The sequence below is a fragment of the Phormidium sp. FACHB-592 genome, assembly GCF_014695795.1.
In the GTDB taxonomy this organism is placed as follows: Bacteria; Cyanobacteriota; Cyanobacteriia; order Leptolyngbyales; family Leptolyngbyaceae; genus Stenomitos.
Genome location: NZ_JACJOZ010000043.1, coordinates 57,672 through 113,940, shown reverse-complemented (window position 1 = coordinate 113,940; position 56,269 = coordinate 57,672). Strand labels below are relative to the sequence as shown.

Sequence of the window (56,269 nt, the reverse complement as noted above, 5' to 3'; positions counted from 1 at the left end):
CTCATCGGTCAGGTCACTGTCGTAGTAAGGCTGACTCATATCCTCAAGCCATGTAGATGTCACTCTTCTGGTATCGCGCCTTTGTGACCGTAGTTGTCTTCTACTTCACATACATTTACAAACAGTTTCTCAGGCAATGGCATGAAGGTAAAGCTAATTCAAGCTCTACCTTCATGCCATTGCTAAGTTAACCTATAGCTGCCATTTGGTAGGGATGTGTTTATATAGAGTGCTATTGAAAGGAAGGGTGAAAGAGTGTAAATACATGAGCTTAGATCACTGCAATGCACTCAATTTCAACTAGAACATTTTTGGGTAGGCGAGATACTTCAACACAGGCACGGGCAGGCGCGATCGCGGCTTCAAAGTGTTGGGCATAAACTGCATTCATTGCTGCAAAATCATCCATTGCTTGTAAAAAAACGGTGGTTTTCACTACATCAGCAAACGTCGCTCCAGCCGCTTCTAGAATGGCTTGAAGGTTTGCAATGACCTGTTCTGTTTGCGCTGTAATGTCGTCTACTCCAACAATGTCACCTGTAGTCGGGCTAAGTGGAATTTGACCAGCGACAAAAACAAGCTGACCACTGGCAGCGATCGCTTGATTGTAGGGACCTACAGGTGCAGGCGCGTGCTCGGTACGAATAATTTTGTGAGACATAGTTAGGAGAAGGCTAAAGGATAAAAAGTGGCAAAAGGCAAAAATAGCAAAAGAGAAAAACCAATGATAAGGAAAAGATAGAGAGAAAATTGAAGTTTTTAGGCTTCTTTAACGCCTTTAGACTTTATCCTTTAGACTTTCTTAGATCACTCCAGGTCGAATGCCATAATGCCGATAGCGCCAGTAATCTCGCAGGATACGATCGTGATCAAAGCATAGGTTTGTCGGCACTCGCCACGGCTCAAACACCTCCAAATGCTTGGCATCATCACCTGCTGTTGGTTCGCCTTGCGCGATCGCTAGAAACACAATACTCAGGGTATGCTGACGTGGGTCTCGGGCTGGATCGGAGTAGACGTGGAATTGCTCAATCAACTCAACCTGCAAGCCAACTTCTTCCTCAGCTTCTCGTTTAGCCGCTGTTTCCACTGCTTCGCCATAATCTACGAAACCGCCCGGAAGCGCCCAACCGTGTGGCTCGTTGAGGCGTTCAATAAGCACGATCGGTCGGTGAGCGCGATCAGTTAGCTCAATAATGATATCTACTGTTGGAGTTGGGTTGCGATAAGCCACGTTCAGGTCTTTCATCTGGTAGGTTTTAACCCTGGAACACCATGATAGAGTCAAACCAACGCCGATTGTACGTCAACCTTCTCTTCCCAATCTCATGACTCGTTCCGACTCGCACCCAGCTTCGCCAGCCCGAATGAGCGGTATTTTACTGCATCCAACGTCTTTTCCCAGCCGGTTTGGCATTGGCGATTTAGGACCACAAGCCCGTGACTTTGTTGATTTTCTAGCTGAAACAGGGCAACGGCTCTGGCAAGTGCTGCCCTTGGGCCCGACAGGCTTTGGCAATTCGCCCTACATGTGCTATTCGGCGTTGGCAGGCAATCCCTTACTCATTAGCCCAGAGCGACTGCGCGATCGTGGCTTACTGAATGAAGCAGATTTCGATGGAATACCAGCTTTTGCAAGCGATCGTGTTCACTTTGATCAGGTAGCACCCTACAAAATGGGGTTGTTGGAGAAAGCGTGCGAAAACTTTAAAAACTACGCTAACGATGAACAAAAGCAGCAGTTCACCGCCTTTTGTGAGAGCAAAGCTTACTGGCTGGAAGACTATGCGCTGTTCATGGCATTAAAGCAAACCTCAGGTGGTGCAAGTTGGCATACGTGGGAAGTGGCGATCGCATGGCGTAAACCTGATGCTCTTGAAGACTGTCGCCAGCGTCTTACGGCTGAAATTTTTCATCAGAAATACTTGCAATACGAGTTTTTCCATCAGTGGTCTGATCTCAAGCAGTATGCCAACGCTAAAGGGATTGAAATTATTGGCGATATCCCCATCTACGTTGCTCATGACAGTGCTGACGTGTGGGCAAACCCCGAAAACTTTTGTTTAGATACTGAAACAGGTGAGCCTGCACTCATGGCGGGTGTACCGCCCGACTACTTCAGTGCGACCGGCCAGTTGTGGGGCAACCCCGTTTATAACTGGGATCATTTGCAACAATCAAACTTTCACTGGTGGGTCGGACGGTTCCGCGCCATGCTGGACTATGTAGACTTGATTCGCATTGACCACTTTAGGGGCTTTGAAGCCTACTGGGCAGTCAAACAAGGCGAAGAAACTGCCCTGGATGGAGAATGGGTGCAGGCTCCTGGCAAAGAGTTTTTTGAGGTCTTGCGCGAACAACTAGGCAGACTACCAATTCTGGCTGAAGATCTAGGTGTCATTACGCCTGAAGTAGAAGCACTGCGCGACCAGTTTGAGTTTCCGGGTATGAAGGTGCTGCAATTTGCCTTCGGTTCTGATCCTGAGAACCCATTCTTACCGTTTAACTATCCCCACCGTTGCGTTGTGTATACAGGTACTCACGATAACGACACGACGGTTGGCTGGTTTAACCAACTGTCTGATTACGAGAAAGGCAATCTTTGGCACTATCTCGGCAGTTTCAGTCCAGATGGCATCCAGTGGGACCTTATTCGGTTAGCGCTCAGTTCGGTCGCTAGTCTTGCCATTATTCCATTGCAAGATATTCTCGGTCTCGGTACAGAAGCTCGAATGAATTTTCCGAGCACTGCTGAAGGTAACTGGCAGTGGCGCTATCATGACGATGCGCTGCATGGCGAGTTGCACGATCGCCTCAAAAATCTTACCAGGCTCTTTGGTCGCGCTCCGGGGCAATAGTTTAGTTGTGTCTTGCAAATTCTCATAAAGCAACCGTTTTGCGCTTTGATTGTTAAAAGCCAACGGTCAGAAACTTCGATCGCTAAATCCGGTGCCGAATGTAATTGAGATCAATTACTGATATATCACGTTGAATTAGGCGTACGCGATCGCCCCCACTAAGACGAAATATCAGGCTGGCATTCTCAACTGCCAATTTTGCGCTATGGGCAGTTGTCTCTTGCTGTCAGCGGTAGATTTCTTAGCGCTGCCTTTTCGACCAACTAACTTATTCAACTAACGCCCAGCCCAGCCGCGTTGGCTGCTCGTATACCCGCTTAAGCGTGTTCAAATCTCTGGGCGAAAGGGGCGGCGGCTCACGAACCTGAGAGAAGTACATCACATCGGTTTGGGCTTGGCTATGCCCCCAAAGACCTAGCGCGTGACCCAACTCATGCCGTGCAGCAGCTCGAAGGTACAATGATGCCTGATCAGGACGAAGTTGAATGGTGCAACGGTGAGCAAGCATAGGCTTCGATGCTGCGTCTTCAAGTGAGCCTTTGACATACACCTTGTAGCTTGTTACCGCCGATCGCACGCGACCCAGTTGCAGCGTTGGGCGTGGTTCTCGTTGGGATTGACCGGATGCACTCTCTTGCTTAGGGTCTGGAGACACTTCAAACGTTAGCGGTGGCGGTGATCGCAGTACAACAATGTCTGCTTTATCAGCCTGGGTGACAAGCGTTAACGGTAAGTAACGATGCCACTCCTGCACGGCTTGGTTCACCGCTTTGATCCAGGTTTGCGACCGCTGGGCAGTAAAGGGACTCGCAAGCTCTGTAGGAGTTGGCGGCTGCACATAGACCCTTACCGGAAACTGTGACCACACTAGATAACCCACAGGCACCGTTTCAATCTGGTCAAAATAGTCGCCTGCTTGAGAGGCAGTCCAGGCTGCTAGTGCTGGTGGCAATGGGTGCACTTTGAGCGGGAAATCTGGATCGGCATCTGGCTTAGACAGTTGAGCGATCGCCGCCCTATTCAATGAGGTGCCCAGCACTGCGGGTGAGATGTTGGTTGGGCGGGCGACAACAGCAATGGCTACACTCATGACGATAGAGATCGCCATTAAGAACACGAGCCATACAGATTTTTGACGTGATCGCAGGCGATAGATCAGCTTCAAGCGACGAAGTTCACTCCATCGGTCTTTCCAACGCGTAACGACGATCGCGAGATGACTCACCACAGGCACACGCTCTTTTTGAGAAAATCTTGAGTTTCTCAGCGGTTATTTCGACAACAGGCTACTTCGGCAACCAATTGGCGCTTAAAACAACCGTGAGTCCCATAAAGATAACGGTGAGCGCCCAAGTAACGCGGTTCAGCGTTGTTTCAGCGCTTTTGGTGCTGGTAAAAAGTTGTGCCTGCCCACCCAAACCGCCTAAACCATCACCCTTGGGACTGTGTAGTAGCACAAGAATAATCAAACCCAGCGCAGCAAACGCCCAAACTGCTTCCAGGACATAGTTAAGCGTCATTGTAAAACCCTTCGCATGACAGAATGAAAAGACACTGGACAACAGACTGCCAGCCTAATCTCCAGTTTACAGTCCGAAGCCTGGTAGCGCGAATGGAAATTGCAATGTCCTTGCTTCAGCGCTTCCTCGTAAACCAGCAGTGCCTAACGCGACACTTGTACAGGAGTACGGTTGGGCTTGACCTCAAACTCAGCAGATTGGATCATCGATCGCCCAGTCATCTCAGGTGGTTGGGGCAGCTTTAAGATCTCCAGGATGGTGGGAGCAATATCAGCAAGACGACCATCCTCTCGCAGGGGCACATCAGTGCCGTGCACTGGGATCTTTCGCCCTTCGCCTTCAACCAGAATGAATGGTACTGGATTAGTCGTGTGTGCCGTCCAGGGATTACCCTGCCCGTCGCACAGTTCTTCAGCGTTGCCGTGGTCAGCAATGATGATCGTAGTGCCGCCTGCTTGAATAACACTCTCTAGCAAGCGACCCAGGCAGCGATCAACGGTCTCCAGAGCGCTTATAGTCGGCTCCATTTTACCCGTATGCCCCACCATATCCGGGTTAGCATAGTTGATCACAATAAGCGAATACACACGTTTGGCAACGGCAGCGACCGCCACATCCGTTACCTTGTCGGCAGACATTGCTGGCGCTGTATCGTAGGTTGCTACCATTGGGCTGGGCACCAACTCCCGATCTTCGCCCTCAAATGGCTCCTCAATACCACCGTTGAAAAAATAGGTGACATGAGCATACTTTTCGGTTTCGGAAGTACGTAACTGGCGCAACCCATGACGGGCAATCACTTCACCCAAAATGTTGGTCAAATCCTGTGGCTCAAAGGCTACAGCGACGGGCAAGTGCGAGTCGTATTGAGTAAAAGTAACAAAAGACAGCGGCTGGATTTGTTCGCGCTCAAAGCCATTAAAGGCAGGATCAACAAACGCTTGCGTTAACTGCCTCGCGCGATCGGGTCGGAAGTTGAAGAAAATCACGCCATCGCCAGGCTCTACGGCACCAGGTGCAATCCGCGTAGGCAGCACAAATTCGTCAGTCTTGCCTGCTTCGTAGGCTGCTTGCAATACGGTCAGCGCCGATCGCTCATCGCCAGCACCATCCTGCGTCATCACATCGTAGGCAAGCTGCACCCGATCCCAGCGATGATCGCGATCCATGCTGTAGTAGCGTCCACTCAGCGTGACGATGCGTCCAACACCATGGGCAGCGATGTAGTTCTGAATCTTCTCGACAGAAACCTTCCCTGCTGTTGGTGCAGTATCGCGCCCATCCGTCGTGACATGAATGCAGACATCGCTTATCTGCTGCTCTTGTGCCAGATCAAGCAAGCCGAAGAGGTGCGTCAAGTGTGAATGAACGCCACCCTCTGAACAAAGACCGACTAGATGCAGCTTCGTGCCGTTGCGCTTCACGTCTTGACAGACTTTTACCAGCGCTGGATTGCTTAGTAACGTGCGATCGTCTACCGCGTCTGAAATTCTTACCAATTCTTGAGGCACCACGCGCCCAGCACCAATGTTAAGGTGCCCAACTTCAGAGTTGCCCATTTGTCCGTCTGGTAGCCCTACATCCTTACCTGAGGTACGAATCAGCGTGTGTGGATAGGCAGCCCAAAGGCTATCAATGACAGGGGTTTTTGCCGCTTGCACAGCATTGCAATCCGTCTCTTCGCGGTATCCCCAACCATCCAAAATCACCAGCACCACTGGAGAGACAGGCGTCTGCGCCATAGAAACTCGTCCTTCCTGAATGAGGTCTCCGAAATGATAGCATTGTCGCTTGTATCCTTAAAGCTGGAATGAACCTGAAGGCACAATCTTTTTGCAAGCTTGACGGATTGATGAAGCACTTGATGCCTCATTTGGGGAGAGGGAATAGGTCGTGAGAGAAGCAAGGGAAGTGAGAGAAGCAAAACTCAACATTCAGTTAGAAGCTAGATAGGCAAGAAGAACCTGATTTATCCTTCAGCCCTCACCGCTCCTTTTGGTTGAGCCACTCATTCAACCCCTCGCCTAGCAGCGACAAACCAACGACCATTAGCGTCATCGCTAGACCAGGAAACAGCGTTGTCCACCAAATGCCGCCTGTAGACAGCCCATCTAGCGCCTGCCGTAGGTCGTAGCCCCATTCAGCTGTTTCTTCTGGCAAACCTAGCCCCAGAAAACCCAAGCTGCCCAGCGTTAGAATGGCATCGGCAGCATTGAGCGTAAACAGCACTGGCACACTCTGCACCACATTCAGAAACAGGTAGCGGCTGAGGATTGCCCATGTAGACGCGCCCATTGCCTGCGCTGCTTCAATAAAAAGCTCAGTCTTAACGCTTACCGTATGGTTGCGTACTACCCGGTAATACTGAGGGACGTAGGCAATGCTGAGGGCGATCGCCGCATTCACTACACCACGACCGACCACAAACGCCAGCGTTACTGATAACAACAGCCCTGGTAGCGTGTAGATCGTATCCATCAGAAACAGCAGCAGGCGATCCAATCGACCGCCCAGATAGCCACTGACCATACCTAACGGTACGCCAATTACCAAACTTAAAACCGTTGCTAAAACCACTACCTGAAGCGCTGCCTGGCTACCAAAGATTGTGCGAGAAAGCACGTCATAGCCCAAACGAGTAGTGCCAAACCAATGGCTTAAGGATGGTGGCTCTTGAGGGGGATTTTCCAGAAACTCAGTAGGGTCTTGGAGCCAGCCAATGCCTTGTAGCACTGGAGCCAGTACGACTAAACCAATAAAAAACACTGTGATTATCAACCCTACCTGTGTCAGTCGCGCTGAGAGGGTGCGATCGGTAAAGCGGAAAAGTTGGGGTAAGGAGAGAGCCATTAGTTGTAGCAGTCCTGGGAGACAGGCAAACGGTAAAACAAGCGGTAAAAGGCGAGTGGCAATCCTAACACCTCTTACTTACCTCGACTTTTATCTTCACTCAGGGCGATCGCTTGCTCATGCTGACCCTGTTAGTTCTTGACAATCACCTTACACTTTTACGGGTACTTCCACAGCGATCGCCTGAGGGTCTGCCTGAAAGCTTTCTCCGTTGGGGAAGACGGTGCGCGATCGCTGTGTACCAATCAACGACACCTGAGTCGTTAGCAGAAAGCTCGTAAAGCTTGCAATTAGCACGACTGGCACCATTGCCGTATCTGACAGTACGCTCAAGATGACAGTTGTGCTGATGGGCGTTTTGGTGATTGCCACATTCACGGCTGCCATCATGCACACCATTGCAATGGTTGGATGAATGTCAGGCACGATCAGCGCGATCGCGTAGCCAAACGTTGCGCCGAGGTAAAACAGTGGAAAGATAAAGCCGCCCCGAAATCCAGAGTGTAGCGTGAAGCTAATTGCCAGCATTTTAGTGAAACCGACGATGAGCAGCATCGTTAATCCCAACGTTGCACCTGTTTCAACGACCGTTTGAATTTCTTTCTCACCGAAAAAGAGGGTTTGAGGCACTGCCAGAGCTAGTAAGCCGATCGCCAACCCACCTAAGGTTGCCAGCAGAATAGTGTGGTGTTCCAGGCGCTTCAGCAGCAACCCAATGAGCCGAAATAACCCTACAAAGACCACTGCAATCAGCGCCCCCATTGCACCAAGCAGCAACCCGTGCCCCAGACTCATCAGCGTCAATTGTGGAATGATGGCAAACTGGTACATCCCGCCGATCGTTAGCCCTGTGTTGAAGCGAAACACAAAAAAGCTAAGGATTGCCGATAGCACGGCTGGAATCAACGCCTCGTAGTATTCCAATCCGCGTCGGTGGGGTATCTCTAGCGCAAACAGTGCTCCACCCAACGGTGCACCAAAAAAGGCACCCAAGGCTGCGCTCATGCCGCAGAACGTTAGAACACGAGTATTGAGTAATGTTAGTCCTAGCTTGCCGCCTAACCAACCCCCAAAGCTACCAAGAATCTGCACCAGGGGCGCTTCGGGTCCTGCACTACCGCCAGCCGTAATGGAAAACAGAGACGCAACAATCATGGCTGGCGTTTGTTTGATATCAATGCGACCCGGATCATGCACTTTATCGACTACCATTGCCACTTCACCCGGTAGCCCCATGTAATGCAAGGTCAAACCGACGCAGAAGCCACCGATCGTCGTTGCTATCCACACATAGTTCCAAGCAGGAATATTAGCTGGAAAGTACGGAGTAATCAACTCAGGCAAGGTATGCCAGGTCATATGAAGACAGGCTTCTAAAACATCGTAATAGACAGTTGCTACTAACCCTCCGGCAATACCAATCAGCGCCGCACAGAGAATCAATTGTTGATAACCCAGCTCATTTGCACCATAACTGCGCTGCGCTTCGTCGGTTTCAGTAGCTGTATCTTGACTGGAACGATCGTTACTTGGTGAAGACGTAGATACCATAGGGCTTCTCAATAGGTGGTGAAGAAAAGACAGCCAGTGCCAGTACAACTGATGCCAAAAATATCCTTTAAGCAAATAAGAAAAAGCTTTATTCTGTGCACTTTCCTTAATTAAAAAACTTGCTGAATGTGCAAAAGCGTACTCTTCAATAAGGTGTGAAAATGTTTGATTTGAGCAATTGAAATGATTGCTTTTAGCTCATGTAATCAAGTTAGATTTTGTCAGCTTTGATAAATGTATTGCCCGTAACGTTTAGAACTAAAGCGTGCGCGATCAACAGACAAAAAATGTCGATCGCGCATGGATTGCTTCAAACAGGCATAGCAAGCAATTGCCAAGAAGCAGATCCCTTAACGTTTGAAAAATTGGGCTTTTGATGCTTTATTGGTTAACCAAAACAGAATCATGCTGTGTACACTGTTTTGGTCGCCTTTGTCAGAATTTCAAGACATAACGTTTACACGATCGCACCTACGTTGAATTGACCATTGCTAGATCAAATCAGTGTTAGTTGGACGCTATAGCGATCGACTCTAGCGCTTTGTAGCAGGCACTTTATACCAACGCCTTTTCTACACGCTACAAAGCAAAATCCCTCTGCCTGCGGCTTTCTCCTTCATAAGGGTACTGAGAGATTAAGCAGGGAAAGCTATAGTCAGCACTTTTTGATGGGTACGATGCCAGTAGTTTTTGATACATCACGTGCTGACCATCTGCTTATGTATGCCTCTACGTTCTAATCGAGCGCTGCTTCCCGTCACTCTGCCTGCGCGACAGACTAGAGTACAGCTTGATCAGAAAAAGTAGAGAGAGTATTATTAGATACAGAAAGTTGACTTTAAATTCATCTTAAAACAATGATTTCAGATGTAGTGCAAGAGCGTTTTAATGTTGCTCCTGCTCAGGTAAGCGGCAGTTGGCATAAGGGGCAACGCACGATCGGACGTAAACTCGTTCCTCTAGCGATCGGTTGTCTTACTACTGCAAGCATAATGACGATCGCGGCTCCTTCTGTTGCCCAGATGGTGCCAGTCCAAGCAGGTCATGCCACTCTGGCAACCTCACCGCTTAGTCTAAGCCGGACGCAGATGGAGCAAATGGCAAATATTCTCTTAGCGTTAATTTATCTGGTGCTGCCCCTTGGGTTTAGCGTTGGGCTAGTGCTGCACGATCGCCATCAAGCGCAGCGCACCGCCACACTAGAAGCCCAAATTAAACTGCTAGAAAAACTTTGGCACCAATCACCACAGGCTTAAATGCTTCGTAAGCTTAAACAAAAAGCGGTGGCAACAATGTGCCTAATGCCATAGCAGGGTCTGATGTAGCACCATCAGCTTCAGGCGCGACTGGCACAAGCTGAACTGCACAGGCTTTTAGCTCTGGCTGCAATGAGTCTGGGCAAGCTGTGGCATGGGTAAGGGCATTGGCTTCGGCTTGCTTCGCCCATAAGGCACCCCAATGCATGGGCACAAAGACGGTTTTGCGTGTGATAGCGGTGGTTATTTTAGCCGGGAAACGCGCAATGCCACGTTGCGATCGCACTTCTAGCCATCCACCATCCTCAATACCCAGTGCAGACGCATCGCGGGGATGAATCTCGATGAACGGACCATCATACATTTGGCTAATTTTATCGACTCGTCCAGTACGGGTTTGAGTATGCCAGTGCCCATACAATCTGCCAGTCGTCAGCACGTAGGGATAGTTGTCGTCGGGTGGCTCTGCCAAGCCGCGCGAGTGGTAGGCTGCAAAGTGGGCACGGCCATCCGGCGTGTAAAACCGGCGATTGGCGTAGAGGCGCTTTGCTGCTAACCGAGAGGCTGAAAGCTTTTGTGGATTGCGAATAAAGGAGGGAAAGCGAAATCTGCCTTTCTCAGTTTGGATAATGTTGCCCTCATCTTCACCTTTAGTGCAAGGCCATTGTAGGGGACCTTCGTGGCGGAGACGATCGTGGCTGATACCAGTCATATCGCAGGGTCGATCGCGGGTTAGCTGCACAAATTCGGCATGAACATCAGCGGCACCGTTGAAGGTAAACGGCTTGCCAAAGCCCAACCGCCGTGCGACTTCTGCAAAAATCACCCAATCGGCACGGGCTTCACCAGGAGGCGTGCGGAACTGAGGGCAAAGGGTGACGCGCCGTTCGGAGTTGGTCATTGTGCCAGGGGCTTCGCTCCATTGGGCAGCAGGCAGCAGCACGTGAGCGTAAGGGGTCGTTTCAGTCGGGTAATAGGCTTCTTGATAGACCGTGAAAGGCGATCGCAGCAGGGCACGTTTCGTTCGCTCTAGATCCGGCATACTGACGACCGGATTCGTTGCAGCAATCCACAAAAACTCGACGGCTCCCTCTTCTAAGCCTGTAATCATGTCCCAGGCAGTACGTCCCGGTTGAGCAGCAATCTGTCCTGGTTCCAAGCCCCAAAACTGCTCGACCTCGGCACGGTGCTGCGGATTCTTGACCGAGCGATACCCTGGCAGCAGATGAGACAGACCACCAGCTTCACGTCCACCCATCGCATTCGGTTGCCCTGTAAGCGAAAACGGTCCTGCGCCCGGTTTGCCGATTTGTCCTGTCATGAGGTGCAGGTTGATGATCGATCTCACCTTTGCCGTGCCTTCGCTCGACTGGTTCACACCCATCGACCACATGGACAGCACTCGTTGCGATTCACCCCAATACCGGGCAGCTGTTTCTAGATCCTCTTTAGAAATGCCACATCGTTTTGCAACGACATCCGGGGTATAGTCCTCAATAACTTCTGCAAAAGCAGTAAAGTGGCTCGTGTGCTTAGTGACAAAAACCGAATCTAGGTAGCCCCGATAAAGCAGCAGGTAGGCAAGACCATTGAGCAAATCAATATCAGTACCCGGCTGAATCGCCAGATGCAAATCAGCAACCTCTGCGGTTTGGGTTTTGCGTGGATCAACCACAATTAGCTTGACGTGCTTGTTCTGCTTGTGGTGCTTTCGCAGTCGATTAAAAAGAATGGGGTGACATTCGGCAGCGTTCGTACCAATCAAAAAAGCGCAGTCGGTCACATCCAAATCGTCATAGCAACAAGGTGGACCGTCCGCGCCAAAACTTTGAACATAGCCAGCAACAGCAGACGACATACACAGCCGCGAGTTGGCATCAAAATTATTGGTGCCAAGAAAGCCTTTCATTAGCTTTTGGGCAACGTAATAATCTTCGGTGTTGAACTGCCCAGAACCGTACATGCAGAGCGCATCAGCTCCCTTAGTAGCGCGGACGGTTTGGATGCGATCGACCACTCGCCCCAATGCTTCATCCCAGGTAGCACGGCGAAAGGGTTCATCCAGCGAATCGCGTACCATTGGATGCAGCAAGCGATCTTTGTGCAGCGACTCGGCGATCGTGGCACCCTTGACGCAAACCATTCCCTGACTGGACGGATGCGTACGATCGCCCCGTGCCTGCCAAATCGGTGTGCCTTGTTTATCACGATTGACAGTTTTACCGGGTATGGCTGGCGGCGATACTTCAAGACCGCAACCAACACCACAGTAGGGGCAGAGGGTTTTAATAGGGTCAGTCATAGGCGCTATCCATCGTGGCATCGGCAAAATTTAGCCCAGTGCGAAGTCCCTCTCTTACCTGCAAGCTCAGACACGGAATCTGGTCTAGCAGTAAAGCGCTGGTGCTAGTACGAACTTCGAGCAATGCCTCCGGCAACGTCTCAAACAATAGGCGCTCTCGGGGAAAAATCACACGCTCAAACACTCCATTGGGGATGTTTGCAATGCGGGCAATTTGCATCTGGCTACTGACATTCTCGTAATAGCAAAGAATACGCTGAGACCAACGATCAGGAAGTGACGTAGAGGTTTGAGCCATAGCTAGGATTCGTTGCAACAAGGGGGGCATGAACTGCAATTACCCAACATCATCATGAGCAAAACGGTGGTACAGGAAGTCCAGCGCATAGTTACGCAGTTCGTAATACTTGGGGTCTTCCATCACAAGGGTGCGATCGCGCGGGCGCGGGAACGGAATGGTCAACACCTCGCCGATCTTTGCTGCTGGTCCGTTGGTCATCATTACCAGGCGATCGCTCAATAACAGTGCTTCATCAATGTCGTGGGTAATCATCAAAACTGTGACGCGATGCTCCGTCCAGATTTTTAGCAGTTCTTCCTGCAATTCTTCTCGCGTGATGGGATCAAGCGCACCAAACGGTTCATCTAAAACCAACACTTGCGGACGTAACGCCAGCGCTCTAGCAATGCAAACCCGCTGCTTCATCCCACCAGATAACTGCCCTGGTTTTTTGTTAGCGGCTTCGGTCAGACCTACTAGCGCCAAGTGATCGTGAACAATCTGGTCTTTCTCGGCTTTCGGCTTGTCGGGCCAAACGGAGTGAATGCCCAAATAAATGTTCTCAAACGCTGTCATCCAGGGCAAGAGGGAGTAGTTTTGGAACACCACCATGCGATCGGGTCCTGGTTGAGTGATGCGCTTGTTTTGCAGCCGCACTTCGCCAATAGTAGGCGTACGAAAGCCCGACACCATATCCAGTAGCGTTGATTTGCCACAGCCAGAGTGACCAATAACGCAAACAAACTCACCTTCATTGACCGTGAGATCAATGCCATCCAGAACGACGTAGTCTTCACCACCTGCAACGGGATACGACTTGGTGAGCTGCTCAATTACCAGAAATGGCTCTGACGGTGGCGACAGTTTGGGTTCAACAGTTGTGCTGTTAACAGTTTGCATAGGGGAAAGAAGTGAGGTGGAGGAGTGAGGTGGGCAGGAGGCTGAGGAGTCGGGGAACGCTTTGGGTTGCGTTAGCCTTTAAGCCTTCAGCCTTCTTTTCTGCTTAAGAACTTAAACAGTAGCGGCGACAAGGGCGTCGATCGCCACTTCTTCAATCCGAAGCTCGCGTTTGATTGCCAAACCATTGAGATAGCCAACGGGATCGTCAGGGTTAAACACACTGCCATCAGCAAAGTGAACAAGACCACGATTGGGTTCAATATCTAGCAAACCGAGCTCGCGTGCTGCTTCACCAAATACGTCTACTCGACGCACGCGATCGAGCACGTCCACCCAGTTTTTGGGAAAGGGTGTGAGACCCCAACGAGCAAACTGGGTCATAATCCATAGCCCTTCGGTGCGATAGGGGCAATTCGTCTGATCCACGTAAAACTGATTGAAGCGTGGTAGGTTTTCTGGTTCAGAGTCGAGGCTACGACGGTAGGGATCAACTAAACCAGGGCGAAGGTATTCAAGTTTTGCACCGACATATTCGGGGCGACTCAGCAAGGTGGCGAGTTCTTCGCGGTTGCGGCGATCGTCGCAGTATTCGCAGGCTTCTAGCAGCGCTTTGACCAGTGCCAGATGGGTGTTGGGGTACTGGTTCGCCCAATCTTCGCGCACGCCCAGCACCTTTTCTAGATGCCCTGGCCAGATGTTGAAATCGGTCGCGACAACAAAGCCCAGCCCTTCCTGTACAGCATGGGAGTTCCAGGGTTCGCCAGCGCAGAAACCATCAATGCTGCCTGCTTTCAACGTTGCCACCATTTGCGCGGGTGGAATCACCGTTAGACTCACATCCGTATCGGGGTCGATACCGCCTGATGCCAGCCAGTGACGCAGCAGCAGGTTGTGCATAGAGGAGGGATGTACAACTGCCAGCGTATGGATTTTGTCTGGAGTTTGGGCGATCGCGTGCTTGAAATCTGCCAATGTCCGCACGCCAGCATCGTACAGTTGCTTGCTAAAGGTAATGGCATTGCCGTTGCGACTGAGTACCAGTCCTGTTACGGTCGGCAAGGGCGCTTTACCACCCATCCCTAGCGTCATTGCTAGCGGCATTCCAGCCGTCATCTGAGCCGCATCTAAACGCTTCGATGCTACGCCTTCAGAAATCGCTTTCCAGCTTGGTTCCCGCGACAGCGTTACGTCCTCCAAACCATGTTTTTGAAAGAAGCCTTTTTCTTTAGCAATAATCAGCGGCGCACAGTCGGTTAGTGGTACAAAGCCAAGCTCCAGGTTGACTTTTTCTAAGCCGTTGCGGGCGATTACGGCAGTTTGCCCCACCTTACGCTGCTTTGCTTTCTTCTGCTGATTGAGGAAGTAGACAATCTCTGACCGCAGCGCGTAGTAGTTCGAGTGGTTGACCACCTTGAGACGATCGCGCGGACGCACAAACGGCACCTCTAGAATTTGCCCTACGTAGGATTCTGGTCCATTGGTCAGCATGACGATGCGATCGGACAACAGCAACGCTTCATCCACATCATGCGTCACCATAATGCAGGTCAACTGGTATTCGTCCGCAATCTGCATCAACTGATCCTGCAAACTGCTGCGCGTGAGAGCATCCAACGCACCAAAGGGTTCATCCAACAGCAGCAACTTCGGACGAATAGACAGCGCACGAGCGATCGCGACCCGTTGTTTCATACCACCCGACAACTGCCCTGGCTTTTTATTTGCAGCTGGACGCAGTTTTACCAGATCAATGTGACGTTCGATGATGTCCTTGCGTTCTTCGGCTGGCAAGTCTTTCATCACCCGATTGACTGCTAACGCAATGTTTTCCCGCACAGTGAGCCAGGGCAAAAGCGAATAGTTTTGAAATACGACCATGCGATCGGGACCCGGTTTTGTCACCTGCCGTCCCTCCAGCACTACGCCGCCCTGCGTTGGAGTATTCAGCCCCGCAATAATATTTAGCAGGGTTGATTTGCCGCAGCCAGAGTGACCCAGCAGAGTGATGAACTCTCCTTTTGTAATATCGAGGGTGATATTCTTGAGCGCGATGTATTTAAGACCGTTGGGTAATGGAAAGACCTGATCAACGTGATCAACTTCGACGAAGGAAGACATGGCAACTAAGAGTGAGGGGTAAGGAAGCCAACGCAAGAACGATCAGAGGGAGAACAGAAGCAATCCATTGACTTCTATTCTTGAGCATTAACCGCTCTATTTCTGCTCTTGGGAAACAACCAACGAGGAGATAAACGTGATCAATTTATCCAGCAACAAGCCCACAACGCCAACATAGATAACGGCTAAAATTACTTCGCTCAGGTTGCCGCTGTTGTAGGAATCCCAGATAAAGAAGCCAATACCAACGCCGCCTGTGAGCATTTCAGCCGCAACGATCGCCAGCCACGATAGCCCGACTGAAATCTTCAACCCTGTGAAAATATACGGTACAGTCGCAGGCAACAAAATCTTGGTGAAATATTCCGTCTTTGAAAGTTGCAGCACCTTAGCTACGTTCGTGTAGTCCTGCGGAATCTGCTGAACCCCAACGGCAGTATTGATGATGATGGGCCAGATTGCCGTAATAAAGATTACGAAAATTGCTGATGGATTCGCCTGCTGGAAAGCCGCTAGCGAGATGGGTAGCCAGGCTAGGGGCGGAATCGTTCGCAAAACCTGAAAGATGGGATCAACCGCCTGGTACAGCAGCGCGATCGACCCGATCAAAATGCCAACGCTAATACCAACGGCTGCCGCCAACGTATAGCCGATCGCCACACGATTCAAACTAGCAAGAAGCTGCCAGAACAGCCCCACATCCGAGCCACCGCTGTCAAAAAACGGATCAATAATCAGCGGGTCCCAAGTTTCTTCCAGTACTTTGAGCGGGCTAGGCAGACTGGCACCCTCACCAGAGGTCAAGAGTTGCCACACAGCCAGAAACGCGATCAGCGCCACAAGAGACGGCACTAAACTCTTGGCTCGCTTGCCAAGAAGAGTGGCAAAGCGCTGCGGATAGCCACTTCTAACGCTACCAATGTCTAATCTTGTTGCCATGTTCCGGGTCTACTCCAGATGATGTTGCAAGTTGTGCAATACAGAACAGTGCGAGGTTTGCAGAACAAGCACTATGGATTTGAAAGGTGGAAAGTTTGAAAGATGGAAGGTTCAATTGATGAAATTTCCCAACTGCAAAAGTTGGCGGTGCTTTTGGTTCTTGATCTGCCCATAAGCAACCGCATTAAACTTCTAACGCCTATACCTTCTTGATTTTGAGACCCTTTAGATAAGCACTGGGGTCTGCCGGATCGAACTTAACGCCATCAAAGAACGTTTCCACACCACGCGATGTGCTCTTAGGGATAGCAGCTTCTTGCCCGATCGCCTTCGCCGCTTCTTTCCACAAATCTTCGCGGTTAACGGCATCAACCAGCTTTTTCGTGTCGGTATCTGCGGGTATGTAGCCCCAGCGAATATCTTCAGTAAGGAACCAGAGATCGTGGCTCTTGAAGGGATAGGAGGCATTCTCAGCCCAGAATTTCATTAAGTGGGGGCTATTTTCAACGACCTTGCCGTTGCCGTAATCAAACTTACCTTGTGCCCGTTCCACAATGTCTTTTGCGGGCACCTTAAACCACTCTCGCTTGGAGATGATTTTGCACATCTCCTCTTTGTTTTCAGGCTTGTCGCACCAGATTTGCGCTTCTTGCACTGCCATCAAGAGTGCTTTGGCTGCCTTAGGGTTTTTGTCTACCCAATCTGCCCGCATACTAAACGCCTTTTCGGGGTGATTCTTCCAAAATTCTCCCGTGGTGAACGCTGTAAAGCCCAACCCCTGGTTAACCAGTTGAGCATTCCAGGGTTCACCCACGCAAAACGCTTCCATATTGCCAACCTTCATGTTGGCAACCATTTGCGGTGGCGGCACTGGAATAGTTGAAATATCTTTATCAGGGTTGATGCCACCAGCCGCCAGCCAGTAGCGCATCCAGAGGTCATGGTTGCCACCTGGAAAGGTAACGGCTGCCTTGATTTCCTTACCCGTTGACTTCGCTTTTGAGAAAGCGTCTTTGAGGGGAGCGCTGTCTAACCCTAGTTTGATGTCCTTATAGTCGTTGGAAACCGAGATACACTGACCATCCAGATTAAGGCGAGCCAGGATGTACATTGGCACTTTATTGCCCTTAGTGATGGTGCCTGCGGAAATCAGGTAAGGCATGGGGGACAAAATATGGGCACCATCAATGCCACCGCCACCGGAGCCCAGCACCAAATTGTCGCGGGTGACAGGCCAGGAGGCTTGCTTGACCACCTCAACATCTTTCATGCCGTACCGTTCAAAGTAGCCCTTTTCCTTGGCAATGATGAGCGGTGCAGAGTCAGTCAGTGCAATAAAGCCAAGCTTCGCGGTTGTTACTTCTGGTGCATCGGCGGGGTTGACGTTTACGGCTGGTAACGCGCTGGGCGAGCCTTCGCTTTTAGCGGATTTAGACGATCGACAACCGTTGATCAACAAGGCGCTTGCAGCCGTTGCACCAGTGGTAAAAATAAACTTCCGTCTTGAGAACTGACTCATGAACTGTGCTCCTAATCTTTCCTAAATAAATGCAGGGCTATATCTAAGCCCAGGTATTGCCAAAAGGCATTCTTGTTAGCTTGAGGCGCGATCGTCTTCAAGCTGTCACTGCGTTGATCGATCAACGAGCGGCACTAAAAACTTAGCTACCAGCAGCCACCGGCTGACGTAATGTTGAGCCAAAGTGCTGCATCAATAAATCCCGCAGGACGGGCTTGAGATCGCTACAGGGGATACCTTTAGTGACACAGGTGCCTAGTGCGGCATCTTTGCCGACTTTGCCACCCATATAGATATCCACACCTTCAACCGTTTTGCCATCCTTGCGAACTTTGGTGCCCATTAAGCCAATGTCAGCAACCTGAGGCTGCCCACAAGAGTTGGGACAACCCGTCCAGTGAATTCGCACTGGGTTGGGCGAATCCAGTTCGGCTTCCAGTTCGTCGATCAATGCCTGGGCACGATTTTTAGTCTCGATCAGCGCGAAGTTGCAGAACTGGCTACCGGTGCATGAGACGAGCGATCGCGACAGCGGGGCAGGCGCGACCGAGAACTTCTTCAACAGCGGTTCCTGAAGCAGTGGCTCTAGTCGAGAGTCCGGCACATTGGGGAGAATAACATTCTGCTCCACCGTTAGCCGGATCTCGCCGCTACCGTACACATCTGCCAGTCGCGCCAAGTCAAACATATCGGCAGCAAACAGGCGACCAACTGGAATATGTAGCCCCAGGTAGTTCAGTCCAGGCTGCTTCTGGGCATACACGCCAATGTGATCGCGTTTGTCCCAGAGGATTTCGTCTTTGAGGGCAGCGGGTTCCAGCGATCGACCCATTTGGGTTTCCACTTCAGAGCGGAGCTTTGCCACGCCCCATTCGTCGATCAACCACATGAGCCGTGCTTTTTGCCGATTAGCTCGCAAGCCGTGCTCGCGATAAACAATCAAGAGCGCTTCGCACAATGCCACTACATCGTCAGGCGCAACCCACACATCAAAGGGAACGGCAGCTTCACAACGTTTGCCTGAGAAGAAACCACCGACTAGAACGTTGAAGCCAAAACGCTCATCTTTGTAAGCAGGAATAAACGCAATATCGTTGATTTCGGCATGAACCGAGTTATCGCGGCAACCGGCGATCGCAATATTGAACTTACGCGGCAAGTTTGTAAACGCTGGATTGCCTTCGCCCTTATTGGTAATCAGATCTTGAACCTGTTGAATCAGCTCGCGGGTGTCAAATAATTCATCAGCATCAATGCCTGCAACGGGCGAACCTGTAATATTCCGCACGTTGTCCATGCCTGACTGGATGCTGGTCAGCCCAACCGCTTCAAAGCGACGGAAAATATCTGGTACATCCTCAATCCGAATGCCGCGTAGCTGAAGATTTTGGCGTGTGGTGATATCAGCGTTGCCATCATCACCATAGCGTTGCACGACTTCTGCCAAGACGCGCATCTGACTGCTCGTCATAATGCCGTTGGGCAAGCGCATCCGCATCATGAATTTGCCAGGGGTGACGGGTCGAAAGAAAACACCCATCCATTTCAAGCGGTGGTCGCGATCGGCTTCATCCATTGCCTCCCAACCAATTTGAGCAAAATGCTCTAGTTCAGCTTTAACTGCCAAACCGTCCTTTTCAGCTTTGAGTTTTTCAAATTTATTCAGATTTGCTACTGCTGGAACCGTGCTGGTCATATTGCCCTCGTTTCGGACTGCACTTCAAGCTATGTTCTGATATAGAATCAGTTAATGCGGCTGAAGACTGTTCAACAACAACAAAGTGTGTGCAAGACGTTGCTGAAGTTAAGTTAAGCGGGCTGTTCATAGAAATTAGTATCTTTGCTTACAAATCATTTCGATTTATGACGTTTTTGCATTATTTCGATGCGAATTAAGCATCTAGAGCAATTAGGTTTAGCTCAAAGCACTGACAACACGCTTGCAAATCCTTTGCAGTAGCGCGATCGCCCTAAGGCTTCCAAGGCAACGGCTTCAAGTAAACAAAATTTAAAAAATACTGACTGCAACTGAAGCCAATGGCTACTTGCGATCGCCTTCAGCAGATTTTGATAGATTCTCCAGTCGGCGCAGTGCTACCTGTAATCGCTCAACAGCCCCTTGCTAATTGGTGGTTAGCAGGTGGAGCTATTCGCAATACAATCTGGCAATCGTTGTTTGATGACTGTGCCTTGACCATCAAAGATTTTGACCTTGCGTTCTTTGATGATCAGGGCGATCGTGATCAAGAGCTGTCCGCCAAAGCTATCCTCGCTGCTCAGTTTCCCGATTACGTCTTTGATGTGAAAAACCAAGCCAGCTTTGCACGGTGGCGCGCAGGTCGTAGACCTTACAGCAGTACAGAAGATGGCATTGCCGACTGGCTTCATACCGCTACCGCAGTCGGTGTTCGCTGCGATCGTCGTGCCCAGTGGGAGTTTTTCACGCCCTATGAGTTAGATGACCTGTTCAACGGCATTATTCGTCCCACCCCAGCTCATATGCAGAATCCCGATGCAGAACAGAAAGCAGCATCATTTTTACAGCGCTGTGCATCTCTCCGAGCAGCATCGTGATGAGGTAAGCCAGCAGAGCGAGTGGTTCTCTTTTGGATCATGCCCACCTTAAAGCCTGCGTTAAGACACTAGACGCATTCGGCTGAGAACGGCTCTACTAGATAGCTTTGACCTGTTTGATCCTGCTGGAGGCGATTGTTACCGATCGTGCTTTGTATCACTATGAAACAAAATTGGGCAGTCTAGAAGCGTCAATAGTGGCTCTCCTGAAATCAAGCGTTATGATGGGGGCTGTAATTGATAAACGTTTGTAACAAATTATCAATGATTGTTTCCACTCCTGGTTTAGCCAGAATCAAAGCATCGTTAACCGAGAAAGTTTTTTTCGGAAACGAACCAAGCGCCGAACTAATCGCAATCTTGCTGGTTTATTTCGTGCAAGGAATTCTGGGGTTAGCACGGCTGGCAGTAAGCTTTTTTCTGAAAGACGAGTTGGGTCTGAGTCCGGCTCAGGTGTCTGCCCTGATTGGAGTAGCAGCACTGCCCTGGATGATCAAGCCGTTATTTGGCTTTATCTCAGACGGCTTGCCAATTTTGGGCTATCGACGGCGACCATATTTGATTCTGTCTGGGTTGCTAGGCGTACTGTCCTGGGTCTCTTTAGCCACGATTGTGCACTCTGCATGGGCAGCAACACTGGCGATCGCTCTTGGTTCTCTTTCCGTTGCGTTTAGCGATGTCATTGTCGATTCTTTAGTCGTTGAGCGGGCACGAGGCGAATCCTTAAGTACAGCAGGGTCGCTCCAATCGCTCTGCTGGGGAGCATCGGCACTGGGCGGCATTTTAACTGCTTATTTCAGTGGGTCGCTGCTGGAAAGCTTCAGCACTCGCACGGTTTTTGCGATCACGGCAACCTTTCCGCTTATTGTGTCTCTTGTTGCCTGGATGATCACTGAGTCTCGCGTCACTGAACGCATGAATTGGGCGATCGTCTCAGATCAACTTGGACAGTTGCGCCAAGCTATGAGCCAGAAGTCGATTTGGCTACCGACGGCTTTTGTCTTTCTCTGGCACGCAATGCCGACAACGGAATCCGCCTTTTTCTTCTTTGCTACGAATGAGCTAGGGTTTGAAGCGGAATTTTTGGGTCGTATTAGCTTTGTCACCAGTCTGGCATCCCTGGCTGGCATCTGGCTCTTTCAGCGCTTCCTCAAAACAGTACCCTTTCGGGTCATTTTCGGCTGGTCGATCGTAATTTCTGCGCTCTTGGGTATGACAACGTTGCTGCTGGTAACGCATACCAACCGTGCGCTGGGCATTGACGATCGCTGGTTTAGCATGGGCGATAGCCTTGTTCTAACTGTAATGGGGCGGATTGCCTATATGCCCATCCTCGTGCTGGCAGCACGGCTCTGTCCTCCTGGTATTGAGGCGACCTTGTTTGCCTTGTTGATGTCAATAGTGAACTTAGCGGGGCTGCTATCTCAGGAATCAGGCGCAGTGCTCATGCATTGGCTGGGCGTAAGTGAAAACAACTTCAGCAACCTGGCGCTTCTGATCGTCATCACCAATCTCTCAGCACTCCTGCCGCTACCATTTCTTGGCTGGCTTCCCAGTGCGGATGAGTCGTCTAAGCCTGCTGCGAAAAGCTCACACGCGCGCACACCAGAAGCCAACGTTACCTCTAGACATTTAGGGCAACCGTTTCTACCTGATTTGATGACTGAGTTCATTCCCCAACCACGACAGGTCGAACCTGCGGTAGAAGAGTGAAGGCGGTTTGCTTGGCAAATCTCTATACAGTCCATCTCCATTCAGCTTCATGTCGGAGTGGAGATGGGAACACCAACGCAATTTAGAGCGCACACTTCCACTTAAAGCAAGACCACTGCTAGAGTTCCTGCGAGTTGTGCAAGCGTTATTAGCACAGCTACCACGATTGTCTAATACCAATTCCCTTATTACACGCTGTAAGGTAAGTTACCCCTTGTCTACAGCGTAATTCTTTATAAGGGGGACTAAGGAGGAGCAGTCGGGGAAAGCTGTGGCTAGAATTTTTGAATTGGTATAGGGTGCTTTCAGGAGTGTGAATTAAATTAATCCTGAACCCTCACATCCTGCAAGGGCATAGTCTCAGCATGGTGCTGAGGCTATGCTGTGCCTCTACACAAAAAAGCTGGTTTTAATTTAATACATATCCATTAGTAAGTTAATGCGTATCCGTTAATAAGCCTGATCGCCAATCATGCTAGAGCCACTTACAAGCCTGTGAGAACCAGATATTTCTGGCTAACAGTCACAGTGACGGCATATAGCAACACGGAACGGCTTAGGAAGGCACAGTAAGGTTAGTCTCTGTTGGGGGAAGCACTAGCCTGCCAGCAAGCATTTAGCCGCTGCACCAATGCTTGTCTTGGTAACGTTACCTGCTGAACAACACTCCATACTTGAAGAGCTGTTGCCACACTGCTAACCTGCACCTTCAAAGGCTGGTAATAGCTACAGCAGCAAGGAATTTCTAACGCTTGTAACCGATAGTAAACTTGCCAATGATCAGTACATTGAATCTCAATCATCTCATTAGTTTGGGGATTGAGGTCGTTTAGCATCACAGTTGCACTCCTATGCAAAAAAACTTGGAATCGCTTGTTGAAATTTATTGCTAACTAGCCCTTACTCACACAAAATTCTCTTGCAAAAGCTGCATAACAACATCATGATTTGAGCTGCTAGCGAAGTAGTTTAGTCATGAAGCAAAGGCAGCTAGAAGCAGATGGTTACTGCTGGTATAAAACTTCTGCTTTTTCTTAAATTTAAAGAACTTTTTTAGCGTTTTTAATACGGTTTCTTCTGAATCATTTTCTGGACTTTCTTCAGATTCAGAGGCTTCGGACAAAGCTAGGTTTGCTTGCTTAAACCAGTTAATGACGGCATTGTGGCTAATACCAGTGGCTTGTTCAACAGCACGAAAGCTCATACCACTAGCGTGCATTTTCAAACAAAGCTTTCTGATATCTTCTGAGTAGCCTCTTGTATTATATGACTCCAAGAATTGGCGACCGCACTGCTTACAACTATAGTTTTGCTTACCGTGATGATGACCATTTTTACGAGTTTGATTTGAATTACATCTAGGACATTTCATACTTTGATTGTGCAGGGAGGCTTAAATGTAAAAGGGATCTAAGAATGCTTCAAGCTACATAAATGCTAAAAAATGTCAGTGTTAATAAAAAACCGTAAAAAACCAGACAGACTAATTCTGAAAATTGATATACTCTTGGCATGACACCATGAACATTTGTAGAACGCGGCACTGTTGAAATCGCTAGCAGTGAGTTGCCGTTTATTGGTATTGGCGCATCTAAAATTCCTTAAGAGGAGAACATTATGTCTGAAGTTCAAACTTTGATTCGTGCCTTTGGTCAAGTTGCTGATAACCCCGTTTTACTAGAGCGATCGACCACTGAGCCAGTTTGCGAAGGCTTAAACACACTTTTGGCGAGTTTCCAGGCGCTCTACTTGCAGTACCAGAAACATCATTTTGTGGTTGAGGGAGCCGAATTTTATTCTCTGCATGAGTTTTTTAGTGAGAGCTATGAAGCAGTTCAGGAGCATACGCACGAACTGGGTGAACGTCTGGATGGCCTAGGAGGAGTGCCAGCCGCAAGCTTTACAAAACTTGCAGAGTTGAGCTGTGTTACCCCAGAACCCGATGGCATCTTTAGCTGCCGTCAGATGGTGGAAAATGATTTGGTAGCAGAGCAAGCCGTTATTGGTGTTCTCCGTCGTCAAGCGGCTCAGGCTGAAAGCTTGGGCGATCGTGCCACTCGGTATCTGTATGAAAAGATTTTGCTCAAAACGGAGGAACGGGCTTATCATCTGGCTCATTTCTTAGCATCCGATAGTCTGGTTTTGGGTCTGTTGAATTAGTTGTGCTGCACTATACAAACGGCTGCTCTTATAACAGTTTTTTGTAAATTTGCACATCGTTCTACCCGTCTCAACGTTCTATAAGGAGAATGTCGTCGGGTAATGGATCGTTGTTTCAAAAAATAGCTTTAGTTAGGATGATTCTTCCCTGACTAAAGCTATTTTTTATGAGAGTTGGGCGGGAAAGCGCCGACCGAATGAACGTTAACCCTAAGCTTTGTCATATCAAGAAATCATTTGACACGATCGAAACCGTAAGCCAAATTGTAAAGGCAACCTCGGCTTGAATCTACATAATTACTTGAGAAAGATATTCATCAATTCCTAAACTATAGACTAATCCAGTTGAGATCTATTGGCAAGAGTAACCGCACTAAATTTTCAGGCTGCAACTGCGCTATGGTTATTTCGTTAGCCTGCTCTGATGCAAATCTGGTGCTAAAGCGAAGGGTAGCTTCAAAGCAACGTCAGCGTTTTCGAGAGATTGAGCTGCATGGCGGCGGCGATCGCACGCATAATTTTCAGGTCTGGCAATAATGGCTGTAGCTGCTCTGCCATGTTGAGTGCCTGCTCTGCCGCCTGTCCTTGCCAATCATATAACCGGACGATCCCTAAGTACATCCACAGGTGGGGGTTTTGCGCGTCTAGTCCGGTCAGGTATTCCAAGGTTTTGAGTGTTGGCTGCACTCGGCGCTGTAGTGCCTGTGACAGCGCAAGCGGGTAGGCGATCGCCTGATTTTGCGGCTCTTGTTGCAGCCGATAGGTGAGCGCTTGCTCTGCTTGTACGAGATAATCCCCGATCGGATCGTACAGATTTAACCGTCCGACCTGTTGCATCACAGCATCAAATTGTCCCTGAGCCAGGTACTCGCCCAATTGATAAAGCTGTACTGTCAGGTCAGGCTCAATCAGTGGCTTAATTGCGGAAGTATTTCCTATGCGGATGGGTGGTACAGACAACGGATAGGTTTCACCCGTCTGACGATTTAAGTAAACCGCTTCTAAACGGTACGGTGCTGCAAGCGTACTTGGAGGCACCATTGCTAACCGTTCCACTATGCGAAACTCTTGCTTTGGGTTAACAGTGCGATCGCCCGCATAGAGTTGCCCTAGCCCAATGCCGTGGTCGTGGAACCAACGTGCCTCTTTCCCCAGCAGTGGCTCTGGTTGTGTCTTTCCGTACCAGGTAAGGATCACTATGCCCTGTTGCAGTTGCTCCCATGATCCACCCCATTGATAAACCACGGGTAGCGGTGCGTTTGGTGCAGCGGATGGGAGCAGTGTTACCGCTTCTAGCTTGACTTTATCTGACGCGATCGAGGCAACCTCCACTGCAATTGGCGGCGTTTGTCTGTGATAGAGCCGTAGTTGTTCGTTATTAGGCAACGTCCAGCTACGATGCAGCTCAAGGGCAGGATTTTGCTCAATCTGTGCCTGTAATGCCTGCCGTGCACTATCCTTTTCGGCTGCGCCCAACTGACCGCTTTTGGTTAAGTACCAGGACATCGATCGCACGTCTTGAGCGTTAGAGCGTGACGACATTAACTCCCGTGTATACACCTGAAACGCCGCTAACCGTCCATAAAAATCCATATTAAACGGATTGATTTGAGCGGTATTGGGCACCATGCCGATCGTGGAGCGCAAATAGGGAGCTGCCTCAGCCACGGCTGCAATGACTTGCTCATGAGGTAAAGGCGCACCTCGATCAGGAGCATTCTTCGTGCCAGTGGCTAAACCTGCGATCGGAAACCAACTCAACAAAAGCAAGACAATAGAAACGATAGCTGTTGCCCAGCGCAACCCCGCGACCCAACGATAGCGCCAGCGAGTTAACCCATACGCTAGGATGAGCGCCAATATTGGCAGCAGTGGTGTGATGAAGCGCGTATCTTTATTAGTACTGAGTGAGCAAAAAATATAGCCGCCTACGTAAAAAACAGCGAGCCAGCGCAAATTTCTGCCGGCTGCCGTTTGCTGTTGTTCTGACACTCCATCTGTTTCGTCAAGTTGCGTCACTGGCTGTGATCGACCGTACCGCACAGTTTGGAGAAGCCAGCCTGCTAGAAAGCATCCGATCGGCACTAGCAAGAGTGGATAAGAAACCGAAGCTGGCAGCGCTTTCCAGTAATACAGCCAACCTTCTAGCGTCCGAAAGCCCGGATCGCCTTCTGCTACGCCAACGCCATTCGCCGTTATGGCTGAGGTGATAATCGTCAACCAATTGAGTCGATACCAGGCACCACAAACTAACCACGCAATCAAAAGCGCAACGATCGCCTGTAGCAGCTTCAGCCACCGGCGATCGCGCACTACTTTCACCAAAAGCCAAAGGGCAGGAAAAACAAAGAATAAAAAGCTCGTTGCCTTAGCTAGCATAATCACGCCAAAGCTAACGCCCCAGATCACGCTCAAAACCCAACTAGCTTGCGGACGGTGGGCATCGCGCCAGAGCGTTACACCAGCAAAGGTAAACGCTACTAACGCAGTGATGCCGTAATCTAACAGGTAGTGCGTTTGCAACGTAGCCAGTTCTGGAAAGAGCAGACATAGCCCCGCCGCCCATATTCCGGTCTGGCGATCAAACAGGTGCTGCCCCATTTGGTAGACGGACAACATCAAGATGGCGCTAAACAAAAGATTAACGAGAATTGCCTGATCAGCCCCCAGCCCAAAGAGATTGAGGAAGGGAACAGTGGCGATATAAACGAAGGGTGCCCGGTAGCTCGGTGCCTTCTGCCATAGCGTTGTCCACCAGGTATCCGAAAACAGATCTGGTTTTTGCAAGATTTGCCAGTAGCCCAAGGCACCAGAAAGATGAGCGCTATCATCCCAACTGGGCACAGCATGATCGAGCCAGAGCCACATGCACGTCACTAGCGATGAGATCACCCAGAGGCTGCCCAACACGATCGCGTCTTGGGGCACTCCAGGCAAGGCAGGTTCCCAAAAACGTCTAGAGAATCGGTGCTTCATGAACGGCTCACGCTAGCTGACGGCTGATTCTAGCAAACAGCTAGCGGCTCATGCTACTAAACTAGGGCAACTGATTAAGCCAGTTAGTTACATCGATCCCTAGCCTTGCGCCCAGTGTCAGCAGCGATCGCAAATCGGCTAGCTGCATTGTTTCAGCAGCATCTGCTTTCATTTGCCCCGCGCTGTGTAACCAATGGAAGCACTGTGGTATAAGCCAGTGCTGTAAGCGCTGAAAGTAGAGTTCTTGCGCCCGTGCTAACGAAAGACCAAGCTGCATTTGCTGGCTCAGGGTCAGCAGTCGCTCCAGACGGTGCAGTTCAGTTTTGCTAGTCGCTGGATCGAAATGGTACAGGAGTTGCCAAAGCGATCGCAGCACTAGCCGTTCTAAGATCTGTTTGGCTTCTGGCAAGTTGAGTTGGCAGCGGAGACTGGCGGCTTCGGTAGCGATCGACTCTAGTTCCAGGAGACGATTTAGGCTTGCAGTCGACGGGTCGGCGGACAGGTCACTGCTTTCCTGCTCTAGCGCTCTCAGGGATAGTGAAACACGGTGACTTAAGGCGACTTCGGCTGCCACCTGTAATTCCTGTGGCACCGTCAGCCCATCCCGATGAAATGCCATCAAGATGCCGTAATTATCCCGATAAACCTGGGTGTATAGCTGATCCAGACGATTCAACGTTTCGTGCGTGAGCAGGCGCATGATGCGATGACGCTCTTCCGCAAAGAGGCTCTGAAGGCTGTGAGACTGACTACCAAACATGGCGTTAATCGCCAGAATCGTTTGAGCAGCACTTGCCTGCTTGAATGCCTCAAACAGTCGTTCCCTCATCTCAGCGTAAGCGCGTCGTCCAGAGAACGGCTGGATGCAGCAGTGGAAATCCCAACCACCGAGATGGACGACTGCAAACACCAACTGCATACTTTCGCGAGTGATATCAGAAACAAGCTGGAGTTGCCCGATCGCTAACGTGAGCGATCCCATTCGCTGAAGCTGGTAGTCAAGCTGATGAGCGGTGTAGCAGTAAAGGGGCTGTTCTTTGGGATAGGACGTAAACAGTGAACTAATGGCATAGTGAGCCGCTACTTGCTCCATGCTGATCTGTGCCGATTTCACCAGTTGACGGTAGACTTCGGCACCATTCTGAAAGCACTCGACATTGCTAGGGGCATGTGCCAAACGCCTGACGAAGGCTTTCTCTAGCTGGATGCCTGTAACTTCGCCTGCCAACTCTAATGCTCTGGCAGCGTAACGTAAGATCTGCACGCCTTCAGGGCGAGATAGCTCCTCAAAGAACCAGCCGCAACTGGTATACATCAGCAAGGCATGACGCTGCATTTCCAGCAGGTGTAGGGCATCGACGCGCTCGGCAGCAGTCAGCTTATGGGTTTGGTGGCGAGACAAAAAGCTCGACAGGTTGGTTAGACTGCGATCGCGAATGACCTGAATATACTCATCTCGCGCCAACCAGGGATCGCGAAACAGCTTTTTGCCTGCATCTTCGTAGACCTTGACAAGCTGATCGCGCAGCCAATCAAGGGAGTCTCGCAAAGGTCGCCGCCATTGCTGGTTCCAGAGTCCGCCGCCACCGCAGCCGCAGTCGTCCTGCCAACGATCGACCCCGTGACTGCAACTCCAGGCTGTCACTGGCTTTAGCTCGACTTCCCACGTCGGCGCTTGTAGGGAGAGATAATGGGCAAAATTGGTCACCGTCCAGCCGCGATCGGGAAACTCATGAGCAAAGGCATAGGCAAGGCATTTTTCTGTACCGCCCTTGTGATGCCCAAAGGTTTCGCCATCGGTCGCCGCAGCGATGAGTTGCGAAGGACGGTGATCTCCACGTACTGCCTGCCCTAACCGCCCTGCCAGGTTATGCGAACTGCTCAGCGCACTGTCAAAGCCCATGTCGCGAGAAATCGGACCATCGTAAAAGAAAATATCAATAAACGATGAGCTATCTGGCTCCTCTCCCCTCTCTCCTCTATTTAGAAAGCAACGGTAGGGACGGGTGGGATCAATCTGTCCACCGCCAACTTCGAGCCACGGATTTGCAAGCTGGTCATCTGTGGCCATCGCCCGGCAGCGTTGCGCTTGAGAGGGAGCCAGAACAATAAATTTGATCCCCTCTGCAACCAGTGCCTCAAGTGTAGCGTAATCGACCGCGGTTTCGGCTAACCACATACCTTCGGGATCACGACCAAAGCGATCGCGGAAGTCTGTTTTGCCCCAGCGGATCTGGGTCAGTTTGTCGCGCTCGTTCGCCAGTGGCAAAATGATGTGGTTATATGCCTGGGCGATTGCATTGCCGTGTCCGTTCAAACGGGCACAGCTTTTACGATCGGCCTCCAAAATCCGCTGGTAGGTCTCGATATCATGCCGCTCCAGCCAGCTCATGAGCGTAGGACCAATGTTGAAACTCAGAAATTCGTAATTGTTGATGATTTCAATTACGTCTCCCCGCTCGTTCAAAATGCGGGCAAAGGCATTGGGGCGGTAGCATTCGTGGTAAATCCGCTCATTCCAGTCGTGAAAGGGAGCCGCACTAGGCTGACGCTCGATCGAGTCTAGATAAGGATTCTCACGCGGTGGCTGGTAAAAATGCCCGTGAACCGTAACGTAGACCCCTTGAGCTGTTTGCAGGGGATCATTACCCGGCAGAGGATTCGCGGCTGCACTACGCAGTTGAGAGCCATGCCAGAAGTCAACTGGAGTCGTCCCGTTCTTCTGCTGCTGCGGTTCATTCAGCACTGATAGTGGCTCGTGGCTCTGACTAGCAGAGCGGGGATCAGAGTTTGAGGTCATGTAAGAAATGCCAAAGGGATTAGAGAAACCGCATTGAATGAAGTCATTCAACAACGGTGCCGAAAAAGATGTAGAAGTGCAGCGATCACGCTTAACTCTGAAGGGCTAAGAACAAAGACGCTAGCTTAAAAAACCTCATTGGCTTCAAGCTAGACGCTTCCAAAGTTTTTGCTTCAAAGGTCTGAATGTAGCAAGGTAACGCGCTCAGGGTGCAGGTTCGTACTTGAGTGCATTGCCATATGCAGGACCACAGTTCTCAAGAGCAATGGATAGACCGAACTGTAAGGGCACGGAGCGTTTTACCCTTCAGTCTGTATCGGCCGAACAGTGAATGATTTAGATAGATGAACAAAAGCCTTAACGCAAAAGAATGTATCAGTCTGGTCAAGCCGAAAATATCTGGCTAAAAGCGTAAAAGAATGGGGATCATCTCCGTCTCTAGGGAGACTTAAACCATGTCACGGTTCTGCAAAGGCTCATTCTAGGACGGTGAAGATTAGAACGATGAAGATATAGCAGTTGAAGAGAGCATTAGAACAGATATAAACCTTGGAACTTCCTTTAAGTAAGTGAGTAAGGGTTTCGATTCATCCCTCATCCTTCATCCTTTTGCTATAAATCTCTACTAGAAGTTAAACGCCATATAGAACTTACTCGAGTTCAACCACAAATGTAGAAAAATTTAAGCACGAATTAAGAATTCGTCCTAAAAGCCGACAGTGCTGATGTCAAATTACATCCATTGTTACATTGCCCTGCAGGACGCAAGCGACAGTGCAAAGGTTCAAGCGTTAAACAAGCTGTATTTAGCAGCTAGAAGGACGATCGCCTTAAACGCATCTACGCGAAGGCAATGCCGTGCCCCTGTATAAAAAGCTGACTGTTTAACTTACGCCTCCAAAGACCGAACGGACTTCTGACTGCTTATGGCGGTGCCATGTCTAAGCCTTTCGAAGTGTCCAGAACGGCACTTTTTGCGTCACTTCTAGACTGCCGCCTTGAATCCATTTCTGCGTAAACAGATAGTCTTTACTTTGCCAGAGTGGAATAAACGGCACATCTTGACCCAGCACATCCTGAAGTTCAGTAAATAATTGCTTGCGGGTGGTAGGGTTTTGCGTTTTGCGGCTCTGATCAATAAGTTGATTGGCACGATCGCTATAGTAAAAAGAGCCTTGCAAAAAACTTGATCCATCAGCACAACCGTCCGTTGCTGACCCTTTTGTACATTCCATAAACGGCTGAATGTAATTGTCAGCATCTAAAAAGTCGGGTGTCCAATCCAGCAAAAACATTGGATACACACCCTTATCAAGGTTTTTGTAAGCTGTGGTGGAATCAATGCTTTTAAGATCAATTTGCATCAGCCCACCGAGTTGCTTCTTGGCAGCAGCTCGTAAGGTGATCGCAGCCAGTTGGTCATTAATCAAATTAGAGCGATACCAAAATTCAACTTTTAACGGGTTTGTAGTGGTATAGCCTGCCTGGTTTAAGAAAGCAGTTGCTTTGGCAACATCACTATCACCATACCGCTCTTTAAATACAGGTTTTTGTTCGTCTAGCGTTGTCGGAATCAGGCTATAAAGTGGATCGATTTGCCCTTGAAAGATCCGATCTTGCAGTAAGGGACGATCGACGATCGCAGCAATTGCTTGTCGCACTTCCAGTCGATCAAGCGGTGGCGATTTGAGATTTAGCGTCAGATAATCAATACCGCTACCTGCCTTTTCAATAATCTGCCAGCCTGCAGTAGTCGCACCTTGTTGTAGATTGCGAATTTGATCCAGTGCCAGATTTTGATAGGCAACATCCACTGCACCAGTACGAAACGCGTTGTACAGATTAGCTGGACTGGAGAAAAATTGAATATCGACCCCTTGATTGGCTGGCTTTTTGCCCCAATACTGCTCAAACGCATCCAACCGCAGTAGATCGGTACCGTATTTCACCAGTTTGTAAGGACCTGTACCCACCAATGTTGCTGGTTTAAATGAGCCTTCCTTAATTTCGTATGCCTGAGGCGAAACCGCGCAGGCACCGGAAAATGCCAGCAATGACGGAAAGGCTGCAAAGGGCTTCTTGAGTTTAATAGTCAACTCATAAGCACCCGTTGGCTTTACTGTCTCCACTAAATCCGATAGCAAAAAAGAGGGGGAGCCACCGTTTTGAAGGAAGCGCTGTAGCGAAAATGCCATTGCTTTGGCATTAAAGGAGGTGCCATCGTGAAAAACAACGCCTTTACGTAGCGGCACTGTGTAGGTTAACCCGTCAGTGCTAACGATCGGGAGCGCCGTTGCCAGTTGGGGTTCCAGGTCGGTCGTGCCCAGTTTGTAGGTGTAGAGGCGATCGCTCAGGTTATACAACAAGCTGCTGGGAAACGTCCCGTATGCATCTGCTGGGTCAAGCGTGTTGATGGTCGCTGTAGTGCCCAGCGTAATACGCCCACTGCCAGCAGTGGGCGATCGCAAATCCGGTGCAGAACGATGACAACTAACTGCTAACAAGCAGCAGAGACAGAACACAAGCAGCGAGTTCGCAACGCGCCATCGAACAGAAAGAAGAGAATGCATTCATCCAGGCAAGGGAAGTGAGCATTCTATTCTAAGGTCTTCTGTTTGGCTTTTAGCCTTTAGTTCTAAAGCCCCCTAACGACTGCAAGTTTCAGTCAGAACTACTTTGTCAGCGTTCGCCGTTTTGCCTCATAAAAGCTACAGGCAACGTGACCAAGACTATAGAGAATACTGGCATTGCCAACGCTACCCACAGCAGCCCCCACGAACGGTACGATCTCAACCACACTCATCCCCACTTTGACCACTTGGGAGCCTCCTGTTCCCAAACCCCAGAGCGTGAGTACTTCGCCGCGTCGGGTCGGGTCAGTCGGTGAGAAGCCATAAATTGCCGCGATACGGTAGATCATTTCTGCCTGTAAAGCTGCGATCGCCCCTAAATCAACAGCTAGCAACATCAACGCCAGAGGTGGCACAAAATTAGTTGCCAAGCCAATGCCAGCGGCTTTCCAGGCTGTATCGGTGATAACCCGCTGTGCCAAGGCTTCATCGGTCTCCGTAGGATAGGTGCGTCGCAATGTCTCAACTTCTTGTTGGACGGCATCAATGTCTACTTGCCCTAGCGCTGCCAAGAGCCAGCTAGCACCAGGAACCTTAGTCGCAAATTTGATAAAAGGACTGGTCGCGATCGGTGTGACGACATTTCCAACGGTTTCAGTGCCTTGCTCGACGAACCGATAAAGCGCTGTGCCAAACGTCTCTCCAACCAGTGTTGTGGCATCCTGCAAGGCGTTTGTCATTGCCTGAGATGTTTGCTTCGCCATCCCAATCCAGTTATTGAAATCGTTATGCTGTTGAGTCGCCATAGATTAAGTCGTGCTGCTCGAGGCAGTGAATGCTTGTATCTACTTCACTTTAGAAAGCTAGCATCCAAAGCGCTTCTATCCTTTGGTAGTGAGAGCCAACCGCTATGGTAAGAACTTATTGCTTGGCTCACTTGATCGCTCAGATCAAATTCTCAGCGACAGAATCGTAGACACCCCTACAAGATGCGATCGCGTCAATCTTTTCGCAATATTCCCTTGCCTGAGTCGCCATTGTGGTCATAATGGTGTCTTGTTTGACTAATGCTGGTTTGAGGGCATGACGCTTCGCTTTTCGCAACCGATCAAAAAGCTGACCATAACAATAGAGCGGCTTCGCCAACCTCTGTTGAGTCTGTTGTGTCTGCTTTTTTTAGCTGGGATGATTATCGTTGCGTCGCCTGCGATCGCTCAAGATCGTTCCGTTAAGGAATTACAGCAGCAACAGCAGCAACTTGACAAACAGCGATCGCAGCTAGCTAAAGAGCAAGAACGCCTCAAAAATTTAGAAAAGGCAGCACAGGGAAACCTGCAAGGGTTGCGTCAGGGCATCAGAGCCACTGCCAGCCAGATCAAAGCCAGTGAAACGCAACTACAAACAGCAACCAAACAATTGCGATCGTTAGAAGTTTCGCTGGTAAAGGCAGAACAGCTTTATCACCAAAAGCAGTTTTCAACGGTCGCCCGACTGCGATTTCTCCAGCGGCAGCAAACCGATCGCGGATGGGCTGTACTTCTTCAAAGCCAAAATTTAAACGATTTTCTCGATCGTCGCCATCAACTGAAACGTCTTTACAAAGCGGATCAGCAGCTACTCAGTAGCTTCAAGCAAGACACTGATCGCATCAATCAGCAGCGCAATCAGGTAGAACAACAAAAAAACCAGATTGCCATACTTAACCAGCAACTCCTTGCCCAAAAAGCGTCTTTTGAGGCACAGGCAGGTTCACAACAAACGATGATTGAACGCTTGCGAAACGATCGTCGTGCCCTGGAAGCTGCCGAAACTCAATTAGTCCAAGATTCTCGCAACATTGGGCAACTCATTCAGCAGCGGGTTAACGCAGGTAGCATTACCTTTCGCGGGACAGGGCAAATGATTGTACCGTGCGTCGGTGAAATGACCAGCGGCTTTGGCTGGCGAGTGCATCCGATTCTCGGCTATCAGCGCTTTCACTCTGGCATTGACTTTGGTGCGGACTATGGCACAGCCATCAATGCGGCAGACAGCGGCACTGTTATCTTTGCAGGCTGGTACGGTGGCTATGGCAATGCAGTCATCATCGATCACGGTGGTAGCATGACAACCCTATACGCACATAGCAGCGAACTCTATGTTGTAGAAGGGCAAACAGTGCAACGCGGACAAGCGATCGCTGCCGTTGGCTCTACTGGACTTTCGACTGGTCCCCACCTCCACTTTGAAGTGCGCCAAAATGGTGATCCGGTTGACCCAGCAGCCTACCTTTAGCAAGAGCTGAAAGATGAAGATAAGCCTTTAGCTCTCACCCTTGACAACAGTGCTATGATCACGAAATAACGAGGGTATGTAGCTCAGTGGATAGAGCATCAGGTTCCGGTCCTGAGGGTCGGGGGTTCGAGTCCCTCCATACTCGTTTTTAGGTAAAACGTTGATTGTCATCGTTGATACTGTTGTTACACCCTTTGCAGGCTGGGTACGTTTGCATCTTCAAGACAAGAGCGGCAAGCAGTCTTAGTTCCCTCCAATCTGCTTCATACATACAGTAAACCCAGTTGAATCAATGGTCGAATTAGTTCAATTGATCCATAACGAGTGTTGCTCTAATTAGGTATTCCTCAATTCGCAGCCAACACAATTCAATTGAACCTAGTTAGGCAGCAAGCACGATTGAAATGATGCAATTTAAATTTAGTTGCAGCCGCTATGCTGTGGACTACCAATAAGAACTGAACAGTGTTTGCAGCGAATGGAAGCAACTAGTGAAAAAGGTGTCAAGGTGTTCTTAGAAACATTAGAACGGTACTAATTTTGCTATTGGAAATTTTGCTCAAAGCGGCTAAGACAATTGGCTCAACCTGCACTACGAGCCTGTTTGCTTGCGAATCACTCAGCACAGTTCTACTTCCGATGCTGCTGCACGCAGTCACACTAATGCAAAAAGTGCTGGCTACAGATTTCACGATTGATTCCACTCAATCCCTCTAGGAAGGGAAAGCTACAAGCAGAAGGCTCTTGCTTTGTAGCGTGTAAAAAGGGAATTAGATAAGGGCTTAAAGCAAGCTCTAGGTCTAACGCTATTCGTTCATGCTGTGCAGATGGCGTTGTAAGCTGCAACACATTTGTTGCGATCGCTATGCAGCTTCTTCCCTTCTATAGATACTAAATTTAAACGTTCTTCCCTTCAGCCCTTGCAAACTTAACCATACAGGCTCACACTAGACTTGAAAGCAAACTGGGAGCCGAGAGGTTTGTTGTGAAAAAAGTTTTAGCCATTATCTTAGGTGGCGGTGTAGGTACACGCCTCTATCCGCTGACCAAACTGCGTGCGAAGCCTGCCGTACCGATCGCAGGTAAGTACCGTTTGATTGACATCCCGGTAAGCAACTGTATTAACTCAGACATTTTTAAGATTTATGTGCTGACGCAGTTCAACTCTGCGTCACTAAATCGCCATATTTCTCGTGCCTATAACTTCACGACGGGTTTTACCGAGGGGTTTGTCGAGGTGCTAGCTGCCCAGCAAACACCAGAAAACCCAAACTGGTTTCAGGGTACGGCAGACGCAGTACGGCAATATCTTTGGTTATTTCAAGAATGGCAAGCCGACGAATATTTGATTCTGTCTGGCGACCATCTTTATCGCATGGACTATGGCGACTTTGTGCGTCGGCACCGCGAGACTGGGGCAGATGTCACGATCTCAGTTGTCCCAATGGATCATCGTCGGGCTTCTGACTTCGGTTTGATGAAGATTGACAATACTGGACGCATTATCGACTTTAGCGAAAAGCCAAAAGGTGATGCCTTAAGTACGATGGCAGTTGATACGACTGTCTTGGGGCTAACGGCTGACGAGGCGAAAGAGAAGCCCTACATCGCCTCTATGGGAATCTACATCTTTAAGCGGGAAGCACTAGTCAAGCTTCTGCGTGATTTTCCAGAGCAAACCGATTTTGGGAAGGAGATTATTCCCAATTCGGCAAAAGACTACAACCTCCAGGCTTACCTCTTCAACGACTACTGGGAAGACATTGGGACGATCGAGTCCTTTTATGATGCGAACTTGGCGTTGACGCAGCAACCACGTCCGCCTTTCAGCTTCTACGACGAAGATGCCCCCATCTATACCCGTCAGCGCTACCTGCCACCAAGCAAGTTGCTAGATTGCCACGTACGGGAATCTATCATCAGCGAAGGCTGTATTCTGAAAAACTGCTCGATCTCCCATTCAGTACTGGGGGTACGATCGCGCATTGAGGCGGGCTCCACAATTGAAGACGCCCTGATTATGGGTGCTGACCATTATCAACCGTTTGCCGAACGCCAGTCAGGGCAGGACTGTGGTACTGACGAGGTGCCACTTGGTATTGGTGCTGATACTGTCATTCGCCGTGCCATCATCGACAAAAATGCCCGTATTGGTTGTAATGTCCAGATCATTAACAAAGATCGGGTTGAAGAAGCCGAGCGGGAAAGTGAAGGCTTCTACATTCGCAGCGGCATTGTGGTAGTTCTGAAAAACTCGGTTATTGCTGACGGAACAGTGATTTAGAAGCTAGGCGTTGCGTAATTTACCCTTTTCCCAGGAGAAAGGGTTTACACCCCAGCCATCTCCTAGCAGAAGAGAGCTGGGGTGTAGCTGGCTTGCCGTAGGGTCGGTAGGCTGTGCAGACTTTTTAGGAAAGCACGTTACTTAAATTTAGAGCTGTAGTCTGGGTGTCTTGTTTGCGGCGCAAGTGAGATGCTTACACGTTATGGACAGTTTCTTCCCTAGAACGTTTCTTAAGTAGCAGCGTTTAACTTGCAGCACGGTTTGGCATCCTTGTCAGATTCCTTTGATCGCTCCCCTCTCCCTCATCTGCCAGCGTTAGAGCCGCAAGACATCCGGCTCCTTCTGCTGGTTGGGCTGCCTGGTAGCGGTAAGTCATCCTTAGCGGCAGCACTTTTACGCGGCTGTCCGCAACGATGTTTGATTTCCACTGACGCGATTCGAGCGCAGCTTTTTGGCGACGAAGCGATTCAAGGCAACTGGCTACAGGTTTGGCGAGAAGTTGGTAGGCAATTGCAGCAGGCGACATGGCAAATTGCTACTGGGCAGCCCCTCGAAGCCATTTATGATGCTACTAATGCCGTACGGCGCGATCGTCGTCGTGCGATTGCATTGGCTCGCGGTTGCGGGTTTACCAACATCATTTGCATATGGTTGAATACACCGCTAAACATCTGCCTACAACGCAACCAGCAACGCGATCGACAGGTGCCTGACACTGTTATTTTGAAAATGCATCGTTGCTTAATGGGTGCACCGCCTGCTGTTGAAGAGGGCTGCGATCGTGTGCTTGAAATCCGTACCTGTACCCACCAAGATGAAGGTTTTTGATAGGCTAGAATCAAAGCGAAGAGCGGGACGGGCAGATCAGCCTTCGATACCCGATGTAGAGTAGAGGGACAGATTCTTTTTGCCCTGCCCTAGTCTCTTTAGGTTGGCGATCGTACCCAACCAATGCTCTAGGCAACTATGAGCCATAGAGCCGTAACAAGGGTTTTGGATAAGAGGCTGAATCCTCAGAGGAGAAGGATGAATGGCTGCAACTGACTTCAAAGATTACTACGCCATTTTGGGAGTGAATCGAACTGTCAACGCCGACGAGCTGAAAAAGGCTTATCGTAAGCTGGCACGTAAGTATCACCCAGATATGAACCCAGGTGATAAGGCGGCTGAGGCTCGCTTTAAGGAAGTCAGCGAAGCCTATGAGGTGCTGGCAGACCCAGAAAAACGGCAGAAGTATGACCAGTTTGGGCAGTATTGGAGGCAGGCGGGGCAAGGCGGCTCTCCCTTTAGCTCCAATCCCCGTGGTGGTAACGACTTTGACAATATCGAGTTCGGGCAATACCGCAACTTCGACGATTTTATTAATGAACTCCTGGGTCGGATGGGCAGCGACCCAGGCTTTGGACGTAGTGGAACGGGTGCCCGTACTTCTAGAAGTGCCCCTGGCGGTTTTAGCGATTTCTCGGACTCAGGCGGTACGGGGCTGGATGCTGAAGCTACCCTGACGCTAACGCTTTCGGATGCCTTTCATGGCGCACAGAAGCGCTTAATGCTTGGTAGCGAAGAGTTTGAGGTGCGTATTCCTCCTGGCGCGAAACCAGGCAGCCGCATTCGGATTAAGGGCAAAGGGCGGAGCAGTACCTATACCCCTGGTCAACGAGGTGATCTTTATCTTTCAGTAGCGATCGCACCGCACACCTTTTTCCAATTTGAAGGGGATAATCTGGTTTGCGAAGTAGCGATCGCCCCTGATGAAGCGGTGCTGGGCGCTCAAATTGAGGTGCCGACACCGGATGGTACGGTGACGGTTAATGTGCCTGCTGGCATTCGCTCCGGTCAATCGCTGCGACTCAAAGGCAAAGGCTGGCGTAGCCCAAAGGGCGATCGCACCGATCAAATGGTGAAGGTTGTCATTGCAACCCCTAAAGAGATCAGCGCGATCGAGCGCGAGTACTACGAAAAAATCCGCTCTAACCGCAGCTTTGAGCCACGCAAGCATTTGAAAGACGTGCGGCTGTAGTGATGAGTTGTGAGCTTTGAAACAAAGCCACTATGCCTCACTCAAAATGCTGAACTCAGGCGATCGCTGCCAGCAGCGCTTGTGAATCGGCAACGGCACCAAACACACCGCCCTGCATTTTAACCATGTTAAGGGCGGCTAAATGGTTGTTGTAATCCGTAGCAGCAGTGCAGTCGGACAGCAGCAAGCATTCGTAACCACGATCGTTCGCGTCGCGCATAGTGGTGTGCACACAAACATCGGTGGTGATGCCCGCTAGCAGAATGTTTTGGATGCCAAGGCGCTTCAGCAACAAATCCAGGTCAGTGGCATAGAAGGAGCCTTTACCTGGCTTGTCGATGACGGGTTCTCCGGGTAGAGGAGCCAGCTCGGGAATGATCTCCCAGCCGGGTTCGCCGCGTACCAGCACTTTGCCGCAAGGACCGGGATCACCAATGCCTGCGCCAATCTGACGCGATCGCCATTGTTTGTTCTCTGGCAAATCTGCTAAATCCGGTCGGTGACCTTCGCGCGTGTGCATCACGTGAAAGCCTTGCGATCGCATCACTTCTAGTACCGTTTTAATTGGCGCGATCGGTGCCCGCGTCAGCGACAGGTCATATCCCATCTGATCGACATAGCCCCCGATGCCGCAGAAATCGGTTTGCATGTCAATGATGAGAAAAACTGTATTTTCCGGGCGCAGATCACCATTGAACGGATATGGATACGGATCTGAAGCAAGATAACATCCCATCGTGAATCCCTAAGAGAACGGCTTTGAGCAAGATGATCAATGGCGCAGACGATGCGCCTCAGTTACTCTCAGTGCCTAACTCTGAGCGTGATCAATAGCAAGCAATTTCTCTGGCTCACTCACTTGGGGAGCAGCTTCATACGTTCGCGTAGGCGCTGGAAAGCCACAGGATGTGCCATCGGTGTGAATGACTTCCTCTTCCCAGGGCAGACGATAGGCACCGTTCACCAAATCCTGCATATAGGTGTAGGGACAGTCCTGAGCGCCACCTTTGACAGCTACATAGCCACGATGCCCAAATTGGTAGATATTATTTTCGACTGACCAGTAGCGGCGTGCTTCCTGAAGCAGTTTGGGGCGCACTTCGCCAGTGATAATTTCATTCGGGCGACCGTTCCCCGTCACGATCGACACGCCATCGTAGTTGACGATCATCCCCTCGCCCATTGAGTCGAAGGAACCGTCTGAGCCACACATACAGACAGATGCCGTGTAGATCAGATTACAGAACGCATTTGACTGGTTAGTAATCTGCCACGAGTGGCGAATAGGTGCCGTATAGCCCGCTGTTCTCAGCATGATATCAGCACCTTTATACGCACATTCTCGCGCCATTTCGGGGAACATCCCATCATGGCAAATGATGAGCGCCAAGGTGCTGCCGTTAGGACCTTCGCAAACGGGGATGCCCAAGTTACCGGGTTCCCACGGCTCCACAGGCACCCAGGGATGCAGCTTGCGATAATAGAGCTTGAGTTCGCCCTTATCGTCGAGAATAATGCCGCTGTTGTAGGGGTTACCGTGTGGGTTGAACTCCATGATCGAGAAGCAGCCCCAGATTTTGTGTTCCCGACACGCGGCGCTGAATGCCTGCACTTCAGGTCCATCCAAGCGACACATAATCTCTGGATTGGTGTCCATTGAGAGACCATGCAGGGCATATTCTGGGAATACAACTAGATCCATCGTCGGTAGGTTGCGGCGCGCTTTGCCAACCATCTCAACAATGCGCTGCGTTTGGGCGGACAGGTCTTCAGGTGTAACAACATTAGGCAGTTGCAGTTGCACTAACCCAAGCACAACCCCATCGGGCGCTTTATTGAGACCGCCAAGTCCACTCATGCAAACCTCCTACTAATTGCGTTGTTGCCAGAGACTGATTGTGACTGCTGTACTTAAGCTCAAGGCTTTGAACTGCGTTAGTTTTGCAGAGGCTTTAAGCCTTGCTGAACCGATCGCCCAAATTCAACCAACTGCCATCAAAGCCACTGAGCCAAAAGGCTAAGCAATCACAGTGCCCTCAATAAGGGTTTACAGAATCATGACCACGCATTAAGTATCAAAAAACACGTTTTAGCTGTTTTAGAGGCGTAAATTGCAATGCTACAACGATCGAGCCAGCACCCTCATTCAGCGATCGCTCACTGAAAAAATTATCGATCGCGCAGAGCTTTAAGCACGACCAGTCCCTTTGCCAGGGAGGTCAGAAAACGCTAACCGCTTTTCGCTCGTGTTCAACCGGTCCTGATAAGCAGCAGCTAAGGCGCTGTCTTCTGTAGCTTCAGTAACTCGCCTTGAATTTTCTGTTGCAAGGCTGGGTCGCTCTCTTTCCGCCGCGTCATTTCGTTAAATTGGGTAATGGTCAATCCATTTTCTTTGATGATATCAGCAGAGCGCTTGAGGAAGCGATTGCAGATGTCACGTACAGCCGAGGGAATGTTTTTTTGACGACACACATCATCAGGCACATTACCGCCCATAATGCGCTTTACCTCGGCATGGTCTTGCTGACGCTCCTGCTCGATGAATAACGCAGCACGGGCATACTGGCTAACTGGAGGCGTAGGCGATTGAGCAGAGACAGCTTCTCCTAGACCGAGAGTGATTGATCGCTGCGTCGGGCTAGGAGTATAGCTAGCCAGCACTCCCACTGTAGAAAGTGCGCCAACAAGCAGAAGGCGTGACAAGCCAGCATGAAGCATAAAACGTAGAGAAGAAGGTTGCATCATCGTTAGATATGACACTGTAAAAACTAGCACACTAGAGGTTTCAATAAGCTTTGAACTATTTCGGGTGCGATAAGTTCCAGCAATAAAGAAGGATTTGGGAAAAACAAAGCCTTAAAGCTGGAGGGTACGATCGCGTGCAAACACTGCTTTCAGTCGTAGCTTGCCCTTGTTCAAGCGGCTAGAAAACTGCCAGATAAGACGCAAAGACTGTCCTACAGTTACGAGCGACTTTCACGTTCAACGAGCAATCAAGCCTGAGAGTAGAGTGTTGTTTGTACTGACGAAAAGTAACCCCATAGGTGCCTAAAGTTTGCAATCGTCTTATTCTAAGGGACAAAGATTCAATAAAAGCAGGTTTTCTCTTTCAGAACATAGTATCGCCTTCCTACCGTAATCAGAGGCGTTTGTCCTTATAGATTGTGAAGTTTACAGATGCTTTAATCCACGATCTGCACCTCAGATCGTGGATCATGCTAGCTTACAGTCCTTGTCACGAGCATCTGGTAGGGAATGCGTAGAGCAACTGTCAAAACCCACCTTTAAGGTTTAAGTTAAAACGCAGCCACACGTAAACTTAAAACGTAAAGACTGCCCAGTTAGGTTCTCGATAGTAGTGAGTCATATCGTCAAATTTACGCAATTCTGCTCGCTTCACCTCAAAGACATTTGCCTCTTGCTCCAGCCATTGCTGGTTAAGTTGCACAAAGCGATCGCCAAGCGTGGTCAATGCTTCGGGCGCTGGAATGGTACCGAAGTAGCCCAGAGTAATGTGAGGCGTAAAATAATACTGCTGCTCAATGCCCAAGCCAATTAAGTCAGAATTCTGGAAAACAGCGCGACGGAGCTTGAGCGCTCGATCGTAGGAATGCTCATCTGCGGGTGCCAAGCAAATGGCAATCGCCCGTGGCATCACCATGAGCCCTAGCGCTTGAAAGTGTAAAGGCTTACCTTCAGCAACCGTTTGCGATTGACGAAAGATCGTTGCAATCTGCTCTTGAAGCTGCACCTCAAAATCAGGCTTGTGCTGACTAGTATCACGATAAGCGCTATCCCAAATCAAGTCAGCCAGCGTCAGGTGAAAGCTTTCGGGTGGCACTGGTACAAACAGGTCAGCGCCTAGTTGCTGCGCTAACTGCTGCTGATATTGCTTCAAGCTTTCATACAACGCTGCATTTCCAGTTTCTTCGTTTCCTGGCGGGGTCACAATCGTATAGCCCGGAAAGGGAGTAGGTTGCCACCCTTTTTCAGCGTGCCGTTGAAACTTAGGAGATTCCTGAAGGTGCTGCACCTGTGAGCGATATGTTTCTGGTAATGTCAGACGCATTGCCCGATTCAGGTAAGTCTGGTAGTTCTCGTCCAATGTCGATCGCCTCGCAAGGTACTGAATATATTGTTACGACTGGTTACTTTAGCAGCTCTCTGCATCATCTCGTCTTCTTAAGCTGGAAGCGCCGATCGTGCAAAGGCTGGCTTGTAAGGTCCAGTATTTGGAAATTACTTGATCCCCACCATAATCTAAATCCAGTCTGACAGGATTGCTAGGACAATACAATTACGAGCGACAAGAGGCGGTATTCTAAATGCCAATTTACCTTTACTGGGGTGAGGATGATTTTGCGATCGCCCAGGCAGCAACAGCACTCCATCGGCAATTGCTCGATCCTGTCTGGAGCAGTTTTAACTATGACAAAATCACTGCTGACCAGCCCACTGCGATCATGCAGGCGCTCAATCAGTCTATGACGCCACCCTTTGGTGCTGCTCACCGTTTCGTTTGGTTGGCAGAGACCTCGCTTTGTCAACGGTGCCCTGAGAGCCTGCTGACCGAGCTAGAACGCACGTTGCCAGAGCTTCCTGAGACGACAACTCTACTATTGACGATGAGCAGCAAACCTGACAGTCGCTTGAAATCGACCAAACTGCTGCAAAAGCACGCCACAATTCAGGAGTTTGGGCTGATTCCGACCTGGAAAACTGATTTGTTAGTTAAACAGGTAAAGCAGCTTGCTCAGGAAACCGGGGTGAAGCTGACACCTCATGGTGCAGAGCTGCTGGCAGAGTTGGTCGGTAACGATACCCGTCAACTGCATAGTGAACTAGAAAAACTGCGGCTCTATGTTGGCAACTCAAAGCAGCCGTTAGACGAAACCGTGATCGCCACCCTTGTAACAGCCAGCAGCCAAAGCACCATTCAGCTTGCTGCCGCTATCCGCCAGGGTCAAACGGCTCAAGCACTTGACCTTATTGCAGACTTACTGCGACAGAACGAACCCGCACTACGCATTGTTAGTAGTTTGGTTACACAGTTTCGCACCTGGGTTTGGATTAAAGTGATGCGGGAAGCAGGTGAACGTAGCGAGCAAGCGATCGCTCAAGCAGCAGAACTCCGAAACCCCAAACGCCTCTACTTTCTTCAAAAAGAGGTTGAGTCACTGTCAGCCCACACACTGCTTCAAACGCTGCCTCTGCTGTTAGAGCTAGAAGCAAGCCTCAAACGTGGAGCGGATGAACGACTCACCTTACAAACAAAAATCATCGAACTATGTGAGGTTTGCCGGTAACGGCTGAGGGAGCATCTTACCTTTGTAACCAAGTCTTTCAACCTTTATCCCAAGTCTCTTTCCTTAAGGAGAAGAATTTGAACCTTGCTCCCTTCTTTTTAGAAGGGCTGGGAACAAGGGGTATCTATGATGTGGCAATGGGATACGTGCAGGCTCAGAGCTTGAGGTAGTGAAACCCCTACTTACTAGGGGCTTAAACGAATCCAGTCATTGAATTAGAATAATTGTGTCTAACAGGTTCAGTTGTACCTAAAAGCCCCGGTAAGCAGCATTCTCTCTAGTCAAAATTATTAGCAAAAACTTAAAGCGATGGGATTCTTTGATTCTGAAATCGTGCAGCAAGAAGCCAAGCAGCTCTTTGGCGATTACCAATCGCTGATGACGCTTGGAGCTGATTATGGGAAGTTCGATCGTGAGGGTAAAAAGCTCTTCATCGAACAGATGGAAGCCATTATGGATCGCTACCGTGTGTTTATGAAGCGGTTTGAGCTATCGGAAGACTTTATGGCGCAAATGACCGTAGAACAACTCCGTACACAGCTTGGTCAGTTTGGCATGACACCGCAGCAAATGTTTGACCAGATGAACCGGACTTTAGAGCGCATGAAAGCTGAGGTAGAAAGAACGGTGTGATAGTTGTTGGTTGTTAGTTTTTTGCTACTAGAAGGACTGTCTAACAACCAAAAACTAACAACTAGCCGCTTTCTATGGTCGGCTAAATTCAGAGGGCGATCGAAAATTCTCGACTGGTACGTCTCGTAAAGCCTGTTGCATAAAGTCGCGCCATACAGGAGCGACATAGCCACCACCCGTCGCGCCTCTGCCGATCGGACGATAGTCGTCATTACCTACCCAAACAGCGGTTGAAAGCTGAGGCACATAGCCGACAAACCAGATATCGCGTTCAGATGAGGTCGTACCTGTTTTGCCAGCAGCAGGACGATCAAGCCTTGCTGACACGCCTGTCCCGCGCGTGATCACTCCTTGTAGTACATCTGTCAGTGAAGCTGTAGACCACGGATCAAGTACAAGCTGTGGCTTGGGCGTGTTGTCCAGTAAGATGTTGCCAGTGCTGTCTGTAACTTGCACGATTAACGTTGTTTCAGAGTACCAACCGTTGCTGGCAAAGGTAGCGTAGGCTCCAGCCATTTCTAGCGGAGTCAGGTCAACCGAGCCTAGCGGTAAGGAAACAACAGGCTCGATTGGACTACGAACGCCGATCGTCCGCATGACATCAATCACCTTATTTAGACCTATGTCCTGACCAAGCCGCACGACTGGCACATTACGCGATTGTTCAAGCGCCCTCCGAATGGACATGGGACCAGCGAACGAATTATCGTAGTTCTGCGGCGAGTAGTATTCATAGCCATCGGGATAGCTTACAGGCGAATCTGAAACCGTCGAATCAGGCGCATAGCGACCAGAGGCAAATGCCGTGTAATAGACAAATGGCTTTAAAGCAGAACCAGGCTGCCGGAGGGATTGCATGGCTCGGTTGTACTGGCTCTTGCGATGATCAACCCCACCTACCATTGCCTTTACAAAATGGGTGCGCGGGTCAACGGCTACCAGAGCCATTTGATCGGCATAAACACCTTGATTCACTAGATTTGCGTGCCCTCGCTTCACCACATCTTCTGCAACACGCTGAAGCTTAGTATCGACTGTCGTTTGAACCCGCATACCGCCTTTAAGTACGGCATCTTTCCCAAAGCGCTTCGTCAACTCCTGCACCGCCGCTTCAGTAACATATGGGATGGTGCTGCCCTGAAACGAGGTAATCTTTCCTAGTTTCAGTGGCTGCTTACGGGCAACGGCTTCTTCTTGAGGGGTAATCCAGTTCAAGTCTTTCATCCGGCGCAGCACAGTTAACTGTCGCTGTTTCGCTCCTTTGTAGTCAATGAAAGGACTGAGGCTTTCGGGAGCCTGAATCAGCCCTGCCATCATTGCAGATTCTGCCAGCGTCAGCTTCGCAGACGATTTTCCAAAGTAGCTCTCAGCAGCCGTCTCTGCCCCATAGGTATTATGTCCCCAGTAAACCTGGTTCAGATACATTTCAAAAACCTGCTCTTTCGAGAAGATTTGCTCTAGCCGCAGCGCCAGCACAGACTCTGCCACTTTGCGGCTAAACGCACGTTTAGGAGTCAAAAATAGGTTTTTGACCAACTGCATCGTCAGCGTAGAGCCACCTTCGACCGTTGCGCCCGTTGACCAGTTTGCCAAGAAGGCACGGAGGACGGCACCCGGATTCACGCCACGATGAGAGTAGAAGTAGCTGTCTTCGATCGCCAAGACTGCCCGCTTTAGATCGGGAGAAATCTGATCGAGCGGCACCACTTCCCGATTTGCTTCGCCATGAATGCTCGTTAGCAGTTTGCCTTTGACATCGTAAATATGAGTCGTTTCGCTGGGTACATAGCTACGAAGAATACGAACATCGGGCAAATTGCGAAAGCTAATCGCTAAGCCAACTAAACCACCTGCCACTACAGAGCTCGACAGCATCGCAACGCCGAGCACCATGCCACCTGTTACCTTGCCGACAGTTTTGACAACCTGATAAATTGTCTCTGGTGCGCCAGGTTGTTTGCGTTGTTGAAGTGTATTGGATGCCACGACGACTTTAGATCCTTACAATCATTGAACGGGCAGGGCTTGACCGAGCGCGATCGCCGCTACTAGCGATCGCGTCACAGGTACTCAATCATACTATTCACGCCTAAAACGGAGGTATCCGCATGGCTTTAGCAGCAAGGTTAACATCATAACTACGGGATGGATGACAAACCACGTTAAATTAATGGCAGACAGCTTGTTGCTAGCTTTACAAACAAACATGGCGGCTCTATCAGCTCGTCCTCGAAGCTAAGCAGCCCTGCGAAACGAGCAATGAAAACGTCAAGCTGTCTATAACTGCGTTCTCCCGTTATCTGAACATAATGTCCAATTTGTCCTGGCTGCGGCGCGGCATCAGCGAAATTTTTCCCGATCAGGTAGAGTCTGCCAGCAGCGATGAAAACCTGACGCAGCGGTTGGCACAGAGCGATCGCCCCCTCCGCATTAAGTTGGGTATTGATCCCACAGGTGCAGATATCCATTTGGGGCACAGTATTCCCATGCGGAAAATGCGATCGTTTCAGGATGCTGGACATACGGCTGTCTTGATTATTGGCGACTTTACTGCTCGCATTGGTGACCCCACTGGCAAATCCGAAGTGCGTCGTCAGTTGAATGAAGATGAAGTGCGTGCTAATGCCCAGACTTACCTGAACCAGGTGCGTCCCATTCTAGACTTTGACACACCGGGTCGCTTAGAAATCCGCTACAACTCGGAGTGGTTGTCCAGCCTGGATTTAAGCAAAATTCTGCAACTTCTGGCAACCACCACTGTTGGGCAAATGCTGGCGAAAGAGGGCTTTTCAGAACGCTACGACAAAGGCGACCCCATTTACCTGCATGAATTTCTCTACCCACTGATGCAGGGTTACGACTCGGTTGCGGTTGAAGCCGATGTGGAATTGGGCGGGACTGATCAAAAGTTCAATATTGCGATCGGTCGAGATTTACAGCGTTATTTTGGTCTGCGCCCTCAGTTTGGGCTACTCGTACCCATTTTGCTGGGCACTGATGGCGTGCAGAAAATGTCGAAGTCTCTCGGCAACTATGTAGCGCTATCGGAAGATCCGCTGACGATGTACTCCAAGCTAGAGAAAACGCCTGACGCATTGCTGAAGTCGTACTTTGAACTGCTTACTGCTTTGCCGATCGACCAAATACCTCCAAACCCCCGTGATGCTCAAAAGCTGCTAGCGCTGACGATCGTGACCCAGTTTCATGGTGAAGCGGCAGCGAAACAGGCACAGCAAGACGCGATCGCCCTTGTGCAAGGCAACACTACCAACGCGGATACTGTTCCAGAGTTCTCCCTGTCTTCTATACAGTTTCCCGCGAAGGTGTTTTATCTGGTTAGCGCTAGCGGCTTATGTAAAGGCAGCTCTGAAGCGAGACGACAGATTCAAGGCGGTGCAGTGAAGCTAGATGGCGAGAAGGTTGATACGGTCGATCGTGTGTTTGATTCACCTCATGATCTGGTTGGTAAAGTCTTACAGCTTGGCAAAAACAAATTTGTTCGCTTCATTGCTTGAGTTGTTTTGCCGCACCTCTCAGTTCCGTTAACGCCATTTGCTGTTGCTGGCAAAGCCCATCAGTCATACTTTTAGTCGTTCCGAAAGAATGCAACAAATCAGCACCGTGGTGGTGACGGTTCGGATGAGCACAGCCTAACAACAGCGAGTTTTGTATCAAAATGTACTGTTATTACTAAAGATTTGCGGTAAAGCGCTAAGTTTATAAATAGTGATACTGATGAACGAGCCGCTATGCCTACGTCCACGCTAATTAATGATCCCGCACTGAAACTGAAACACCTGTCTAGCATGGTTGCCTCTCTTTCTCACCGCTTAGAAGTAGCGAGAGCCAGCCACAACGTGCAGTTGACGGCGCTGCTAGAGCGTGAATATGAGCAATTGACGGTAGAGCAGAAGGTTGTGTCGTTCGGCTCCTCTAACGTGATGAAAGCGTGGTTTCAGCGCTTATGGAACAATTTGGCGGACACGATGCCCAGTCTGTATCAGCTTCAAATTACACAGACGATCGACGACAACGGGCATGAATGCTGGAGCGTTTATTACCCTAAAACAGGGCAACGACTGGTGACAGAATCTGAAGCAGAAATGCAGATCTGGATCAAGCAAAACTATTGGGCTGCTTAGGCACATGATACGGCTGTCATCACATCCTCAATCTTGCGAGTAGAGGGAGTAAAATGACAGGACTGATCGTTGCTATGAAGAGAAAGAACTTCCGATACGTTGTTATTGGAGGTTCTTTCTGTTTTGAATCGCGATCGCTCTGCCGTATTCAGCCTGTCCAATCTCCCTGTAATGACTGATTTTTTCTCTATCTATGGGTTTCTAATCGTCTCCATGTTGCTGGGGGCAGTGTTGGGGCTATCGCTCTACCTACCGTTAATGGCAGGTCAACTATCGCTGGCAAGTCCCGGCTTTTATGCACTGGGGGGTTACATCGCTGCGATTCTGTCTACGCAAGTCTTTAAGACTGAGGGCAATTTTCCCATCCCAGTGCTGCTGTTGGAGATGCTGCTAGCTGGGGTAGTTTGTGGGCTATTAGGGATTTTTGTTGGCATTCCAGCTTTACGGTTGCGGGGCATTTATCTGGCGATCGCTACTATTGCCTTCGTTGAAATTCTCCGCATTCTTGCATTAAATCTAGAGATTACGGGCGGTGCAGTTGGCATCTTTGGCATTCCGCAACCCTTTGAGACGGCGATCGAATACCTCTGGATTGTCCTTCCTTTATTAGTCATCAGTAGCCTCTTTGTTTATCGGCTCGAAAACATCCGTGTTGGTCGGGCACTGATCGCGATTCGCGAAGACGAACTAGCTGCCGATGCCATGGGCATCAACCCGACCTACTACAAAGTGCTAGCGTTTGCGCTGGGTGCCATGCTGGCAGGCATAGTTGGTGCCGTCAGCGCTCACTTTCTCAATACCTGGAATACGCGGCAAGGCACCTTTGATGTCAGCATCATTTACCTCACTTTTGTGTTGATTGGTGGCTCCAGAACGGTCGTTGGTCCGGTTGTGGGTGGTATGGTCTTCACGGCTCTGCCAGAGATCTTGCGTGCTGCTGCCGATCTGCCTGGACTGCCCCCCTGGTTAGCGCAATTTCTCCGCGATAGTCGCTTAATTCTGTTTGGCTTGCTGATTGTGGTTGGCTCCGTCTTTTTTCCGCAGGGTCTTGTTAGTCCCAACCTGTTCAAGCCACGTAAATTTCGCCAGAGAGCCTAAATGGGCATCATGCTTCGGCAGACTCAGATGTCGATCGCAGCATCTCCCCTGTGCCCAAACAATACTCTTGTGTTGCAAGATACGTCTACTTACAGCAAGGCACAGAAAGTATGACTAGCCCTTTGCTTTACGTTTGTATGGTGTCTACTTCTTAACTGGATAGCGATCGGTGTGAGAAGAGCCTGATTTCGCAACTGAATTAACGGCTAGCTTCACCCGTAGAAACGGATACTCAACATACCGATAGGTCAACCCAGACAAACTAACAACCATCAAGCCACATAGTCCTACGAGCATCCAAAAATAAATTGGATTCATACCGGCAATAGGGTAAATCTGATTAACGAGCCGCAGCACTGAGAAAAGAACGATGCCATGCAGCAGGTAAACGCTATAACTAACTGTGCCGAGATATTTAGATGCGGGCGCAGTCAGTAGACCAAATAGATTATTGCCGTGTGCAATCAACACGAAGGCACAAAAGATGAGGGCGATCGCTCCTAAATCATAGATATAGGGCGGCGGCAGAATAATTGGTATCGCGACCAAAAGCATCATAATACCAAGTGACGTATGCCAACCTAAAAATCGCTTCTTTGGCTCAAGATGCTTGATTAAATACGCTGCTGCCATGCCAAAAAGAAAGCTCATTAACGTTGGTAACGGTTTATAGCTACTGACTAAACAGAGCACTAAGAAAGTGAGAAATAAACCGCTAAACCTTGAAGGTTTAGCAAACCACGTTAAGAACGGCAAAATTAAATAGAACTGAAGCTCATAGGTCAGAGTCCATTGGACTGAAGCATTGATTAAGCCAACGGATGAATAGTTAATATCAGGAAAAACGTTGCTACTGACGTTGGAAAATCCATAAATACCACACACCAGCCAACTGCCAATTTGCATCAAGAATCTTGGTAAGCTAACTTTTAAGGAAAAGTTAGAAATGATCAGCACAATAACAACGATGACAGCAAGCGAGAACCAGTAGGCTGGCAAAACCCGCAAGGCACGTTTGATGTAAAAATCCTTAAGTTTGAATCTAGAACCAGAAATTACTTTTGACCAGAATAAGAATCCGGTGATCATGAAGAAAAAAGCAACAGCTCCCTGTCCCGCAAACGTGTAAAAGTTGGATGGTGATACTTGCCAAGTGCCAATTTGAAAATATTGATAGTTAACAACTGCATGATGAAAGAAAACACCCAGTGCTAAAAAGCCTCGCAAGCCATCCAACGTTTTGTACTGTGCTTGATCAGCTTTTTGCACGATCTGTTGGTAAAAAGCTGAATGCTTAACGATAAGTTTGGCAAGACCAAAGAAGAGGATGGTCAGACCGATCGCTGGAAAGATGCTGGTAAAAGCCATAGTGCGCGAACGTAAGCAATTTTCAGGATTAAAGCGAAAACTTTGGTGCGATCGAAGACAATAAAGCCATGAGCTAGTGATGTTCCGCCACCGTATGCTATGCCCCTAAAGGAACCTGTCAATGCTACCGCAGAATCCAATTGCCGTCCGATGCTGGCAGCGAAAGGGCTGAGTCGGCGCTTTGGCGGGCTAGTTGCTGTCAATAATGTGTCATTTACTGTCAACGCGGGTGAAATTTTTGGGCTGATCGGTCCCAACGGGGCAGGCAAGACAACGCTATTCAACCTGGTAACTGGGTTGATCCCGCCCTCTAGCGGGCAGATGATCTATCAAGGTGCAGATCTCTCTCGCTTGCGTCCGCATCAAGTTGCAGCTAAGGGCATTGCTCGCACTTTTCAGAACATTCGACTATTTGGCAACCTCTCTGCATTAGAGAATGTCATGATTGCCCAGCACATACATAGTCACAGTGGCATTCTACAGGGGGTGTTGGGCTTGTCGCCTGCGCCTCGTGAAGAGCGACAGATTCGGCAAAAGGCAAGGGAGCTATTAGAACTGGTGGGACTAGGCGATCGCGCTGATGAACAAGCCCAAAATTTTGCTTATGGCAACCAGCGTCGGTTGGAAATTGCTCGTGCCTTGGCGCTGCAACCGCAAGTTCTGCTGCTGGATGAGCCTGCCGCCGGCATGAACCCCAGCGAGAAGCATCAACTGAGTAACTTTATCCGCCAAATTCGTGATCAGTTTGACCTGACAGTGCTGCTCATCGAACACCATGTGCCGCTGGTGATGGGCTTGTGCGATCGCATCGCCGTCCTTGACTTTGGACAACTCATTGCCCTGGGTGATCCAGCGCAAGTCAAAAATAATCCAGCGGTCATCGAAGCCTATCTAGGAGCCGAATAATCCCCTGCTGCCCTCCGCCCTCTGCCGTTCTCCTTCTTCATTCTGCCTCATGCCCTCCCCCTTACTCGACATTCAAAAACTCAGCGTCAATTATGGCGGCATTCAGGCGTTGCAGGCGATCGATCTGGTCATCCAGGCAGGGGAGGTGGTCACGCTAATTGGTGCCAATGGCGCAGGCAAAACCACAACCTTGCGGGCAATTTCCCGACTAATCGGTGTGCGTGACGGACACATTTTTTACAACGGCAAGAATATTACTCGCCAGCGTGCTCATGCTGTCGTCAAGCTAGGTATTGCCCACAGCCCTGAAGGACGCAGAATTTTAGCGCGACAGACGGTGCTTGATAATTTGCAGCTCGGCGCTTATACCCGCTCTGATCGCCTTGGCATCAAAGCGGATATTGAGCAACAGTTCCTTACCTTTCCGCGACTGTCAGAGCGTCGTCATCAGCTTGCAGGCACTCTCAGCGGTGGCGAACAGCAAATGCTCGCGATTGCCCGTGCCCTTATGAGTCGCCCTAAACTGCTGCTGCTGGATGAGCCAAGCCTGGGACTGGCACCTACGATCGTGCGCGAACTGTTTACCAGCATTCAAACCCTCCATACCGCAGGGGTTACTATTCTGCTAGTGGAACAAAATGCCAATCTTGCCCTTCAGTACGCTAATCGAGGCTACGTTCTAGAAGCTGGCTACATTACCTTGACAGGCAACGCGGCTGAATTATTAAGTGACGATCGAGTTAAGCAAGCCTATTTAGGGTAGATAGCCTTGCCGCTAGTTAATGCTACTCATGCGACTAAAAGCTACCAGACGCAGCATAACTTTAGTCGATCGTCAATGCTCTACTCCAATGAAACCTAAAAGTACCCACTTGGAGGCATGGTGCTTTTATGGGCATTTGCTACAACAGAATCATGAAACTAGTAAACCACTGGTCAGCGCCTTATTCCAGTGACTGATTGCAACCACTAGTGATGGTACGGTTGTGCCTCTCACTACAGACAGCAATGTTCTAGTCCCAGCATGATGCGGCTGTACTATTACTGAGCAGTCTTGACTATCAGTGATATATTAAGAAAAATAACAAAAACGCGAATTTTGGCAGAATCGTGTTTCCAGTGAGCGTGTTCTTTAGGCGTAGGTGAGGACTGAACTGAGTGACTTCTTTACTAAATTTGACCCAAACGACTGACGTATCTCTCATTGCTAACTTCTTTCAGCAGTCAGAAGGGCGCTGGAAGTCCGAGCGGCGCTACTATACCCTTCCAGAAGGGGAAACAAAGGAAGTAGTTAGCATCATTACCATTCGGTTTTTGACGCCAAATAGTCCTGAACTATGCCATTTAGCAACACTACATGGCATTGATGAAGCGCTATTAACCTGCGGCGCTGAAGTTCTTTGGGATAGCCATGATTCAGCGACAGGGAAGCCACAGTCAGAAGGTTCTACCTTGTTTGGTGCCGGGGGGACAAAGCTGTACCGCGATCGCGGCTTTGCAACGACAAAGCCCGTCTTAGCAGATTTCTACTTCTCTGCCCCTAACACTCTCTGTCTTCGCACAGAGTACAAAGGTTCCGTTTTTGAGGAAGAACTGAAGCTGATCGGTCAGCATTATCGCACTCGCCAAACCATCATTTCGCGTGCTGGAGAGCAACAAATGATTGGTCAATACCTGGAAAAACGGCTTTAGAGCATAGGTTGTGCAGCACCAGGCGGAAGTATCTGCTCCTTTGTATTCCCCTGGTGCGTTGCTCTAGTTCTTACCAGCCCCACGAGCCTTGAACCCCTTTAAATGGTCCCACAATATCGCTGGTAATCCAACCACCGTAGAAACTGCCAGGTTGGGGCTCCACTTTTTCGCCATTGACAAAACAAGCATCCATTGGAGCGGGGTAAAACGCTACATAATTGGCGATCGTCGCAAAGGCAGGCGTAGGCTCAGGATAGTACCAGGCAACATCATCTATGCGCTTGTCACCCACTGCAAGGCTGTAGTAAGCGCCATGCCCTTTCCACTCGCAGAAGGTCGATCGCGGACTTTTAATAAGGTAGTCTTGCTGGATATCTTCAGGTGGGATGTAGTAGACGGGTGGATGGCTTGTTTCTAGCACCCGCTTTGCCTGATGAGTGTCAGCGATCGTGACACCGTTAAAAATAATCTGAATATGTTTGCTCGTCTCTTCCAGGCGAGGGGGACGTGGATAGTCCCAAACAGATTCTTGTCCGGGTTGGGGTTCGATGCGATGTTGGCTCATAGCGCTATTTTAACGACAAGATGGTTGGACAACAGCAGGAGAGCATGTGATGCAGCGAGTGCTTGAGCCAGAGGTCATGGATACCTGGGAAGAATCGGTTGCTTACGATGCAATGGATTTTACCGCAGTGAATGAAGCCTTTGCAGAGCGGGTGATCGCGCTTGCGCCTGAGTCAGCACTGGTGTTGGATGCAGGTACTGGCACAGCGCGCATTCCAATCTTGCTTTGTCAACAACGTCCGCAATGGCAGGTGATTGGCATCGATCGCTCAAAGACGATGCTACAAATTGGTGCTGCCAACGTGAAGCAAGCCGGTTTGCAGGCTCAAATTACCCTGGCTGATGAGGATGCTAAGCAGTTGCCGTATCCCAATGGTTACTTTGACGCGGTAGTTTCCAACAGCCTGGTGCATCATTTGCCAGAGCCGTTGCCCTTTTTGCAAGAGCTAAAGCGAGTATTAAAGCCACGGGGCGCGATCGTACTACGTGACTTGCTTCGACCAATAGACATTGCCACAGTTGATAGTCTTGTTAGCAGCATTGGTGACGATTACGATGCTCACCAGCAGCAGCTTTTTCGAGATTCTCTTTGTGCCGCCTTTCGATTAGAGGAACTGCGCGCACTGCTAGACACAGCAGGTTTGCAGGATGTCTTGCTGTATCAATCGTCTGATCGCCACTGGACAGCCGAACGATCATGGACAGGTTAGCTGAAGCTCGACGCTTAGTGTTCAAACAAGCCTTGATACTGCATTAGGTCAAGTTGGGCGATCGTCGGAATGCACTCAAAGCACTGTTCTGCCAATGACCATCGTTCCTCACGCTTGAGCATAGCGATCAGCTTTTGGCGGGCACTCAACAGGTAGCGAACATCATTGGCAGCATAGCGAAGTTGTTCGGGTGATAAATTCGCCGCGTTGCCCCAGTCAGAACTTTGAGCGCTTTTATCAAGTTCAACGTGCTCTAGCTCTTGGATTAAATCTTTGAGCCCATGCTTCGGTGTGTAGGTACGGGCAAGCTTGCTGGCAACTTTCGTACAAAAGAGTGGCTTTACAGCGATCGCCAGGTGGTGGTGTAGGGTCGCAACGTCAAAGCG

At 49.7% G+C, this 56,269-nt stretch carries 48 protein-coding genes and 1 tRNA gene (1 of these 49 running past the window's edge); 20 read left to right on the top strand and 29 right to left on the bottom strand.

Features of this window, described 5'->3' with window-relative positions:
* Positions 1 to 271 precede the first annotated feature (271 nt).
* Together H6F86_RS11160 and H6F86_RS11155 are read right to left on the bottom strand one after the other, a co-directional pair.
* The gene (locus tag H6F86_RS11160; RefSeq protein WP_190448673.1) at positions 272 to 661 is read right to left on the bottom strand and encodes a Rid family detoxifying hydrolase; all 390 of its coding nucleotides are present in this window, start codon (positions 659 to 661) and stop codon (positions 272 to 274) included.
* A gap of 141 nt (positions 662 to 802) precedes the next feature.
* Positions 803 to 1,234 carry an NUDIX domain-containing protein gene (locus H6F86_RS11155; protein WP_190448679.1) on the bottom strand — a complete coding sequence of 144 codons (432 nt, stop codon included), beginning with the start codon at positions 1,232 to 1,234 and terminating at the stop codon, positions 803 to 805.
* A gap of 94 nt (positions 1,235 to 1,328) precedes the next feature.
* On the opposite strand from H6F86_RS11155, the gene malQ reads away from it, so the two are divergent.
* Complete coding sequence (gene malQ / locus H6F86_RS11150) at positions 1,329 to 2,858, top strand: 4-alpha-glucanotransferase (RefSeq protein ID WP_190448672.1); 1,530 nt, start codon at positions 1,329 to 1,331, stop codon at positions 2,856 to 2,858.
* A gap of 268 nt (positions 2,859 to 3,126) precedes the next feature.
* On the opposite strand, the gene H6F86_RS11145 is transcribed toward malQ, so the two are convergent.
* From H6F86_RS11145 to H6F86_RS11125, 5 genes are all read right to left on the bottom strand, one after another.
* Positions 3,127 to 4,086, bottom strand: coding sequence for a matrixin family metalloprotease (locus H6F86_RS11145; RefSeq protein WP_199305216.1), 960 nt, complete (start codon positions 4,084 to 4,086; stop codon positions 3,127 to 3,129).
* Positions 4,087 to 4,144: 58 nt separating this feature from the next.
* Positions 4,145 to 4,378, bottom strand: a complete 234-nt coding sequence (secG, locus tag H6F86_RS11140) for a preprotein translocase subunit SecG (RefSeq protein WP_190448671.1) — start codon at positions 4,376 to 4,378, stop codon at positions 4,145 to 4,147.
* 143 nt (positions 4,379 to 4,521) lie between these two features.
* Positions 4,522 to 6,120 (bottom strand): 2,3-bisphosphoglycerate-independent phosphoglycerate mutase, encoded by a 1,599-nt coding sequence (gene gpmI / locus H6F86_RS11135; RefSeq protein WP_190448670.1) that lies wholly within the window; start codon positions 6,118 to 6,120, stop codon positions 4,522 to 4,524.
* Positions 6,121 to 6,361: 241 nt separating this feature from the next.
* On the bottom strand, positions 6,362 to 7,228 hold the full coding sequence (locus tag H6F86_RS11130) for an ABC transporter permease (protein ID WP_190448669.1): 867 nt from the start codon (positions 7,226 to 7,228) through the stop codon (positions 6,362 to 6,364).
* 150 nt (positions 7,229 to 7,378) lie between these two features.
* Positions 7,379 to 8,779 carry a chloride channel protein gene (locus tag H6F86_RS11125; protein ID WP_190448668.1) on the bottom strand — a complete coding sequence of 467 codons (1,401 nt, stop codon included), beginning with the start codon at positions 8,777 to 8,779 and terminating at the stop codon, positions 7,379 to 7,381.
* 857 nt (positions 8,780 to 9,636) lie between these two features.
* Here H6F86_RS11125 and H6F86_RS11120 point away from each other — a divergent pair.
* Positions 9,637 to 10,035, top strand: coding sequence for a hypothetical protein (locus H6F86_RS11120; RefSeq protein WP_190448667.1), 399 nt, complete (start codon positions 9,637 to 9,639; stop codon positions 10,033 to 10,035).
* Between the two features lie 13 nt (positions 10,036 to 10,048).
* On the opposite strand, the gene H6F86_RS11115 is transcribed toward H6F86_RS11120, so the two are convergent.
* The 7 genes from H6F86_RS11115 to H6F86_RS11085 form a co-directional block, all read right to left on the bottom strand.
* On the bottom strand, positions 10,049 to 12,337 hold the full coding sequence (locus tag H6F86_RS11115) for a nitrate reductase (protein ID WP_190448666.1): 2,289 nt from the start codon (positions 12,335 to 12,337) through the stop codon (positions 10,049 to 10,051).
* The gene (locus H6F86_RS11110; protein ID WP_190448665.1) at positions 12,330 to 12,635 is read right to left on the bottom strand and encodes a DUF1830 domain-containing protein; all 306 of its coding nucleotides are present in this window, start codon (positions 12,633 to 12,635) and stop codon (positions 12,330 to 12,332) included. Before H6F86_RS11110 ends, H6F86_RS11115 begins: the two co-directional genes overlap by 8 nt.
* A gap of 39 nt (positions 12,636 to 12,674) precedes the next feature.
* Positions 12,675 to 13,517, bottom strand: a complete 843-nt coding sequence (locus H6F86_RS11105) for a nitrate ABC transporter ATP-binding protein (protein WP_190448664.1) — start codon at positions 13,515 to 13,517, stop codon at positions 12,675 to 12,677.
* A 111-nt stretch (positions 13,518 to 13,628) separates the two neighbouring features.
* Entirely contained in the window at positions 13,629 to 15,635 is a 2,007-nt protein-coding gene (locus H6F86_RS11100; RefSeq protein WP_190448663.1) for a nitrate ABC transporter ATP-binding protein, read from the bottom strand.
* 96 nt (positions 15,636 to 15,731) lie between these two features.
* Positions 15,732 to 16,574, bottom strand: a complete 843-nt coding sequence (gene ntrB / locus H6F86_RS11095; protein ID WP_190448662.1) for a nitrate ABC transporter permease — start codon at positions 16,572 to 16,574, stop codon at positions 15,732 to 15,734.
* A 199-nt stretch (positions 16,575 to 16,773) separates the two neighbouring features.
* Positions 16,774 to 18,093, bottom strand: coding sequence for a CmpA/NrtA family ABC transporter substrate-binding protein (locus H6F86_RS11090; protein ID WP_190448661.1), 1,320 nt, complete (start codon positions 18,091 to 18,093; stop codon positions 16,774 to 16,776).
* A gap of 142 nt (positions 18,094 to 18,235) precedes the next feature.
* Positions 18,236 to 19,789, bottom strand: coding sequence for a ferredoxin--nitrite reductase (locus tag H6F86_RS11085; protein WP_190448660.1), 1,554 nt, complete (start codon positions 19,787 to 19,789; stop codon positions 18,236 to 18,238).
* Positions 19,790 to 20,130: 341 nt separating this feature from the next.
* Between H6F86_RS11085 and H6F86_RS11080 the strand changes: the two genes are divergently transcribed.
* Together H6F86_RS11080 and H6F86_RS11075 are read left to right on the top strand one after the other, a co-directional pair.
* Positions 20,131 to 20,667, top strand: a complete 537-nt coding sequence (locus H6F86_RS11080; RefSeq protein ID WP_190448659.1) for a nucleotidyltransferase family protein — start codon at positions 20,131 to 20,133, stop codon at positions 20,665 to 20,667.
* A 264-nt stretch (positions 20,668 to 20,931) separates the two neighbouring features.
* Entirely contained in the window at positions 20,932 to 22,380 is a 1,449-nt protein-coding gene (locus H6F86_RS11075) for a folate/biopterin family MFS transporter (RefSeq protein WP_190448658.1), read from the top strand.
* A gap of 575 nt (positions 22,381 to 22,955) precedes the next feature.
* On the opposite strand, the gene H6F86_RS11070 is transcribed toward H6F86_RS11075, so the two are convergent.
* Both H6F86_RS11070 and H6F86_RS11065 read right to left on the bottom strand, forming a co-directional pair.
* Entirely contained in the window at positions 22,956 to 23,216 is a 261-nt protein-coding gene (locus H6F86_RS11070; RefSeq protein WP_190448677.1) for an Asr1405/Asl0597 family protein, read from the bottom strand.
* A 137-nt stretch (positions 23,217 to 23,353) separates the two neighbouring features.
* Positions 23,354 to 23,752, bottom strand: a complete 399-nt coding sequence (locus tag H6F86_RS11065; protein ID WP_190448657.1) for an IS1 family transposase — start codon at positions 23,750 to 23,752, stop codon at positions 23,354 to 23,356.
* Between the two features lie 245 nt (positions 23,753 to 23,997).
* Here H6F86_RS11065 and H6F86_RS11060 point away from each other — a divergent pair, with 245 nt between their 5' ends.
* Positions 23,998 to 24,540: a Dps family protein gene (locus H6F86_RS11060; RefSeq protein WP_190448656.1), complete on the top strand. Its 543-nt coding sequence runs from the start codon at positions 23,998 to 24,000 to the stop codon at positions 24,538 to 24,540.
* A gap of 456 nt (positions 24,541 to 24,996) precedes the next feature.
* Here H6F86_RS11060 and H6F86_RS11055 read toward each other — a convergent pair whose 3' ends face one another.
* From H6F86_RS11055 to H6F86_RS11035, 5 genes are all read right to left on the bottom strand, one after another.
* A complete protein-coding gene (locus H6F86_RS11055; RefSeq protein ID WP_190448655.1) occupies positions 24,997 to 27,516 on the bottom strand; it encodes a glycosyltransferase family 39 protein in 2,520 nt (839 codons plus the stop codon).
* 61 nt (positions 27,517 to 27,577) lie between these two features.
* Positions 27,578 to 30,316, bottom strand: coding sequence for a DUF3536 domain-containing protein (locus tag H6F86_RS11050; protein ID WP_190448654.1), 2,739 nt, complete (start codon positions 30,314 to 30,316; stop codon positions 27,578 to 27,580).
* 941 nt (positions 30,317 to 31,257) lie between these two features.
* Positions 31,258 to 32,820, bottom strand: coding sequence for an ABC transporter substrate-binding protein (locus H6F86_RS11045; RefSeq protein WP_347240142.1), 1,563 nt, complete (start codon positions 32,818 to 32,820; stop codon positions 31,258 to 31,260).
* A 167-nt stretch (positions 32,821 to 32,987) separates the two neighbouring features.
* Positions 32,988 to 33,692 (bottom strand): EcsC family protein, encoded by a 705-nt coding sequence (locus tag H6F86_RS11040; RefSeq protein ID WP_190448652.1) that lies wholly within the window; start codon positions 33,690 to 33,692, stop codon positions 32,988 to 32,990.
* Between the two features lie 139 nt (positions 33,693 to 33,831).
* Entirely contained in the window at positions 33,832 to 34,032 is a 201-nt protein-coding gene (locus tag H6F86_RS11035; RefSeq protein ID WP_190448651.1) for a hypothetical protein, read from the bottom strand.
* Positions 34,033 to 34,071: 39 nt separating this feature from the next.
* Here H6F86_RS11035 and H6F86_RS11030 point away from each other — a divergent pair, with 39 nt between their 5' ends.
* The 5 genes from H6F86_RS11030 to H6F86_RS11010 all read left to right on the top strand — a co-directional run bounded on the left by H6F86_RS11030 (position 34,072) and on the right by H6F86_RS11010 (position 39,464).
* Positions 34,072 to 35,160, top strand: a complete 1,089-nt coding sequence (locus H6F86_RS11030) for a M23 family metallopeptidase (protein WP_190448650.1) — start codon at positions 34,072 to 34,074, stop codon at positions 35,158 to 35,160.
* A 72-nt stretch (positions 35,161 to 35,232) separates the two neighbouring features.
* Positions 35,233 to 35,305: transfer RNA gene (locus tag H6F86_RS11025), tRNA-Arg, on the top strand.
* Between the two features lie 840 nt (positions 35,306 to 36,145).
* Positions 36,146 to 37,444 carry a glucose-1-phosphate adenylyltransferase gene (locus tag H6F86_RS11020; RefSeq protein ID WP_190448649.1) on the top strand — a complete coding sequence of 433 codons (1,299 nt, stop codon included), beginning with the start codon at positions 36,146 to 36,148 and terminating at the stop codon, positions 37,442 to 37,444.
* Positions 37,445 to 37,714: 270 nt separating this feature from the next.
* A complete protein-coding gene (locus H6F86_RS11015; protein WP_242033470.1) occupies positions 37,715 to 38,272 on the top strand; it encodes an AAA family ATPase in 558 nt (185 codons plus the stop codon).
* Between the two features lie 202 nt (positions 38,273 to 38,474).
* Entirely contained in the window at positions 38,475 to 39,464 is a 990-nt protein-coding gene (locus H6F86_RS11010) for a DnaJ C-terminal domain-containing protein (protein ID WP_190448648.1), read from the top strand.
* Between the two features lie 55 nt (positions 39,465 to 39,519).
* On the opposite strand, the gene H6F86_RS11005 is transcribed toward H6F86_RS11010, so the two are convergent.
* Complete coding sequence (locus H6F86_RS11005; protein WP_190448647.1) at positions 39,520 to 40,200, bottom strand: isochorismatase family cysteine hydrolase; 681 nt, start codon at positions 40,198 to 40,200, stop codon at positions 39,520 to 39,522.
* Between the two features lie 75 nt (positions 40,201 to 40,275).
* Complete coding sequence (locus tag H6F86_RS11000; RefSeq protein WP_190448646.1) at positions 40,276 to 41,322, bottom strand: formamidase; 1,047 nt, start codon at positions 41,320 to 41,322, stop codon at positions 40,276 to 40,278.
* A gap of 40 nt (positions 41,323 to 41,362) precedes the next feature.
* On the opposite strand from H6F86_RS11000, the gene H6F86_RS32790 reads away from it, so the two are divergent.
* The gene (locus H6F86_RS32790) at positions 41,363 to 41,485 is read left to right on the top strand and encodes a hypothetical protein (protein WP_277881658.1); all 123 of its coding nucleotides are present in this window, start codon (positions 41,363 to 41,365) and stop codon (positions 41,483 to 41,485) included.
* A 253-nt stretch (positions 41,486 to 41,738) separates the two neighbouring features.
* Here the strand turns inward: H6F86_RS32790 and H6F86_RS10995 are convergent, their stop codons facing one another.
* Both H6F86_RS10995 and H6F86_RS10990 read right to left on the bottom strand, forming a co-directional pair.
* Positions 41,739 to 42,209, bottom strand: a complete 471-nt coding sequence (locus tag H6F86_RS10995; protein ID WP_190448645.1) for a DUF4168 domain-containing protein — start codon at positions 42,207 to 42,209, stop codon at positions 41,739 to 41,741.
* A 574-nt stretch (positions 42,210 to 42,783) separates the two neighbouring features.
* Entirely contained in the window at positions 42,784 to 43,569 is a 786-nt protein-coding gene (locus tag H6F86_RS10990) for a DUF1868 domain-containing protein (RefSeq protein ID WP_190448644.1), read from the bottom strand.
* A gap of 220 nt (positions 43,570 to 43,789) precedes the next feature.
* Here H6F86_RS10990 and holA point away from each other — a divergent pair, with 220 nt between their 5' ends.
* Together holA and H6F86_RS10980 are read left to right on the top strand one after the other, a co-directional pair.
* Positions 43,790 to 44,770: a DNA polymerase III subunit delta gene (gene holA, locus H6F86_RS10985; RefSeq protein ID WP_190448643.1), complete on the top strand. Its 981-nt coding sequence runs from the start codon at positions 43,790 to 43,792 to the stop codon at positions 44,768 to 44,770.
* A gap of 309 nt (positions 44,771 to 45,079) precedes the next feature.
* A complete protein-coding gene (locus H6F86_RS10980) occupies positions 45,080 to 45,403 on the top strand; it encodes a DUF1825 family protein (protein ID WP_190448642.1) in 324 nt (107 codons plus the stop codon).
* 72 nt (positions 45,404 to 45,475) lie between these two features.
* On the opposite strand, the gene H6F86_RS10975 is transcribed toward H6F86_RS10980, so the two are convergent.
* A complete protein-coding gene (locus tag H6F86_RS10975) occupies positions 45,476 to 47,389 on the bottom strand; it encodes a PBP1A family penicillin-binding protein (RefSeq protein ID WP_190448641.1) in 1,914 nt (637 codons plus the stop codon).
* A gap of 323 nt (positions 47,390 to 47,712) precedes the next feature.
* On the opposite strand from H6F86_RS10975, the gene tyrS reads away from it, so the two are divergent.
* The 3 genes from tyrS (at position 47,713) to H6F86_RS10960 (ending at position 50,643) form a co-directional block, all read left to right on the top strand.
* The gene (tyrS, locus tag H6F86_RS10970) at positions 47,713 to 48,918 is read left to right on the top strand and encodes a tyrosine--tRNA ligase (RefSeq protein WP_190448640.1); all 1,206 of its coding nucleotides are present in this window, start codon (positions 47,713 to 47,715) and stop codon (positions 48,916 to 48,918) included.
* A gap of 234 nt (positions 48,919 to 49,152) precedes the next feature.
* Entirely contained in the window at positions 49,153 to 49,545 is a 393-nt protein-coding gene (locus tag H6F86_RS10965) for a hypothetical protein (RefSeq protein WP_190448639.1), read from the top strand.
* A 171-nt stretch (positions 49,546 to 49,716) separates the two neighbouring features.
* Positions 49,717 to 50,643, top strand: a complete 927-nt coding sequence (locus tag H6F86_RS10960) for a branched-chain amino acid ABC transporter permease (protein ID WP_190448638.1) — start codon at positions 49,717 to 49,719, stop codon at positions 50,641 to 50,643.
* Positions 50,644 to 50,787: 144 nt separating this feature from the next.
* Here the strand turns inward: H6F86_RS10960 and H6F86_RS10955 are convergent, their stop codons facing one another.
* Positions 50,788 to 52,011, bottom strand: a complete 1,224-nt coding sequence (locus H6F86_RS10955; RefSeq protein ID WP_190448637.1) for an acyltransferase — start codon at positions 52,009 to 52,011, stop codon at positions 50,788 to 50,790.
* Positions 52,012 to 52,110: 99 nt separating this feature from the next.
* Between H6F86_RS10955 and H6F86_RS10950 the strand changes: the two genes are divergently transcribed.
* The 3 genes from H6F86_RS10950 (at position 52,111) to H6F86_RS10940 (ending at position 54,609) form a co-directional block, all read left to right on the top strand.
* On the top strand, positions 52,111 to 52,917 hold the full coding sequence (locus tag H6F86_RS10950; RefSeq protein WP_199305214.1) for an ABC transporter ATP-binding protein: 807 nt from the start codon (positions 52,111 to 52,113) through the stop codon (positions 52,915 to 52,917).
* A gap of 49 nt (positions 52,918 to 52,966) precedes the next feature.
* Positions 52,967 to 53,680: an ABC transporter ATP-binding protein gene (locus tag H6F86_RS10945; protein ID WP_190448636.1), complete on the top strand. Its 714-nt coding sequence runs from the start codon at positions 52,967 to 52,969 to the stop codon at positions 53,678 to 53,680.
* Between the two features lie 395 nt (positions 53,681 to 54,075).
* Positions 54,076 to 54,609 (top strand): phycobiliprotein lyase, encoded by a 534-nt coding sequence (locus tag H6F86_RS10940; protein ID WP_190448635.1) that lies wholly within the window; start codon positions 54,076 to 54,078, stop codon positions 54,607 to 54,609.
* A gap of 70 nt (positions 54,610 to 54,679) precedes the next feature.
* Here the strand turns inward: H6F86_RS10940 and H6F86_RS10935 are convergent, their stop codons facing one another.
* Positions 54,680 to 55,174: a DUF427 domain-containing protein gene (locus H6F86_RS10935; RefSeq protein WP_190448634.1), complete on the bottom strand. Its 495-nt coding sequence runs from the start codon at positions 55,172 to 55,174 to the stop codon at positions 54,680 to 54,682.
* Positions 55,175 to 55,223: 49 nt separating this feature from the next.
* Between H6F86_RS10935 and H6F86_RS10930 the strand changes: the two genes are divergently transcribed.
* Positions 55,224 to 55,883 (top strand): class I SAM-dependent methyltransferase, encoded by a 660-nt coding sequence (locus H6F86_RS10930; RefSeq protein ID WP_190448633.1) that lies wholly within the window; start codon positions 55,224 to 55,226, stop codon positions 55,881 to 55,883.
* A gap of 14 nt (positions 55,884 to 55,897) precedes the next feature.
* On the opposite strand, the gene H6F86_RS10925 is transcribed toward H6F86_RS10930, so the two are convergent.
* A protein-coding gene (locus H6F86_RS10925) for a ribonuclease D (RefSeq protein ID WP_190448632.1) crosses the window boundary here: on the bottom strand, positions 55,898 to 56,269 show its 3' portion. It continues 258 nt past the right edge of the window; only the last 372 of its 630 coding nucleotides appear in the window; its start codon lies beyond the right edge, outside the window; its stop codon occupies positions 55,898 to 55,900.

Excerpts from the sequence above, each read along its gene's own strand:
- H6F86_RS11010 (WP_190448648.1), top strand. The coding sequence starts at position 38,475 with ATGGCTGCAACTGACTTCAAAGATTACTACGCCATTTTGGGAGTGAAT.
- H6F86_RS11000 (WP_190448646.1), bottom strand. The coding sequence starts at position 41,322 with ATGAGTGGACTTGGCGGTCTCAATAAAGCGCCCGATGGGGTTGTGCTT.
- ntrB (WP_190448662.1), bottom strand. The coding sequence starts at position 16,574 with ATGGCAACAAGATTAGACATTGGTAGCGTTAGAAGTGGCTATCCGCAG.
- H6F86_RS10965 (WP_190448639.1), top strand. The coding sequence starts at position 49,153 with ATGCCTACGTCCACGCTAATTAATGATCCCGCACTGAAACTGAAACAC.
- H6F86_RS11130 (WP_190448669.1), bottom strand. The coding sequence starts at position 7,228 with ATGGCTCTCTCCTTACCCCAACTTTTCCGCTTTACCGATCGCACCCTC.
- H6F86_RS11110 (WP_190448665.1), bottom strand. The coding sequence starts at position 12,635 with ATGGCTCAAACCTCTACGTCACTTCCTGATCGTTGGTCTCAGCGTATT.
- malQ (WP_190448672.1), top strand. The coding sequence starts at position 1,329 with ATGACTCGTTCCGACTCGCACCCAGCTTCGCCAGCCCGAATGAGCGGT.
- holA (WP_190448643.1), top strand. The coding sequence starts at position 43,790 with ATGCCAATTTACCTTTACTGGGGTGAGGATGATTTTGCGATCGCCCAG.
- H6F86_RS10950 (WP_199305214.1), top strand. The coding sequence starts at position 52,111 with ATGCCCCTAAAGGAACCTGTCAATGCTACCGCAGAATCCAATTGCCGT.
- secG (WP_190448671.1), bottom strand. The coding sequence starts at position 4,378 with ATGACGCTTAACTATGTCCTGGAAGCAGTTTGGGCGTTTGCTGCGCTG.
- H6F86_RS10960 (WP_190448638.1), top strand. The coding sequence starts at position 49,717 with ATGACTGATTTTTTCTCTATCTATGGGTTTCTAATCGTCTCCATGTTG.
- H6F86_RS11075 (WP_190448658.1), top strand. The coding sequence starts at position 20,932 with ATGATTGTTTCCACTCCTGGTTTAGCCAGAATCAAAGCATCGTTAACC.
- H6F86_RS11055 (WP_190448655.1), bottom strand. The coding sequence starts at position 27,516 with ATGAAGCACCGATTCTCTAGACGTTTTTGGGAACCTGCCTTGCCTGGA.
- H6F86_RS10980 (WP_190448642.1), top strand. The coding sequence starts at position 45,080 with ATGGGATTCTTTGATTCTGAAATCGTGCAGCAAGAAGCCAAGCAGCTC.
- gpmI (WP_190448670.1), bottom strand. The coding sequence starts at position 6,120 with ATGGCGCAGACGCCTGTCTCTCCAGTGGTGCTGGTGATTTTGGATGGT.
- H6F86_RS11070 (WP_190448677.1), bottom strand. The coding sequence starts at position 23,216 with ATGCTAAACGACCTCAATCCCCAAACTAATGAGATGATTGAGATTCAA.
- H6F86_RS10995 (WP_190448645.1), bottom strand. The coding sequence starts at position 42,209 with ATGATGCAACCTTCTTCTCTACGTTTTATGCTTCATGCTGGCTTGTCA.
- H6F86_RS11105 (WP_190448664.1), bottom strand. The coding sequence starts at position 13,517 with ATGCAAACTGTTAACAGCACAACTGTTGAACCCAAACTGTCGCCACCG.
- H6F86_RS11005 (WP_190448647.1), bottom strand. The coding sequence starts at position 40,200 with ATGGGATGTTATCTTGCTTCAGATCCGTATCCATATCCGTTCAATGGT.
- H6F86_RS11050 (WP_190448654.1), bottom strand. The coding sequence starts at position 30,316 with ATGACCTCAAACTCTGATCCCCGCTCTGCTAGTCAGAGCCACGAGCCA.
- H6F86_RS11160 (WP_190448673.1), bottom strand. The coding sequence starts at position 661 with ATGTCTCACAAAATTATTCGTACCGAGCACGCGCCTGCACCTGTAGGT.
- H6F86_RS11065 (WP_190448657.1), bottom strand. The coding sequence starts at position 23,752 with ATGAAATGTCCTAGATGTAATTCAAATCAAACTCGTAAAAATGGTCAT.
- H6F86_RS11100 (WP_190448663.1), bottom strand. The coding sequence starts at position 15,635 with ATGTCTTCCTTCGTCGAAGTTGATCACGTTGATCAGGTCTTTCCATTA.
- H6F86_RS11030 (WP_190448650.1), top strand. The coding sequence starts at position 34,072 with ATGATTATCGTTGCGTCGCCTGCGATCGCTCAAGATCGTTCCGTTAAG.
- H6F86_RS11040 (WP_190448652.1), bottom strand. The coding sequence starts at position 33,692 with ATGGCGACTCAACAGCATAACGATTTCAATAACTGGATTGGGATGGCG.
- H6F86_RS10945 (WP_190448636.1), top strand. The coding sequence starts at position 52,967 with ATGCCCTCCCCCTTACTCGACATTCAAAAACTCAGCGTCAATTATGGC.
- H6F86_RS10935 (WP_190448634.1), bottom strand. The coding sequence starts at position 55,174 with ATGAGCCAACATCGCATCGAACCCCAACCCGGACAAGAATCTGTTTGG.
- H6F86_RS11080 (WP_190448659.1), top strand. The coding sequence starts at position 20,131 with ATGGCTACTTGCGATCGCCTTCAGCAGATTTTGATAGATTCTCCAGTC.
- H6F86_RS11060 (WP_190448656.1), top strand. The coding sequence starts at position 23,998 with ATGTCTGAAGTTCAAACTTTGATTCGTGCCTTTGGTCAAGTTGCTGAT.
- H6F86_RS11120 (WP_190448667.1), top strand. The coding sequence starts at position 9,637 with ATGATTTCAGATGTAGTGCAAGAGCGTTTTAATGTTGCTCCTGCTCAG.
- H6F86_RS11125 (WP_190448668.1), bottom strand. The coding sequence starts at position 8,779 with ATGGTATCTACGTCTTCACCAAGTAACGATCGTTCCAGTCAAGATACA.
- H6F86_RS11090 (WP_190448661.1), bottom strand. The coding sequence starts at position 18,093 with ATGAGTCAGTTCTCAAGACGGAAGTTTATTTTTACCACTGGTGCAACG.
- H6F86_RS11115 (WP_190448666.1), bottom strand. The coding sequence starts at position 12,337 with ATGACTGACCCTATTAAAACCCTCTGCCCCTACTGTGGTGTTGGTTGC.
- H6F86_RS10955 (WP_190448637.1), bottom strand. The coding sequence starts at position 52,011 with ATGGCTTTTACCAGCATCTTTCCAGCGATCGGTCTGACCATCCTCTTC.
- tyrS (WP_190448640.1), top strand. The coding sequence starts at position 47,713 with ATGTCCAATTTGTCCTGGCTGCGGCGCGGCATCAGCGAAATTTTTCCC.
- H6F86_RS10930 (WP_190448633.1), top strand. The coding sequence starts at position 55,224 with ATGCAGCGAGTGCTTGAGCCAGAGGTCATGGATACCTGGGAAGAATCG.
- H6F86_RS11085 (WP_190448660.1), bottom strand. The coding sequence starts at position 19,789 with ATGACCAGCACGGTTCCAGCAGTAGCAAATCTGAATAAATTTGAAAAA.